This window comes from Streptomyces sp. NPDC088745, assembly GCF_044751045.1.
GTDB lineage: Bacteria > Actinomycetota > Actinomycetes > Streptomycetales > Streptomycetaceae > Streptomyces > Streptomyces cremeus.
The window spans coordinates 274,647-330,892 of sequence record NZ_JBIVLB010000006.1 but is presented as its reverse complement, the minus strand read 5'-3'; the positions used below and the strand labels follow the sequence as shown (position 1 = coordinate 330,892).

At 72.3% G+C, this 56,246-nt stretch carries 52 protein-coding genes and 2 pseudogenes (2 of these 54 cut by a window edge); 31 read left to right on the top strand and 23 right to left on the bottom strand.

Features of this window, described 5'->3' with window-relative positions; translation table 11 throughout:
* Positions 1–37 carry the start of a MarR family winged helix-turn-helix transcriptional regulator gene (locus tag ACIP93_RS18955; RefSeq protein WP_401760371.1) on the bottom strand. 464 nt of this gene lie to the left of the window's left edge, so 37 of the gene's 501 nt are visible here — the first part of the coding sequence; it begins with the start codon at positions 35–37; its stop codon lies beyond the left edge, outside the window.
* Between the two features lie 92 nt (positions 38–129).
* Between ACIP93_RS18955 and ACIP93_RS18950 the strand changes: the two genes are divergently transcribed.
* Complete coding sequence (locus tag ACIP93_RS18950) at positions 130–579, top strand: SgcJ/EcaC family oxidoreductase (protein ID WP_401760368.1); 450 nt, start codon at positions 130–132, stop codon at positions 577–579.
* Positions 580–916: 337 nt separating this feature from the next.
* Positions 917–1,378: a GNAT family N-acetyltransferase gene (locus ACIP93_RS18945; protein WP_401760627.1), complete on the top strand. Its 462-nt coding sequence runs from the start codon at positions 917–919 to the stop codon at positions 1,376–1,378.
* 9 nt (positions 1,379–1,387) lie between these two features.
* Here ACIP93_RS18945 and ACIP93_RS18940 read toward each other — a convergent pair.
* From ACIP93_RS18940 to ACIP93_RS18930, 3 genes are all read right to left on the bottom strand, one after another.
* Positions 1,388–2,270 (bottom strand): IS5 family transposase gene (locus ACIP93_RS18940; RefSeq protein WP_401760366.1). Its coding sequence is split into 2 segments (ribosomal slippage): positions 1,388–1,871 and positions 1,870–2,270, totalling 885 coding nucleotides; the frame shifts between segments, so codons are not numbered across the junction.
* 338 nt (positions 2,271–2,608) lie between these two features.
* A complete protein-coding gene (locus ACIP93_RS18935) occupies positions 2,609–3,535 on the bottom strand; it encodes an NADP-dependent oxidoreductase (RefSeq protein WP_401760625.1) in 927 nt (308 codons plus the stop codon).
* 179 nt (positions 3,536–3,714) lie between these two features.
* Entirely contained in the window at positions 3,715–4,380 is a 666-nt protein-coding gene (locus tag ACIP93_RS18930; protein ID WP_401760363.1) for an endonuclease, read from the bottom strand.
* A 520-nt stretch (positions 4,381–4,900) separates the two neighbouring features.
* On the opposite strand from ACIP93_RS18930, the gene ACIP93_RS18925 reads away from it, so the two are divergent.
* The gene (locus tag ACIP93_RS18925; protein WP_401760360.1) at positions 4,901–5,161 is read left to right on the top strand and encodes a hypothetical protein; all 261 of its coding nucleotides are present in this window, start codon (positions 4,901–4,903) and stop codon (positions 5,159–5,161) included.
* A 566-nt stretch (positions 5,162–5,727) separates the two neighbouring features.
* Complete coding sequence (locus ACIP93_RS18920) at positions 5,728–7,128, top strand: erythromycin esterase family protein (RefSeq protein WP_401760358.1); 1,401 nt, start codon at positions 5,728–5,730, stop codon at positions 7,126–7,128.
* Here ACIP93_RS18920 and ACIP93_RS18915 read toward each other — a convergent pair.
* A complete protein-coding gene (locus ACIP93_RS18915) occupies positions 7,088–8,725 on the bottom strand; it encodes a sensor histidine kinase (RefSeq protein ID WP_401760355.1) in 1,638 nt (545 codons plus the stop codon). The genes ACIP93_RS18920 and ACIP93_RS18915 overlap by 41 nt on opposite strands.
* 79 nt (positions 8,726–8,804) lie before the next feature.
* Entirely contained in the window at positions 8,805–9,494 is a 690-nt protein-coding gene (locus tag ACIP93_RS18910) for a response regulator transcription factor (protein ID WP_345219704.1), read from the bottom strand.
* Positions 9,495–9,634: 140 nt separating this feature from the next.
* On the opposite strand from ACIP93_RS18910, the gene ACIP93_RS18905 reads away from it, so the two are divergent.
* The 4 genes from ACIP93_RS18905 to ACIP93_RS18890 all read left to right on the top strand — a co-directional run bounded on the left by ACIP93_RS18905 (position 9,635) and on the right by ACIP93_RS18890 (position 15,826).
* On the top strand, positions 9,635–10,492 hold the full coding sequence (locus ACIP93_RS18905; RefSeq protein WP_401760351.1) for an ABC transporter ATP-binding protein: 858 nt from the start codon (positions 9,635–9,637) through the stop codon (positions 10,490–10,492).
* Positions 10,492–13,008, top strand: a complete 2,517-nt coding sequence (locus ACIP93_RS18900; RefSeq protein ID WP_401760348.1) for an FtsX-like permease family protein — start codon at positions 10,492–10,494, stop codon at positions 13,006–13,008. Before ACIP93_RS18905 ends, ACIP93_RS18900 begins: the two co-directional genes overlap by 1 nt.
* A 339-nt stretch (positions 13,009–13,347) precedes the next feature.
* Positions 13,348–14,523 (top strand): serine hydrolase domain-containing protein, encoded by a 1,176-nt coding sequence (locus ACIP93_RS18895; protein WP_401760345.1) that lies wholly within the window; start codon positions 13,348–13,350, stop codon positions 14,521–14,523.
* A 496-nt stretch (positions 14,524–15,019) separates the two neighbouring features.
* On the top strand, positions 15,020–15,826 hold the full coding sequence (locus tag ACIP93_RS18890) for an alpha/beta hydrolase (protein WP_401760343.1): 807 nt from the start codon (positions 15,020–15,022) through the stop codon (positions 15,824–15,826).
* A 188-nt stretch (positions 15,827–16,014) separates the two neighbouring features.
* Here ACIP93_RS18890 and ACIP93_RS18885 read toward each other — a convergent pair whose 3' ends face one another.
* Positions 16,015–16,416: a peptidase inhibitor family I36 protein gene (locus ACIP93_RS18885; RefSeq protein ID WP_401760340.1), complete on the bottom strand. Its 402-nt coding sequence runs from the start codon at positions 16,414–16,416 to the stop codon at positions 16,015–16,017.
* 728 nt (positions 16,417–17,144) lie between these two features.
* Here ACIP93_RS18885 and ACIP93_RS18880 point away from each other — a divergent pair.
* The 4 genes from ACIP93_RS18880 (at position 17,145) to ACIP93_RS18865 (ending at position 21,212) form a co-directional block, all read left to right on the top strand.
* On the top strand, positions 17,145–18,122 hold the full coding sequence (locus ACIP93_RS18880; RefSeq protein WP_401760337.1) for a D-alanyl-D-alanine carboxypeptidase family protein: 978 nt from the start codon (positions 17,145–17,147) through the stop codon (positions 18,120–18,122).
* A gap of 74 nt (positions 18,123–18,196) precedes the next feature.
* Positions 18,197–19,111 carry an endonuclease/exonuclease/phosphatase family protein gene (locus ACIP93_RS18875; RefSeq protein WP_380837496.1) on the top strand — a complete coding sequence of 305 codons (915 nt, stop codon included), beginning with the start codon at positions 18,197–18,199 and terminating at the stop codon, positions 19,109–19,111.
* Between the two features lie 74 nt (positions 19,112–19,185).
* Positions 19,186–19,926 carry a two-component system response regulator CseB gene (gene cseB, locus ACIP93_RS18870; protein ID WP_401760333.1) on the top strand — a complete coding sequence of 247 codons (741 nt, stop codon included), beginning with the start codon at positions 19,186–19,188 and terminating at the stop codon, positions 19,924–19,926.
* 11 nt (positions 19,927–19,937) lie between these two features.
* Positions 19,938–21,212 carry a sensor histidine kinase gene (locus ACIP93_RS18865; RefSeq protein WP_401760331.1) on the top strand — a complete coding sequence of 425 codons (1,275 nt, stop codon included), beginning with the start codon at positions 19,938–19,940 and terminating at the stop codon, positions 21,210–21,212.
* A 430-nt stretch (positions 21,213–21,642) separates the two neighbouring features.
* On the opposite strand, the gene ACIP93_RS18860 is transcribed toward ACIP93_RS18865, so the two are convergent.
* Positions 21,643–22,512, bottom strand: a complete 870-nt coding sequence (locus ACIP93_RS18860) for a GyrI-like domain-containing protein (RefSeq protein WP_401760329.1) — start codon at positions 22,510–22,512, stop codon at positions 21,643–21,645.
* A 315-nt stretch (positions 22,513–22,827) separates the two neighbouring features.
* On the opposite strand from ACIP93_RS18860, the gene ACIP93_RS18855 reads away from it, so the two are divergent.
* Positions 22,828–23,751, top strand: coding sequence for an aminoglycoside phosphotransferase family protein (locus ACIP93_RS18855; RefSeq protein ID WP_401760326.1), 924 nt, complete (start codon positions 22,828–22,830; stop codon positions 23,749–23,751).
* A gap of 234 nt (positions 23,752–23,985) precedes the next feature.
* Positions 23,986–24,402, top strand: a complete 417-nt coding sequence (locus ACIP93_RS18850; protein WP_401760324.1) for a hypothetical protein — start codon at positions 23,986–23,988, stop codon at positions 24,400–24,402.
* A gap of 59 nt (positions 24,403–24,461) precedes the next feature.
* On the opposite strand, the gene ACIP93_RS18845 is transcribed toward ACIP93_RS18850, so the two are convergent.
* Entirely contained in the window at positions 24,462–25,313 is an 852-nt protein-coding gene (locus ACIP93_RS18845) for an alpha/beta fold hydrolase (protein ID WP_401760322.1), read from the bottom strand.
* Positions 25,313–25,930, bottom strand: coding sequence for a TetR/AcrR family transcriptional regulator (locus ACIP93_RS18840; protein ID WP_401760319.1), 618 nt, complete (start codon positions 25,928–25,930; stop codon positions 25,313–25,315). Before ACIP93_RS18840 ends, ACIP93_RS18845 begins: the two co-directional genes overlap by 1 nt.
* Positions 25,931–26,027: 97 nt before the next feature.
* Here ACIP93_RS18840 and ACIP93_RS18835 point away from each other — a divergent pair, with 97 nt between their 5' ends.
* The 4 genes from ACIP93_RS18835 (at position 26,028) to ACIP93_RS18820 (ending at position 30,466) form a co-directional block, all read left to right on the top strand.
* Entirely contained in the window at positions 26,028–27,587 is a 1,560-nt protein-coding gene (locus ACIP93_RS18835) for a carboxylesterase/lipase family protein (protein WP_401760316.1), read from the top strand.
* A gap of 156 nt (positions 27,588–27,743) precedes the next feature.
* The gene (locus ACIP93_RS18830; protein ID WP_401760313.1) at positions 27,744–28,286 is read left to right on the top strand and encodes a hypothetical protein; all 543 of its coding nucleotides are present in this window, start codon (positions 27,744–27,746) and stop codon (positions 28,284–28,286) included.
* 25 nt (positions 28,287–28,311) lie between these two features.
* Positions 28,312–29,076 (top strand): hypothetical protein, encoded by a 765-nt coding sequence (locus ACIP93_RS18825; RefSeq protein WP_401760311.1) that lies wholly within the window; start codon positions 28,312–28,314, stop codon positions 29,074–29,076.
* Positions 29,077–29,788: 712 nt separating this feature from the next.
* Complete coding sequence (locus ACIP93_RS18820) at positions 29,789–30,466, top strand: GGDEF domain-containing protein (RefSeq protein WP_401760308.1); 678 nt, start codon at positions 29,789–29,791, stop codon at positions 30,464–30,466.
* Positions 30,467–31,011: 545 nt separating this feature from the next.
* On the opposite strand, the gene ACIP93_RS18815 is transcribed toward ACIP93_RS18820, so the two are convergent.
* On the bottom strand, positions 31,012–31,617 hold the full coding sequence (locus ACIP93_RS18815) for a TetR/AcrR family transcriptional regulator (RefSeq protein WP_401760305.1): 606 nt from the start codon (positions 31,615–31,617) through the stop codon (positions 31,012–31,014).
* A gap of 239 nt (positions 31,618–31,856) precedes the next feature.
* On the opposite strand from ACIP93_RS18815, the gene ACIP93_RS18810 reads away from it, so the two are divergent.
* The 3 genes from ACIP93_RS18810 (at position 31,857) to bla (ending at position 36,040) form a co-directional block, all read left to right on the top strand.
* Entirely contained in the window at positions 31,857–33,299 is a 1,443-nt protein-coding gene (locus ACIP93_RS18810) for a purine-cytosine permease family protein (protein WP_401760303.1), read from the top strand.
* Positions 33,300–33,334: 35 nt separating this feature from the next.
* The gene (locus ACIP93_RS18805) at positions 33,335–34,987 is read left to right on the top strand and encodes an amidohydrolase (RefSeq protein WP_401760300.1); all 1,653 of its coding nucleotides are present in this window, start codon (positions 33,335–33,337) and stop codon (positions 34,985–34,987) included.
* Positions 34,988–35,119: 132 nt separating this feature from the next.
* Positions 35,120–36,040, top strand: coding sequence for a class A beta-lactamase (gene bla, locus ACIP93_RS18800; RefSeq protein ID WP_401760297.1), 921 nt, complete (start codon positions 35,120–35,122; stop codon positions 36,038–36,040).
* Positions 36,041–36,132: 92 nt separating this feature from the next.
* Here bla and ACIP93_RS18795 read toward each other — a convergent pair whose 3' ends face one another.
* Positions 36,133–36,987: a hypothetical protein gene (locus tag ACIP93_RS18795; RefSeq protein ID WP_401760294.1), complete on the bottom strand. Its 855-nt coding sequence runs from the start codon at positions 36,985–36,987 to the stop codon at positions 36,133–36,135.
* 344 nt (positions 36,988–37,331) lie between these two features.
* On the opposite strand from ACIP93_RS18795, the gene ACIP93_RS18790 reads away from it, so the two are divergent.
* Positions 37,332–38,345, top strand: coding sequence for a GNAT family N-acetyltransferase (locus tag ACIP93_RS18790; protein WP_401760291.1), 1,014 nt, complete (start codon positions 37,332–37,334; stop codon positions 38,343–38,345).
* 62 nt (positions 38,346–38,407) lie between these two features.
* Here ACIP93_RS18790 and ACIP93_RS18785 read toward each other — a convergent pair whose 3' ends face one another.
* The 3 genes from ACIP93_RS18785 to ACIP93_RS18775 all read right to left on the bottom strand — a co-directional run bounded on the left by ACIP93_RS18785 (position 38,408) and on the right by ACIP93_RS18775 (position 40,600).
* On the bottom strand, positions 38,408–39,289 hold the full coding sequence (locus ACIP93_RS18785; protein ID WP_401760288.1) for an alpha/beta fold hydrolase: 882 nt from the start codon (positions 39,287–39,289) through the stop codon (positions 38,408–38,410).
* Positions 39,286–39,552: a DUF5133 domain-containing protein gene (locus tag ACIP93_RS18780; RefSeq protein ID WP_345219680.1), complete on the bottom strand. Its 267-nt coding sequence runs from the start codon at positions 39,550–39,552 to the stop codon at positions 39,286–39,288. Before ACIP93_RS18780 ends, ACIP93_RS18785 begins: the two co-directional genes overlap by 4 nt.
* Positions 39,553–39,730: 178 nt before the next feature.
* Positions 39,731–40,600: a SigB/SigF/SigG family RNA polymerase sigma factor gene (locus tag ACIP93_RS18775; RefSeq protein WP_401760624.1), complete on the bottom strand. Its 870-nt coding sequence runs from the start codon at positions 40,598–40,600 to the stop codon at positions 39,731–39,733.
* 338 nt (positions 40,601–40,938) lie between these two features.
* Between ACIP93_RS18775 and ACIP93_RS18770 the strand changes: the two genes are divergently transcribed.
* Both ACIP93_RS18770 and ACIP93_RS18765 read left to right on the top strand, forming a co-directional pair.
* The gene (locus ACIP93_RS18770) at positions 40,939–41,541 is read left to right on the top strand and encodes an NAD(P)H-dependent oxidoreductase (protein WP_401760285.1); all 603 of its coding nucleotides are present in this window, start codon (positions 40,939–40,941) and stop codon (positions 41,539–41,541) included.
* 123 nt (positions 41,542–41,664) lie between these two features.
* A complete protein-coding gene (locus tag ACIP93_RS18765) occupies positions 41,665–42,885 on the top strand; it encodes a PP2C family protein-serine/threonine phosphatase (RefSeq protein ID WP_401760282.1) in 1,221 nt (406 codons plus the stop codon).
* A gap of 38 nt (positions 42,886–42,923) precedes the next feature.
* Here ACIP93_RS18765 and narI read toward each other — a convergent pair whose 3' ends face one another.
* The 3 genes and pseudogenes from narI to ACIP93_RS18750 all read right to left on the bottom strand — a co-directional run bounded on the left by narI (position 42,924) and on the right by ACIP93_RS18750 (position 45,166).
* Positions 42,924–43,580: a respiratory nitrate reductase subunit gamma gene (narI, locus tag ACIP93_RS18760; protein WP_401760623.1), complete on the bottom strand. Its 657-nt coding sequence runs from the start codon at positions 43,578–43,580 to the stop codon at positions 42,924–42,926.
* 233 nt (positions 43,581–43,813) lie between these two features.
* Positions 43,814–44,224 (bottom strand): annotated as a pseudogene (locus tag ACIP93_RS18755) (transposase); the annotation flags it as partial.
* Between the two features lie 72 nt (positions 44,225–44,296).
* A complete protein-coding gene (locus tag ACIP93_RS18750; protein WP_345219676.1) occupies positions 44,297–45,166 on the bottom strand; it encodes a 3-hydroxyacyl-CoA dehydrogenase family protein in 870 nt (289 codons plus the stop codon).
* Positions 45,167–45,420: 254 nt separating this feature from the next.
* Here ACIP93_RS18750 and ACIP93_RS18745 point away from each other — a divergent pair.
* Positions 45,421–45,792 (top strand): annotated as a pseudogene (locus ACIP93_RS18745) (DUF3533 domain-containing protein); the annotation flags it as partial.
* A gap of 79 nt (positions 45,793–45,871) precedes the next feature.
* On the opposite strand, the gene ACIP93_RS18740 reads toward ACIP93_RS18745, so the two are convergent.
* Together ACIP93_RS18740 and ACIP93_RS18735 are read right to left on the bottom strand one after the other, a co-directional pair.
* Positions 45,872–46,783: a hypothetical protein gene (locus ACIP93_RS18740; protein WP_401760279.1), complete on the bottom strand. Its 912-nt coding sequence runs from the start codon at positions 46,781–46,783 to the stop codon at positions 45,872–45,874.
* 65 nt (positions 46,784–46,848) lie between these two features.
* Entirely contained in the window at positions 46,849–47,730 is an 882-nt protein-coding gene (locus tag ACIP93_RS18735) for a 3-hydroxyacyl-CoA dehydrogenase NAD-binding domain-containing protein (protein WP_401760276.1), read from the bottom strand.
* 271 nt (positions 47,731–48,001) lie between these two features.
* On the opposite strand from ACIP93_RS18735, the gene ACIP93_RS18730 reads away from it, so the two are divergent.
* Entirely contained in the window at positions 48,002–48,925 is a 924-nt protein-coding gene (locus tag ACIP93_RS18730; RefSeq protein WP_401760274.1) for a LysR family transcriptional regulator, read from the top strand.
* A 336-nt stretch (positions 48,926–49,261) separates the two neighbouring features.
* Here ACIP93_RS18730 and ACIP93_RS18725 read toward each other — a convergent pair whose 3' ends face one another.
* Complete coding sequence (locus ACIP93_RS18725) at positions 49,262–50,038, bottom strand: S1 family peptidase (RefSeq protein WP_401760272.1); 777 nt, start codon at positions 50,036–50,038, stop codon at positions 49,262–49,264.
* Positions 50,039–50,297: 259 nt separating this feature from the next.
* Here ACIP93_RS18725 and ACIP93_RS18720 point away from each other — a divergent pair, with 259 nt between their 5' ends.
* The 5 genes from ACIP93_RS18720 to ACIP93_RS18700 all read left to right on the top strand — a co-directional run bounded on the left by ACIP93_RS18720 (position 50,298) and on the right by ACIP93_RS18700 (position 54,817).
* Positions 50,298–50,528: a hypothetical protein gene (locus tag ACIP93_RS18720; protein WP_401760270.1), complete on the top strand. Its 231-nt coding sequence runs from the start codon at positions 50,298–50,300 to the stop codon at positions 50,526–50,528.
* 103 nt (positions 50,529–50,631) lie between these two features.
* Complete coding sequence (locus tag ACIP93_RS18715) at positions 50,632–52,062, top strand: amino acid permease (RefSeq protein ID WP_380837490.1); 1,431 nt, start codon at positions 50,632–50,634, stop codon at positions 52,060–52,062.
* Between the two features lie 337 nt (positions 52,063–52,399).
* Complete coding sequence (locus ACIP93_RS18710) at positions 52,400–53,197, top strand: ABC transporter substrate-binding protein (RefSeq protein ID WP_401760268.1); 798 nt, start codon at positions 52,400–52,402, stop codon at positions 53,195–53,197.
* 13 nt (positions 53,198–53,210) lie between these two features.
* Positions 53,211–54,005, top strand: a complete 795-nt coding sequence (locus ACIP93_RS18705) for an amino acid ABC transporter permease (protein WP_401760266.1) — start codon at positions 53,211–53,213, stop codon at positions 54,003–54,005.
* A gap of 5 nt (positions 54,006–54,010) precedes the next feature.
* Positions 54,011–54,817 (top strand): amino acid ABC transporter ATP-binding protein, encoded by an 807-nt coding sequence (locus ACIP93_RS18700; protein ID WP_345219667.1) that lies wholly within the window; start codon positions 54,011–54,013, stop codon positions 54,815–54,817.
* Here ACIP93_RS18700 and ACIP93_RS18695 read toward each other — a convergent pair.
* Positions 54,792–56,180, bottom strand: a complete 1,389-nt coding sequence (locus ACIP93_RS18695; protein ID WP_401760264.1) for an MFS transporter — start codon at positions 56,178–56,180, stop codon at positions 54,792–54,794. The two genes, ACIP93_RS18700 and ACIP93_RS18695, sit on opposite strands and share 26 nt — an antisense overlap.
* Positions 56,177–56,246 carry the final stretch of a nucleoside hydrolase gene (locus ACIP93_RS18690; RefSeq protein WP_401760261.1) on the bottom strand. The gene runs 971 nt beyond the window's last position, so only the last 70 of its 1,041 coding nucleotides appear in the window; its start codon lies off the right edge, out of view; it ends in the stop codon at positions 56,177–56,179. The genes ACIP93_RS18695 and ACIP93_RS18690 overlap by 4 nt, the downstream gene beginning before the upstream one ends.

Here is a 56,246-nt window from a genome sequence, read left to right as displayed (position 1 = left end):
AGACCACGTGCTCATCCGTCGGCGTCGGATCCGCCATGTCCCCAAGTACCCCCTTGCGCAAATAGTTGCACGTGTGCAGATACTGCCTAGCCGCAATGTCTGCATCATTGTAACTACCGGGAGGATTCCATGCCCACCACGGACGACCGGAATGCCGTCACCACGGTGATCGCCTCACTCGTCGACGCCTGGCGACGTCATGACGCCGACACGTACGGCGCGCAGTTCACGCAGGACGCCGGCTACGTCACCTTCGTCGGCACGTACTACCAGGGCCGCCGCGACATCATCGAGAGCCACCGCACGCTGTTCGCCACATATCTCAAGGGCACACAGCTCGCCGACGAGATCCTGGACATCCGCTTCTACGGTCCGGACACCGCCGTGGTCACCGGCCGCGGCGACAGCTACAAGGGCGCCAGGCCGAAGAAACTGACCAAGGTCCAGAGCTACACCCTGGTCCGGGAGGCGGACGGCCAGTGGCGCATCGCCGCCTTCCACAACACCAAGCGCAAGCCGCTCATGGAGGCCATCTCCTTCAAGATCGCACCCGCTCTCGTCCCGGCATCCCGGAAGTGACCGGCCCGTGCACGCCGATCACGTCGGCCACGGTGCTGGCGTCGCCGGGTTGCGAGGGGGCGGCCGCGCCAAGCGCCTCACCCGGACGCGCCCGTCGGCGGACTGGGGGCCGCCAGGCCAGGACGGGCGTGTCGGGGCAGCGCGTTGACCGCCCCCCGTGGAGGAATCTCGTCGGGAGGGACAGTGCCCGAGCACTGGGGCCTGTATAGGAAGTGGCTGGTTGTGACTCTGCGGCCTGTGTTTCCATGCCCGAGTGAACATCGAGAGCTCCGGGGCACCGGATGGGAGGCCGAGCCGCTGGGTCCGGCGGAGGGCCGATGGCGACGTTGAGGAGTGCGTGCGGGTCCTCGCGGAGGTCCATGCGCGCGACGGCTATCCGGTGAACTGGCCGGATCAGCCCGGCGAGTGGCTGTCACGCGGTCCCCTGCTGGGCTCCTGGGTCGCCGAACTCGAAGGCGGCCTGGTCGGGCATGTCAGTTTGTCGCAAGGCGGCGAAGACGATGTGGCCCCGACGTTGTGGAGCGAGCGGAACGGGGCGACGCGACGTATGACCGCCGTGGTCAGCAGGCTGTTCGTTGCCCCGCAGGCGAGGGGACACCGGATCGGTGCGCTGCTGATCGGCCGAGCAGTGGAGGAAGCGCGGCGTCGGGGCCTGCATCCGGTGCTCGACGTCGTCGCATCCGATACCGCGGCGGCAGCCCTGTACGAGCGGCTGGGCTGGGAGCTGATGGCCACGGTCGAGCAGCAGTGGAGCCCGCACCGGACGGTGGCCATCCGCTGTTACGCAGCGCCCTCGTGACGTGGTCGGTCATGGCCACTCGTCGATGGCCGCGACGAGGACGGCCGCCTCGTAGCGGATCGCGAGTGTGTCGTATCTGGTGGCCACGGCGCGGTTTCTTTTGAGGCGATTGATGCCGCACTCGACTGCGTGCCGGGCCTTGTAGTCCTCGGGATCGGATTTCGGCGGCCGGCCGCCGCGCGAGCCGCGCTTCTTGCGGTTGCGGGCCTGATCGGTCCTGTCCGGGATGGTGCAGCGGATGCCGCACCGCCGCAGGTAGGCGCGGTTCTTGCGGGAGGCGTACGCCTTGTCGGCGCGCACCCGCCGCGGCCTGGTGCGCGGCCCGCCCGGCCCCGGTCGGGGTACCCGGACCCGGCCCAGGACGGCCTTGAACTGCGGGGAGTCCCCGCGCCGCCTGGCGGTGACCAGGAGGGACATGGGCCTCTGCCCCTGCTTGACCGCCAGGGGCAGTTTGGTGACCAGGTCGCCGCGCGAGCGCCTCAGTCCGTGGTCATCGGGCTCGACGACGACGCCGGGCGGCTCCTTCTGCAGGTCCCCTTTTCCTGGCTCCGGCGGCGCGCTGGTGGGCTTGGCAGACCGTGGAGTCGACGTTGAGGTCCCACGTGATCAGGTCCTCGGCGTCGGCGTCGGCGTCGGCGTGGGCCTGGAGCTGGGTGAAGATGCGCTGCCAGGTACCGTTGCGCTGCCAGCGGCGGAACAGGTCATACGCCCGGCCCCACGGCCCGTGCTGTTCGGGCATGTCCCGCCACGGGATGCCGGTGCGGACCCGGAAGCGTATGCCGTCGGTCATCTGCCGCCGGGTCCATGTCGGTGGTCGGCCGGGCTTCTTGCCCTTCGGCAACAGCGGCACGAGCACCGCCCATTGCTCGTCTGTCAGGTCTCCACGCGCCACGAACCAGGATCACCCCATGCGCAAGATCTACTTTCGATACACGCCCTGGGTCCGTCAGAAGTCCCCGGCGCCTGTCTCCGGGGACTTCTGGGATCGAGCGGCTGAGACCGTCGGAGCGCGGCGGGTGCAGGAGCGCTCGGCGTGTGGTGGGCGGGCGGGTGGGGTGTTCGGGTGTACGTATGGTGTCGGCGAGAAGGCAGCGGACGCGAAGGGAGAAGCCGGGGCCCAGCAGGGGGAGTTCGCCGCGGGTCGGCGTCGTGTCCTCGTACCGCAGCCTCAATGGCCACCGTTCGGGCCAGTAGTGCCGTCGCATCCGGGGCCCTCCACCCGCGGAGGAATCATTCGTCCGAGACGTGGATCAGGATCTTGCCGTGCACATGTCCCGTCCGACTGAGCTCGAAGGCGTCCGCGAGCCGTGCCAGCGGGAAGGTCTCGGCGACCGGAACCCGCAGCTTCCCCCGGTCCGCCAGGTCCGCCAGAGCACGGAGTCCCGCTGCGTCCGGGCGCGCCCAGATCCACTGTCCGCCCGCGTCCGTGACGTCCGGGTCGGCGATCGACGCGTGCCGACCGCCCTCGCGGAGCACCGCGCGCGTGGTGTCCAGCACCCCTCCGACGTAGTCGACGACCACGTCCACCCCGTCCGGTGCGAGCGCCCTGACCCGGTCGGTCACCCCGTCCCCGTAACTGACCGGTTCGGCCCCGAGCTCCCGCAGCCGGTCGTGGTTGGTCTCGGACGCCGTGGCGATGACCCGGGCGCCCAGGGCCCGGGCGATCTGCACACCGAACGTGCCGACGCCGCCGGCCGCTCCGTGAATCAGCACCGTGTCGCCGCTGCCCGTGTCCAGACGGGTCAGGGTCTGGTACGCGGTCAGCCCGGCCAGCGGCACTCCGGCCGCCTCGCCCCAGCTCAGAGACGACGGCTTGGCCGCCAGAGCACGCACCGGGACGGTCACGAACTCCGCGAACGTCCCGCCGTGCACGAAGTCCTTGCGCGCGTACGAGAAGACCTCGTCCCCCGCCGCGAACTCGGGGACGTCGATGCCCACCCGCTCCACGACCCCGGACACGTCCCAGCCGGGGATCACCGGGAAGACCGTCTCCATCATGGCGTCGAGCCCGCCCGCCATCACCTTCCAGTCGACGGGGTTCACCGCGGCGTACCGCACCCGTACGAGGACTTCACCGGGGCCCGCCTTCGGCACCGGCTGGTCGGTCAGCGACAGGACTCCGCTGTCCCCGTACTTCTCGTACGTCATGGCCTTCATGGTGGCCGGTGCGCTCTGTTCGTTGCTCATGCTTCTCTCCGGATGTGTGGGGGGGGGGTGGGGGGTTCTGCGATCACCGCGCGGTCGGGCGCGGGCCCGCACCGCATGGATGGTCAGGGTCTGTCTGCATGTGCCTCCTCCAGGCGCGGGTGGGGGCACGGGTGCCTGCGCGCGTCCCGTCAGGCGCGGGCCTGCTCCATGGTCGACCGCACCACCTTCGGGTCCAGAGCGGCTCGAACGAGCGCTGCCGCGAGGACGCCGGGATCCACGTCGCCCGCCAGCCGCAGCAGCTCGTCCGGACTGCCCGGCAGGTCGAGATCCGCGGCCCCCTGGAGCGCCTTGCCCCCGAAGTACGGAGCGGTTTCGGGCCATACCCCCTGAACCTCGCGTACGAAGATGTCGCTGCCCGCCGGACCGATCCCCGGCACCTTCCGAAGCCGCCGGTGCACTTCGGCGACATCGCCCCGCGCCTGGTCACGCAGTCGGCGCAGGTCGCCCCGGTACTCCTGGACGACGAGCCGCGCACCGTCACCGAGCTGGGTCGAGGTCCGCTCGTCGTAGCGGCGGTAGCCGCCTCGGCCGAGCGCGTTCACCCGCTGCTGCCAGGTGGCGTCCGCCATCCGAAGCGGGGTGCGCAGGCCCGCCCCGAACAGCTCCCGGGCGGCGTCGACGGCCACGGAACTGCGGATGCGGGCACTCAACAGGACCGAAAGGACCAGGAGTTGGTACAGCGGCTGCGGCGTGTCGCGCAACCGGATGCCCGCTTCGGCGGCGTAGGTGCGTCCGTGTCCGTCGAGCAGTGCGCGTACGACGGCACGCTGCCCGGACTCGGAGGTGTCTGTCATGACGCGCTCTCCTTCGCTGTGCGGGGTGGGTACGGGTGCCGCCCTTCCGGGCGGCGTGTCCCCGTATCGGCGGAGACGACGCAAGGCCCTCCACCGGCCCGCCGGTGCGGCGTGCGCCGCGCCCGGTGCTGCGGGTGCCGGGCAGCGGGGAGGCAGTCAGCGTTTCCGGGTGGGCCAGGCAGGGTCGTCCGCCGGTGGCAGGCCCTCGCCCTCCACCACGTGGACCGCCGCCCCGGCAGGACTCCTCGCCGTGGTCGGGCTTCGACTCCCTTCCTCCCATGGTTCCCTTTCGCGCTGTTTCGTACGTAAAGATCCCTTCCTGAAACTCCATGTGTCCCGGAGGCCGAGGGTTCACACCTGCCAATGACGGCCGGCCGCCCCGGCAGTCGAACAGCCGTATCGGAACAAACCCGAACACCTCCACCCCGTAAGCCACGCCGATAATCGGACTAATACGACACCGGGAAGGCATCCGTGCGATGGGATGGAGGCGTTCTGCCCCACTTCACAGGAGGAATACATGCGTCGCATTGCCTTCGTCCTCGCCGGCGTCACCGCTGCCGGCTTCCTGGCCGTCACGCCCGCGGTCGCCGATGACGGCGACGACCTGGCCGTGAGCCAGTCCCACGCCTCTGGCAACCGCTTCGAGCAGGAGCGCGAGGACGGCTACGAGCACTACAACATCGGTGGCCCCCACGGCCTCACCGCTGAGACCGGCGGCGAGATGGAGACCAGCGGCGAGAGCTTCGACCTCTCCCACACCACGGTCAACGCGGACTGATCTCCGCACGTCGGCGAAGGCCCGCACATCGCTTCAGCAGCGATGCGCGGGCCTTCGGCCTTGCGCGGAGCCCGGACCTCCGACGGACGAGCGGTCACCGCACAGCTCACGGACGAGCGGTCGTCGTACGGCTGGCGGTCGAGCGGTCGCCGTCCGGCTCGCGGACGGGCACTCGCCGCACAGCTCCACGGTCGGTGCACCGACGCTCCCGTAACCGCGTCGCGGGGCTGCCGTGACAGCCCGGGGACGCCCGGGCGGTCCCCCGGCGGCCAGGACGCGCCCGTCAGGCGAGCGGTACGCGGACGGGGCGGACGGGAAGATGCGCACCCGGCGGCCGGACTCCGCCGCCACCGCGGACTCGCGCCCGCGCGGAAGGAGCCAAGGAGCGGCGGGAAAGAGGGCAGTGCCAGAAGGGGGACAGGGCCGGCGGTGCATCGGCGCTCGGCCCCTGTGGGGGGCTTCTCCCCCCGGACAGTTCGGTGGCTAGCCTCACCGCGCCGCGCCCCCCGCCCGGGCCAAGATCGTTGCACCGCCCCGGCGGACCACCGAACTGAGGAGACATCAGGATGACCGTGCACAGCCAGGCGATCGGCCGACGGGGGCTGCTGGCCGCGACGACCGCGCTCGCCGCCACCGCCGTACTGGCCCCGGCGGCCTTCGCGGCGCCCGCCGCTGGCCGGCCGCCGCTCTCCCCCGCCGCCCCGGCGGCGAAGAGCGGACGGGCCGCCGCGATCCGGGCGCTGGAGCGCGCCGCGCACCCCCTGAGGTCGACAGATCCGGCGGGGCGCACCGGCGACCTGCGGGCACTGGGCGCGATGATCGGCAACGCGAAGGTGGTCGGTCTCGGCGAGGCCACTCATGGTTCACACGAGTTCTTCACGATGAAGGAACGGGTCTTCCGCCACCTCGTCGAGGAGAAGGGCTTCACGACCTTCGCCCTGGAGATGAGCTGGACGGCCGGGCTGCGGATCGACGAGTTCCTCCAGGGCGGGGCCGGCGACGCCCGGCTCGTGGCCAAGGAGGCCCTGGCCGGGTCTCCGTGGGAGCGTGAGGAGTTCGTCAGCCTGCTCACCTGGATGCGTCGGCACAACGACCGGCACCCCCGCCGCCGCGTCCACTTCATGGGCAACGACGTCGGGGCGCCCAAGCTCGGCGACGCGGTCTTCGAGAGGGTCGTCTCCTACGTACGCGCGCACCGCCTCCAGGACCTCGCCCGTCTCGAAGCGCTGTACGCGCAGCTACGTCCCTTGGACGACGTCTTCGCCTATCTGCGCAGGCCGCTGGCGGAACGGCGGCGCAACGCCGTCACCGCCCGGCAGGCGTTCGACCTGGTCGTCGCGGCCAAGGGCGGGGGCCGGGGCGCGAACGGCGACGGCGGCGAGGCCCACGAGTGGGCCGAGCAGCACGCCCGTAACATCCACCAGACCTTCGTCTTCGCCTCCCTCGACCTGTCCGACCCGCGGTCGGTCTCCGAGGCGGAGCACTTCCGCGACCAGGCCATGGCCGCGAACACCGTCTGGTGGCACCGCCGCACCGGCGACAAGATGCTGCTGTCGGCGCACAACGGGCACGTGGGCTATCTGTCCACCGACCCGGTGATGTACCCCACCACGCAGGGCGTCTACCTGCGCGAGGCCCTCGGCGACGGTTACGCCGCCATCGGCTTCACGTTCGCGCAGGGGTCCTTCCTCACCGCCACCACGCTGGGCAGCCCCTGGAACAAGGTCACCGTCCCCGCGGCCACCGCCGACATGCAGGAGCACACCCTCGACCGGGTCCACCACCGGAACTACTACGTCGACCTGCGCACCCTCCCGGCGGCGGGGCGCAGTTGGCTGGACACCCCGCGTCCCGTCTACGACGCCGGTTCGTCCTTCAAGAACGACCCGCTTCCCAGCCTCGCCGTCCTGCGGGCCTACGACGTGCTCATCCACCTCCACCGGGTCGGCGCGGCCGTTCCACTCTGATCGCCGGGTCCGCCGGGTCCGCCGCGCCGGCTGCTCCGGGGGCGCCGCCGGACGGCAGGTGCGCGACCAGTCGCGCGCCTGCCGGGCTGTCGCCCACCCGGAGCGTGCCGCCGTGACGTGCGGCGATGTCGCGGGCGAGGGTGAGGCCCAGGCCCGTGCCTCCGGCGTCGCGGGTCCGGGCGCTGTCGAGGCGGGTGAACCGTTCGAAGACGCGCTCGCGGTCGGCGGCCGGAATGCCGGGGCCGTCGTCCAGGACTTCCAGGACGACCGCGCCCGGCGGGCGGGACTCCCGGACGGTGATCGTGACCTCCGCGCGGGCGTGCCGTGCCGCGTTGTCCAGCAGGTTGCGCAGCAGGCGTTCCAGTTGGGCGGGGTCGCCGGGCACCGGGGCGCAGTCGTCCGCCTCCGCCCGCACCCGGGGCCCCGCGGGGTCGAGTGCGCGCTCGGCGACTTGTTCGCGCACCACGTCGGCGAGGTCGACGACGCCCGGGGGCCGCGGGGCCCGGTCCGGGTCCACGGCGAGGTGCAGCAGGTCGGCGGTGAGTAACTGGAGGCGTTGTACGTCGGCCAGGGCACGCCGTGCGGCCGCCGGCCAGTCGGCCCGGTCGGGGTGGGCCAGGGCGACTTCGAGTCCGGTGCGCAGTGCGGCGAGAGGGCTGCGCAGTTCGTGGCTGGCGTCGGCGACGAAGCGTTCCTGCTGCTGGTGGGCCAGTTGGAGGCGGTCGAGGGTGTCGTTGGTGGTGCGGGCCAGGCGGGCGACTTCGTCCCGGGAGGGCGGCACCGGCACGCGGCGGCCGAGCTGGTGTCCGCTGACCCGTGCCAGTTCCCGGCGGATCGCCTCCACGGGGCGCAACGCCCGCCCCGCGGCGCACCAGGCGGCTCCCGCGGTGAGCAGCACGGCCAGCGGGACGAAGAACGCCAGCGTGTCGTCGAGCCGGTCCAGGGTGCGCTGGGTGTCCCACGGAGGTACGTACAGATAGAGCGTGAGCCGGCGCGGCCCGGCCGCGTCCCCCGGTGCGTTCTCCGTCTCCGCCCGGCGGCCCGGTCCGGCCCCGGCCGCCGCGCCGTCCAGTTCCGCGCCCAGGGTGCGGCCCGTGCGGCCCAGCGGGTGCAGCAGGTCCGCCGGTACGCCGTCGACGACCCGGCCCAGCACGGTGTACGAGCGGTACTCGCGCCACTGGGGGTGCGCGCCGGGCCGCAGCGTGGCGGACGTGCGCGTCGTCCAGTCGGCGGAGGCTCCGGCGGGCGCCGGGGGCAGCGGGCGCCAGGCGGGATCCAGGCGGCGCAGCTCGGCGCTGCTGACCACCGGCCGACCGGAGTCCGCCACCACTTCGAACAGGGCGTCGCCGCTCGCCGGCGTCGCCGTCAGCGCGGCCCGGCCGCTTCCCGCCGCGGCCGCCCGGTAGGCGTCGGCCATCCGGTCCAGTTCGGTACGGGTGGAGTCGAGGGCGTTCGCGGTGAGTTGTGCGCGGAGGAACGCGCGGGTGCCCAGCCAGCCGGCGGCGAACACGGACGCGCACAGCAGCGCGGCCGTCAACGCGGTGTGCCACCGGACCGAGACCGGCCACAGCCGTCTCACCGGGAACAGCCGTCGCACGGGCCACGGTCGTCTCCCCCGCCCTGGCGGTGTCACGGGAGCCGCCCGGCTCCGGCGGGGCGCGCACACGTCGCCGTCCTCATCGGCCGTCGCCGCTCACGTCGGCCACCAGCCGGTAGCCGACCCCGCGCACGGTGTCGATGCTGCGGCAGCCGAACGGCGTGTCCACCTTGCGCCGCAGCGCGCTCACGTAGACCTCGACGATGTTGGGATTGCCCCGGTAGGCCAGGTCCCAGGCCTGCCGCAGGATCTCGTCCTTGGTCACCACCCGTCCGTCGTGGCGCAGCAGGCACTCCAGGACCGCGAATTCCTTGGTGGTGAGCGCGATCCGACGGCCCGCCCTGGCGCAGCTCCGGCGCGCGGGGTCCAGGACGAGGTCGCCCGAGCTGAGCGTCGCGGGGGCCCCGGTCGCACCGCGGCGGGCGAGGGCGCGCAGCCGGGCCGTGAGGACGACGTACGAGAACGGTTTGCCGAGGAAGTCGTCGGCTCCCGTGTCGAGTGCCTCGGCCTCGTCGTACTCGCCGTTCTTCGCCGTCAGCATGAGGATCGGCGTGCTCACGCCGCGGGCGCGCAGGGCCGCGCAGACGCGGTAGCCGTTGAGTCCGGGCAGCATGACGTCCAGGACGATCACCTGGTACGGGTGCGCCTGGGCGAGCGCGAGGCCCTCGTGCCCGTCGTGTGCGAGATCCACCGCGTAGCCGTCCGCCTCCAGCCCCCACTGGAGCGATTCGGCAAGCCTCAGTTCGTCCTCGACCACCAGCACACGCATGCGGTCGATCTTCCCAGACCGCGCGAGCGCCGCCTGAAGAAATCTTCAGGGCGCTTCAGGGGCCGCTCAGGAGCCGCCGCCATGCTCGCGGTGCGGTCGTGGACGGCACGGCCCGCGACAGGGACGGTTCAGGGGAGCGGATGTACGACAGCACCACCGGGGGCACCCCCCGGAGCGACAACGGCAAGGACATCGGGTCACGGTACGGCGATGTGCGGGGGGCCGCGCCCGCCGCGGCCGGAAGCGCGGCCCTACCCGCCGGCGGGGCTCCCCGCGCTGTCGCGGTCGGCGTGCGGGACGCGGTGAAGGTCCACGGGAGCGGGGACACCGCGGTACGGGCGCTGGACGGGGTGTCCCTCGACTTCCCGGCGGACCGCTTCACCGTGATCATGGGCCCCTCGGGTTCGGGGAAGTCCACGCTGCTGCACGCTCTCGCCGGGCTGGACACGCTCGACGCGGGCCGGGTCCGGATCGGGTCGACCGAGCTCACCGGCCTGTCGGACGCCGCGCTGACCCGGTTCCGGCGCGAGCGGGTCGGGTTCGTGTTCCAGTCGTTCAACCTGCTGCCCACCATGTCGGCGGAGGACAACATCCTGCTCGGGCTGCACCTGGCCGGCCGCCGCCCGGACCGGGACTGGTTCGACGTGGTGGTCGGGGCGCTGGGGCTCGCGAGCAGGCTCCGGCACCGGCCCGGTGAGCTGTCCGGGGGCCAGCAGCAGCGGGTGGCGTGCGCCCGGGCGCTGGTGGGCAGGCCCCAGGTGGTGTTCGCCGACGAGCCCACCGGCAGTCTGGACTCTCGTTCCGGCGGCGAGGTGCTGACTTTCCTGCGCGACTCGGTCCGCGACCTCGGGCAGACGGTGGTGATGGTGACGCACGACCCCGTCGCCGCGTCCTACGCGGACGCGGGCGTTCTGCTGGCCGACGGCCGGGTGGCCGGCCGGCTGGAGGAGCCCACCGTTCCGAGCGTGCTGGCCGCGCTCGCCGGGGCGGGGGCCTGATGCTGCGCGTCCTGCTGGCCGGGCTGCGGGCGCGGCCGTTGCGGCTGCTGCTGTCGGCGGTCGCCGTCGCCCTGGGGGTGGCGTTCGTCGCCGCCTCACTGGTCCTCTCCGACGCCGCGGGCGCCCGGCTCCGTGCGGCGGTCTCCGTCGAAACCCGGGGGGTCGACGCGTCGGTCCGCGCGACGAGTGGCGTCGCCGCGCTCGACGACGCGCTGCTCGCCCGCGTCCGGCGGGTGCCGGGCGTCGCCGCCGCCGAGGGCCGTGGAGCGGTGAGCGTGCCGCTGCGCGGAGCCGACGGTCTTCCGGAGGACGCCGCGGCGGTCGGCCTGCCCGGCGACCCGGGGCTGCGGCCGTTCGCCCTCCTGTCGGGGCGCTGGCCCGGCGCGCCGGGCGAGGTGGTGAGGGAGCACTCCCGCGCGCACCCGACGGGCCGCCCGGTGACTCTCTTCGGGCAGGACGGGAAGCCGCGTTCTTTCACCGTGGTCGGGACGTTCGGCCGCCCCACGGACTCCGGCATCGGTTCGGAGACCCTGGTGCTGACGCCCCAGGACCTGCGGCGGCTCGGACCCGGGCGGGGCTACGGGGAGATCGTCGTGCGGGCGGCCGCGGGCACCGGTCAGCAGCGACTGGCCGGCACACTGCGGCGGGCGGTGGGCGCGAAGGGCGTCTCGGTGGTGACCGGGCGCGAGGCCGCCTCCCAGTTGCTGTCCTCGACGGCCCCGGACGGCGCCCGCACCGCGGGGTTCCTCACGGCGTTCGCGGTGCTCGCGACGGTGGTGGCGGCCATGGTGATCACCAACTCGTTCAGCATCCTCGTCGCCCAGCGCTCCCGTGAATCGGCGCTGCTGCGCTGTGTGGGGGCGGGCAGGCGTCAGGTGTTCGCCGGGGTGCTCGGCGAGGCCGCGGCGGTGGGCACGGTGGCCTCGGTGGCCGGGCTGTTCACCGGGCTCGGCGTGGCCGGGGCGCTGCAGGCCCTCCTCCAGGACGGCGGGGCCGCCGTTTACACCCCGCTCACCGCGCGGACGGCCCTGACGGCCGTGGGCCTCGGTGTCCTGATGACCGTCGCGGCGGCCGTGCCGCCCGCGTGGGCGGCGACCAGGATCACGCCGATCGAGGCTCTGCGGCCGCCCCGGGAGGGCCCGGCCACGGGCGCCGGGCGGGTCCGCAGGGCGACCGCCCTGCTCCTGTCGGTGGTCGCGGCGGCGGCCGCCGTCCAGGCGGTGCGGGCCGGCTCCGAAGGCACCGGGCCGCAGGGTGCCGCCGTGCTCTGCGTCGTGGCGATGGCGGCCCTGCTCGGGGCGGTGCTCGCCGCGGGCCCCCTGCTGGCCGGTCCGTTCGTACGCGTCCTGGGTGAGGCGGGCGCCCCGCTGCTGGGGCAGCCGGCGAGGCTGGCCGCGCTGAACGCCGCCCAGCACCCCCGGCGCACCGCGGCCAGTGCCGCCGCCCTCACCATCGGCCTCGCCGTGGTCTCCCTCGTCACGACCGTGACGGCGGGCCTGGAGGCGGGCCGCACCCGCGGCCTGGCGGAACAGGTGACCGCCGACTTCACCGTCACCTCCGTGGTTCCCCACCGCCCGCTGCCGGCCGGCCTGCCCGCGGCGCTCGCCGCGCTGCCCGGTGTCGCGTCCGCCGCGCCCCGGCAGTCGTTCTCCGGCGATCTGGGGAAGTACGGGACGTACGGGATGGCGGCGGTGCGCGGCGACGCGCTCGGCACCCTGCTGCGTCCGTCCGTCCTCTCCGGGCGGCTGGACCGGCTCGGCCCCGGCGAGCTCGCCGTGAGCCGCGAACTCGCCGAGGGGACCGGGCTGAAGCCCGGCGACACCGTACGGGCCGGACCGCCGCGCTCCCCGGTGACGCTGCGCGTGGTCGCCGTGTACGAGGCGGTGGCCGCCCCGGGCGCCGACCTCCAGCTCGCCCTGGTCGACCTGAGTCACGTGGCGGCGCTGAGCGTCGGGGGCAGCGCCCCGCACGACCCGAGCGTCCTCGTCGGTCTCACCGCGCAGGCGGACCCGGACGAGGTCCGGCCGCGCCTGGCACGGGCGCTGGCCGCGGCTCCGCTCGCCAGGCTCGACAGCTCCGCCGAGATCGAGGAGCGGCTGACGGAGCCGCTGCGCGCCACCCTGGACCTGCTGTGGGCCCTGACCGCGCTGTCGGTGCTCATCGCCTTCGCCGGGATCGCCAACACCCTCGCGCTGTCCGTCCTGGAACGCACCCGCGAGTCGGCGCTGCTGCGCGCGCTGGGCCTCACCAGGGGCGGCCTGCGTGCCGCTCTCACCGCGGAGGCGGTGTGCGTCGCACTGCTGGGCTCGCTGTGCGGGCTGGCCGTCGGCGTCGGCGCGGCCCAGCTGCTGGCCGAGGTCGCGTCCACCGGCGCCGACCCGGTGGTGTTCACCCTGCCGTGGGAGCGCCTGGGCATCCTGCTGGCCGCCGCGCTGCTCGCCGCACCGCTGGCCGCACTGTCACCGGGCCGGCGCGCGGCACGGGTGCCCTTGACGGAGGGGATGGCGGAGACGTAGGTGCTGCTTCCCGCGCTTGGCCGTGTGCTGGGGGCGGGATGTCCGCCGGGACGGGTCAGGAACGGTGGGCAGGCCGTACACCTAGGCCCCCGAGGCACCGGAGGGGCGGCGCGTCGCCGTACGGGTGCGGGGCAGGAGGCACGCGGCGCCGCCGCCGACGGGCTTCCCCTGCGCGGAGAAACGCATACGCCGCCGCAACATGCTCCCGCCTTCCATGGACGCGCGGACCAGAGCGGTCCGTACGGACGACTGCCCGTGCCGAGGACCGTTGTGCCGAGGACCGTCGGTGCCCGGCCCGGCTTCTCGGCTCCGGGAGTCGATCACGCGAAGGAGAGCGTCGTGCCCTACGAGAACGTCCGTCCGTCGTTGCGGAAAGCCGGTCCGGCCGCCGGTGCGGCCATGTTGCTGCTGTGCCTCACTCCGCTTGCCACGGCCGCTCCGGCGCCTGTTGGCAGCGTGCAGCAGGCGATGGAGGAGCTGGCCGGGGTTCCCGGGGTGGTGGGGGCCGTCGGCGGGGCCTTCGTCGATGGGAGGCCCGTCGGGCAGGGCAGCGCGGGCTCCCGGTTGCTGGACGGGCACGGCGGGAGGATACCCACGAACGCCCGCTACCGAATCTGGTCCCAGACCAAGCACATGGTGGCCACCGTGGTCCTGCAACTGGTGCAGGAGGGCCGGTTGGGCGTGGACGACAAGCTCGGCGGCCTGTTGCCGGCGGTGGTGGAGCAGGATCTGGTGGCACGGGCCGACGAGATCACGGTGCGGCAGTTGCTCCGGCACACCTCCGGGATCCCCGACTGGTACGCCGGCCGGCCGAACCCGGACGGCAGCGAAGGGGAGCCGTCGTTCGACGTGTTCGACTTCTCGACGCCCTACCGGCCACTGGATCTGGTGAGGTGGAGCCGTGGTCGGCCCCGGACCGGGGAGCCGGGCGAGAAGTGGTCCTACTCCAACACCAATTACACCCTGCTCGGTCTGGTCGTCGAGAAGTTGACCGGTCGCCACCTGGCCACCGAGCTGCACACCCGTCTGTTCGGCCCGCTCGGGATGACCAGGACCCGCCTCATGGTCAAACCGCCGGACGGCGTCAAAGGACCGCACGGCCACGGCTACTACCCCGACTCCGACGGCAGGCCGCGTGACGTGGACCGGTACAACGCCGGGCTCGCCGGGGCGGGGGCCGGGGGCGTGGTCTCCACCGCACACGACGTGAGCGTCTTCCACCGGGCGTTCGCACAGGGCAGGCTGCTGCCGCCGGAACTCCGGCGCATCCTGACGGACCCGCTGCCCGGCGCGGCACACCCCCGGGGTGCGGGCCTCCACCGGTGCGGGGAAGACTTCTCCATCGCGGGAGGGCTTGGGCCCGGCTCCCTGGCTATGACCTTCTACTCGGCGGACGGCCGTCGACAGTTCGCGATGTCGTTCACCCTGAGCGTCAAGCCGGGCGACGTGAAGATCGACGCGGGCAGGGCCGTCGAGAGCGTCTTCTGCCCCTCTTCCTCAGCGGCGGCCCCATGACCGTTCACCCGGCGGAACTTTCCGGCTCCGGCCACAGCAGTTCGACCAAGCCGGTTGCCGCAGGCCCGCGGCCTGCGGCCGTTCCCCGCTGCGGCAGGTGCGAGGCTGCGGGGACGAACCAGGCGGGCGACGCGCGTCTCCGTACGTGAACGGCGCGTCTCGCGTTCCTGCGCGCAGCCGACGCCCACGGCCAACTTGCCCGGCTCGGCGGTCGGGAGCTGGAGACGGCGGATGTCGTCGCAATCCGGTGGCGGTCGGCGTCGGGCGGGGCCTATGGTCTCGATCATGCACATGGTCCTCGGCAACTGGCATTCCCCGCGCATCCGTTCGGTGTCCCCGACTCGGCGCTGACCAGCGCGTTCCGTCGGCACCTGGTCATCCGTGCGCTCTTCACCGTTCACCTCAGGACGACGAGGACTCCTTCATGCGCATCACCGCACACCCGACCTTCGTGTTCGTTCCCGGCGGGTCCAGCAACGCCCGTGCCTGAGGGCCGTTGCAGAACGAGCTGGCCCTGCGCGGGTACCGTTCGTACGCCGTCGACCTGCCCGGTCACGGCGACCGTGCCGACCAGCCGGCCGCCTACTACCGGCAGCCGCAGGACATGGCGGCACTGGCCGCCGCCCCCTCCGCGATGCGGGGGATCACCTTGCGGGACAACGTTCGTCACGTGGTGGACGTGCTGCGCCGGCTCGCCCCCTCGGGGCCCCTGGTCCTGGCGGGCAACAGCTTCGGCGGCCTGACCGTCACCGCCGTCGCGAACGCCGTGCCCGAACTCCTCGACCGCGTCGTCCACCTCTCCGCGGTCTGCCTCAGCGATCCGGCGATGATCACCGAGGAGTGGGACGTACTCGACGACAGCCTGCTGGACGCCGCAGCGGCACGCATCAGCGTGCCGGACGCCGCGAACCAGGGGGTAGTACGCCTCAACTGGCGTGCCGCCCACGCCGACCCCGCACTGTTCGCGCAGCTCAAGACCGCCGTCATGGCCGACTCCACCGACCACCAGTTCCGGATGCTGCTCGACTCCATGGACCCGGACGAGAACCACGGGGTGCTGGAGGAGGGCGCGGTGGCCCGGGCCGCGCGATGGGGTGCGGTCCCGCACACCTTCGTACGCCTCAGCGAAGACCTGAGCATCCCCCCGGCCGTCCAGGACCACATGATCCGCAAGGCAGACGAACTGACCCCGGAGAACCCGTTCGACGTCCGCACTCTGGCCACGTCCCACGTCGGATACTTCAGCCGTCCGCACCTCTTCGCGGACCTCTTGGCCGACCTGGTGCGAACCGCGCCGGTATAGGCCGATACAGGTGGGGCAAAGCCCCCGTGCCAGTCGTCCGGGGGTGGCTCAACCGGCCTGATCGTCCCTGGCGGCGCGACGGGGTTCGCAGGTGACGATCAGGCCGCGGGGTCGAGCCGGCTCACCGCACGCCTTTGTCCGGGGGCGGCCGCTCGGCCGCCCCCGGCAGGTCCTGCGGTCCGTGGAGCTCAGCAGCTCCGTACGGAACTGACCTTGTTGGCGATGTGTTCCGGGAGGGGGCCGATCTTTCCGTCCGGGATCGTCGTCAGCTTGTTGACGTAGCCTGCCTCGCTGTAGAGGCACCAGTTGCCGCCGCTGATGTTCTTGACGGAATACACGTTGTCGTTGAGGATTCCGCCACTGATGCCTCCGAGGTTGTAGACCCCGCTCTTGAGCTTGAGATGAGCTCCGGTGCCGTTGCCGTGCTCGTAGATGCAGAAGGCCCAGGGGTCGCAGTCCCAGGCCAGAGCGCCCTTCGCGCTCGGGGCCGCCGGCAGTTGGGCGAGTGCCGGTGCGGGCGACGCGGCGAGAGTGAGGGCGGCCGCCGCGGCGGACACGAGGAGCGCTACGGACTTGGTCTTTCGGAACATGGTGTGGTCTCCGATCATGATCCCGTTTCCGGACGGGGCGATACACACCGAAAGTCGCATCTGACGAAACCCCGTCGAACCCGGTCGAACCCGTTGTTCCGGTTCGCACTCCACACCTTGTCCGGCCCCGGGCACCGGCACTCCAGTCCGGTGTATCCCTTCCGTGCTCGCCCGAGGGCAACCCTTCTGACCAGTTGCGATGCCCGCTGACAGGAAACGTTTCCCACTGCCGCGGCCCGGCCGAGACGGGGCCGGCCCGCGACCCCGGTGCGGCCAGCGCCCTCGCGCGGACCGCCGGCATCTGCTCCGCCCCGCCGGCCGGGGTCGCGCTCACCCGCCGTCCCTTGTCCGCGGCGATCAGCGTTCCGGAGACGGGCTTGCCTTCCCGTCCGGCGTACGTTCTCGGCGGGGAGCGCCACGCCCGGTGCCTTCCGGCGGAGCCGGGGGTCGAACCCGTGGCCCGCCTGGGACGAGATCCATGGACGCTGCGCAATGCGGGCAGTTCACGCGCTCGATCGCCGGACCCTTGTCGTTGCCTGTCGGCCTTCGGGCCTCTGCCTCAGGGCCTGGGACCGCCCGGCAGCGGACGAGGACCTGCTGATACACAGCTGCAACACAGCCGCGCGGCGCCGGAAGCTCAGCCCTGACCGGCTGGAAGCGGTGCGCCCCCAGCCTGGGCAGGTACCCGATGGCCGGTGTACATGTGCTGGCTCTGGGAGGCCGCTGCTGTGCCCACACTTGTGAAGCGTTCTGTCCGTACCGCGTACGCGAGACTCCCGCGCGAGCGTCCGGGTGTGGTCTGGGGCCTGGTGGCTGCGCTGCTGGCCGGCGGGGCCGGCGGCTGGATGGCTCTGCCGGAAGGGGACGGCGGAGGGCGGCTGTCCGCGGTGGTCGCCGGGCTCGATCTGCCGTGGCCCGACGAAGGGCAGGCAGCCCTCGCGGTCGAGCGGGTGGGTGATCTGGGTGCCGTCGGCTCGCGGCGTGCGGTACCGATCGCGAGCCTCACCAAGGTGATGACCGCCTACGTGATCCTGAAGGACCACCCGCTCGGGGACGGGCAGGACGGGCCTCCGGTCGAGGTCGACGGGCAGGCCGCAGCCGAGGCGTACTCGCCGAGCGAGTCCACGGCACCGGTCGTCGAGGGGCAACGGCTCTCCCAGCGCAAGCTTCTGGAACTGATGCTGCTGCCCTCGGCCAACAACGTGGCCCGTCTGCTGGCCCGTTGGGACGCGGGCAGCGAGACGAAGTTCGTGGCGAAGATGAACGCGGCGGCGGCCCGGCTGGGAATGACCGACACGACGTACACCGGGGCGAGCGGCATCGAGGCCACCACCCGGTCGACCGCGGCCGATCAGTTGAAGCTGGCCCGTGAGGCCATGAAGGACCCGGCGCTGCGGGCGACGGTGGCACTGCGCAGCACGGCGGTTCCGGGGCGGGCCGAGCCGGTGCGGAACACCAACGAGCTGCTCGCCCGGCCCGGTGTGGTCGGTCTGAAGACCGGTTCCAGCACTCCTGCGGGCGGCAACCTGGTGTGGGCTGCCGAAGTTCCGGAGGGCGGGAAGCGCCGTCTGGTCTACGGGGTGGTGCTGGGCCAGCGTGCCGGAACCTCGCCCGCCGAGGGGCGTCGTGCCGCGCTGGAGAGCAGTGGCCGGCTTCTCGACGCTCTGCGGGAGAAGCTGCCCGCCGTCCTCGGGCGGCAGGCGTGAGTGCCGCGCTTGGCGAACGTACGTCCGTGGAGTCGGACGCTCCGCCTTCCGGGCCTTCTCGTACGACTGACGGCATGTGGCGACGGGGGCGGGTGGTCGCTGTGGGCGCTGTGCTCTGCGCCCTGCTCATGGCGTCGCACTCCCTGGTGCCGAACGGATTCGGGAACCTCGGCAGTCTCCTGCAGACGTTGCTGCCCTGGTCCGGCCTGGGCGTGGTGGCGCTGGCGGTGCTCGCGTGCGTGCGGCGGTCCGCGCTCGCCGCCGCGGCCGTCCTCCTCCCCGCCGTCCTGTGGTGTTCGCTGTTCGCGGGAGTGCTGGGCGACAAGCGTTCCGAGGGCGGGGATGTGACCGTGGTCAGCCACAATGTCCGGGAGGAGAACTCGGATCCGGGGCGGACGGCACGGGCGTTGGCGGGGTCGGGCGCCGACGTGCTGGCGCTGGAGGAGTTGTCACGGGAGAGCACGTCGGCGTACGAGCGCGAGCTGGCCTCCGCCTACCCTCACTCCGCCGTGCGCGGCGGCATCGGGATCTGGAGCAGGCTTCCGCTTTCGACCGTGGACACGGTGGAGATCATGCCGTGGACGCGTGCCGTGCGTGTCACCGTCGAAACCCCGCGGGGGCCCGTGGCACTGTACGCCGCGCATCTCGCCTCGGTGCGGGTGCTGCCGACCACGGGCTTCGCGACGGCGCAACGCAACAGCGCGGCCGTGAAACTGGCGGAGGCGGTACGGGCGGAGCGGCTGCCCCGGGTGGTCGTGGCCGGTGACTTCAACGGGTCGGCCGACGACTCGGCGCTCAGCACGCTGACGGGGTTCCTGCGGTCGGCGCAGGAGGAGGCGGGGGACGGATTCGGGTTCACCTGGCCCGCGTCGTTCCCGGTGGTGCGGATCGATCACATTCTGGTGAAGGGCGTGACGCCGGTCGCGGCATGGACCCTGCCCGGCACCGGCAGTGATCACCTGCCGGTCGCGGCCTCGCTGCGCCTGTGACCTGCGGCCCTGCCTCCAGCCGACGGTTACGATTCGGCCAATAATGAGCATTTACATTTCGAAAGGGTGACTTCTTGTCTGCATCGCACCTCCAGGTCCCGGCACCGGTGAGGGTCCTGGTCGTCGAGGACGACGCCGTGATCCGTCGCGCCGTCCAGCTGGCTCTGGAGCGTTACGGGTACGAGGTCACCGTCGCGGGTGACGGGCTCGACGGGCTGGAGGCGTTCCGGGCCGGCCGGCACGATCTGCTGATCCTCGACGTGATGTTGCCGGGCCTGGACGGCATCGGGCTGTGCCGTCGCATCCGTGAGGAGAGCCTCGTACCGGTGCTGATGATGTCGGCGCGCGGCGACGCCCTCGATGTCGTGTCCGGGCTGGAGGCCGGGGCGGACGACTACGTCGTCAAGCCCGTCGACATCGGGATCCTGGTCGCCCGGATCCGAACGCTGCTGCGGCGGGCCACCTTCCGGCCGGCGCCGGACCCGGCTCAGGCGGCGGGGGCCGACGGCGCCGCCGCGGTGCCGGGCCGTCCGCTCGTCTTCGGCGACCTGACCATCGATCTCCTCGGACTGGAGGTGTACCGGGACGGCAGACCTGTCCTGCTCTCCCCCACCGAGCTGCGGCTCCTGCTGGCGTTCGCGGAGAACCCGGGCAGGGTGCTGGACCGGCGGAGACTGCTGCACGACGTCTGGGACTACGGCTGGGAGGGCGACACCCGCGTCGTCGACGTGTGCGTGGTGCGGTTGCGGAAGAAGATCGGCGCCGACCGCATCGAGACCGTACGGGGCTTCGGCTACAAGCTCCTGCGGACCTGAGGGCGGCGGCCATGGGGTTCCTCAACCTCCGCGCGTTGCGCTGGAAGGTCGCGGCGCTGACCGCGGCCGCCTGCTGCGCGGTCGCCGCCGTGGTCGGACTGCTCGTCCACCGGGCGACGGCGGAACACGGACGGCGAGCGGGCGACGAGCGGGTCTCCGCGCAACTGTGGCTCGCGCAGCAGGAGTTCGACCGCACCGGCAAGAGGCCCGAGGCCGCCTCGCTCATGACGCCGGACGAGCTGCCCGAGCCGCTGGCGCGCAAGCTGGCGGAGCAGCAGCAGACCGATGCCTTCGCCATCTGGTACGACGTGAAAGAGCCCAACTGGTACTGGCTGTGGGCCGCCGCGCCCGTCGAGGGGGGCCGGGTGCTCACTGTACGCACGGACATGAGCGCCGAGGTACGCAGCCTGCAGCTCCTGGACCGCAGCATCGTCAAGGCGGTGCTGGCCGCGCTCCTCGTGGTCGTCCCGCTCGCCGCGCTGGCCACCGAGCCGATGAACCGGCGGCTGCGTCACGGGGCGCGCACCGCGCGCAGGATCGCCGACGGTGATCTCGATGCCCGGATCGGACGCCGGGGCCGGGCCCGTGACGAGATCACCGAGATGTCCGCCGCGATGGACGCGATGGCCGGCGCACTTCAGCTGCGGCTGGACGCCGAGAAGCGGTTCACCGCGGATGTGGCGCACGAACTGCGTACTCCCCTGATGGGACTGCTCACCTCGGCCGGTCTCCTCGCCGCCGACGACGAGGCGGCGGACCTGGTGCGGGAGCGGGTGGAGACCCTGCGCCGGCTGGTCGAGGACCTGTTGGAGGTCTCCCGCCTGGACGCCGGAGCGGAGCAGGCGCGGCTTGACGAAGTGCCCTTGGGCGAGCTGGTCACCGATGTGATCCGGCGCGGGAGCCGGGCCGACGGTACGCAGGTGCTGGTCGACGGTGCGAACGTGGTGCGTACCGATCCGCGCCGTCTGGAGCGCATCGTCAGCAACCTCGTTTCCAACGCGCACCGGCACGGAGCGGCGCCCGTGACGGTCACGGTGACAGGCGCACGGATCGTCGTGCGCGACCACGGACCCGGCTTTCCCTCCGGGCTGCTGGCCGCCGGACCGCAGCGGTTCCGGACAGGGGCCACCGGCCGTGGGCACGGGCTCGGGCTGACCATCGCGCTCGGGCAGGCCGCAGTGCTCGGTGCGCGGCTGGACTTCGCCAACGCGGACGACGGGGGCGCGCAGGCCACGCTGGAGCTGGAGCGGCCTCCGGAACTGGCCCGGCGCGCTCTTGCCCGGTAGGGGGAGCCACGTCGGCTGCGGCGACGGTGACCGTGCCGACCTCTCGTCCGGCGTCCGGCGGGTGCCGCCGTTGGCTGCTGCCGGGCGAGCGTTCGGGCGGGCCTGGCGGCCTCTGGGCTCTGCGCTGCCTGGTCGCAGTGCGTCCGGCCCGCTCGCCCGGCACGCGTCGGCCACGTCGATGTCGGCCGCGTCGATGTCGTCGCCGGACTGTTCGGCGTAGCCGGCGAAGTGCCGGTGGTCTGCGCGTTCGTCGTACGGGTGGGGCCGTGGGGGCTGTCGACCTGCTCCTGGTGGCCGTGGTCGGCGGCGGCCCGGTGGTTAGCCGCGGGTTCGGGATCGGTCGCCGTGCTCGGACACGGGCCACAGCGGTTGAGCGCTTCAGTGGGAGGGTTCCGCCCCGCTGAAGCGCTCAACCGTGTTCGCCGGTGCGTCAGGCCGGTTCGACAGGCAGCCACAGCTCGCAGGTCGCCGTGGTGAAGTCGTCCGCGCGCTCAAGGATCGCGACGATCGAGGGGCCCGGTCGCAGCCGCCACGGATTGGAGGGGAACCACTCGGCAGCGGTCGCCGCCCAGGTCGTCTGCAGGGCCTGCGGATGCGGTCCGCTGGTACGGAAGACCGCCCACCTCCCGGGCGGCACCTCGATGGTGTCGAGGTCGTCCGGGGCCGGTGTGCCGTGGGTGAGTGCCACTCCGTGCAGGTAGGTCAGTTCGCTGCCTTCCCCGGCGTCGGGGTCGAGGTCGTCGGAGACCTGGAGCAGACCTTCCGGTTCGGTGTCGCTCAGAGCCTTCAGCCGCAGGTGTTCCTCGTGGGGCAGTGCGGCGATGTGCCGCTGGATGTGGGGATTGACGCCTTGGTGGATGAGCGGGACCCGGGCTGCGTGTCCGACGAGCCGGAACGCGGGTCGGTCGATGATGCGGGTGTCCATGGAATTGCTCCCTTCAACGGTCAGGCGGAACCTGAGCTGGGGTTGTGTGCGCAGGGGGCCTCCGTCGCGGCGCACGTCACCGGGGCCGGCGCCGTGGACCGACCGGAACGCGCGTCCGAACGCCTCGCTGGAGCCGTATCCGTGCCGGACGGCGATGCTCAGCAGATCGTCCTTGCCCTGGACGACGTCGGCGGCGGCAACGGTCATGCGCCGTCGGCGCACGTACTCCGACAGCGGCATGCCTGCCAGCGACGAGAACATCCGGCGCAGGTGGTAGTCGGTCGTGCCGAGCGCCGCTGCCAGCCCTCGGATGTCGAGTTCCTCCGCGAGGTGCTCCTCGACGAGGTCGACCAACTGGTTGAGTGCTGAGATCACGGGGCCTCCCTTTCGACGTCAACTCTGGCAGCGGTCACCCCGGCCGTACCCGACCGTTGCGAACCGATCCGGTCATGCGCCCGGGCTCCAGACGTGCATCCGTTCCCGCTCAGTGCGCCGGCTCGTCCGCGCGCCCGCTACTCGTTCATTCGCCATCGGAAGAGTGCCGTCACAGGGCCGGTCGAGGGGGCGCGGCCGGTGTCCCCGCTGGCTGCGAGGTGACCGGTACGCCGCGATGGACAGACTGTCCGTCGGCCTCCGGTAGGTTGCGGTGCGAACCCCGTCCCCCGTGGATTCCTGTGCGAGAGGTGCGATGTGCGTACGTTGGAAGCAGGCGAGGTCCCGCCTCACCTGGCTGCTTCGTACTCCACGGGCTTCGGCGAGGAGGGGAGAGCCTGGATCGCCGGGCTGCCGGCTCTCGCGACGAGCATGCTGGAACGCTGGGACCTGGAACGGGACGGCACCGCGAGAGCCGGAGAAGCCGCACTGGTAGTGCCGGTGGTGCGTCCCGACGGTATGCCCGTGGTCCTGAGACTCCAGCTGCCCCGGCAGGAGACCGCCGCCGCGCTGATCGGCCTCCGCACCTGGAACGGCGAGGGGATGGTGCGGCTGCTCGATCATGATCCTGTGAGCAGCAGCATGCTCCTCGAGCGCCTGAACGGGGCCCGCACGCTGGCCTCGGTCAACGACGACGACGTGGCGATGAGCACCCTCGCGGAACTGCACGCGCGGCTGATCGCCGTCCCCGCGCCGCAGGGACTGCGCGGTCTCGGCGACATCGCCTCCGAGATGCTGGATCAGGTCCCCCACGCGAGCAGCAGGCTGGCCGACCCGGCCGACCGTCAGCACCTGCGCAGTTGGGCGTCGGCGGTGACCGAATTGGCCGGTGAGCCCGGGGACCGGCTGTTGCACTGGGACCTGCACTACGACAACGTTCTCGCCGCGCAGCGCGAGCCGTGGATCGCCATCGATCCCGAGCCGCTCGTCGGCGACCCGGGATTCGATCTGTGGCCCGCCCTGAACAGCAGGTGGGACGACGTCGTGGCGCAGGGCGACACCCTGCGCACCGTGCGGCGCCGCTTCGACCTGCTCACCGATGTCCTCGGCCTGGATCGCGCACGTGCGACGGGCTGGACCATGGGACGGCTGCTGCAGAACGCACTCTGGGACATCGACGACGGAGAGACCCGGCTCGCTCCGTCCTCCCTCGCGATCGCGGACTCGCTGCCCACCCGGTGACCTCCGTGGGTCGTCGCGATGCGGTACGCGTGCCGGGTGGCCGTGGAAGCGGACGTACGGTGATCCCCCCTCACCGGGTGCGCAGGGCTCACCGGGTGCGCAGGGCGCGGGTGGCGGCGTGGACGTGCTCGTCGCGCATCGGCTCAGGTCGCGCAGCGGTGTTACGGGACGGACGGTGGGGGGCGGGCCGTTCACCGGGGCCGCCTTCGTCGTCGGGATGGACGGTCGTTCTCGGTGACGGGGCGGGACGTACGGGCACTGTTCGGCTCGAACGACCGGAACGCCACGGCGGAGGCACCCACGAACCGGCAGGACCACGCGATGGAGGATCTGCGGGCGAAGGACATGACCCGCAGCGCCAAGGGCACCGTGGAGGTCCCGGGCCGCAAGGTGCAGGCCACGTCAGGGCTGAACCGGCCGGTCCTGGGCATCGGCGCGGCCGTCGACATCAAGCACCGGTCCAGTGCGCCCCGGGTGGCCGCCACGCGTCGCTCCTCCCGTTGGCGATCAGGTCCGCCCCGTGCCGGGGAGGGCACGGTGTGGCAGCGGGGGCTGTCACGACAGCGCGAACGTGCCGCACTCGGCCTCGTGACCGGCCCAGGTTCCAGGTTCCAGGTGGATGGTGCCGGCGCCTTCCGGGCACGACCATGAGACGGGGCACCGGCCCAGGCGTGGCCGCATGGGGCCGGGCAGCCCGCGCGGAGACCGGCTCAGCCCCAGAACTCCCGCAGGGCCGCGTTGACGAGAGCGGGCTCCTGGGTGTGCGGGTAGTACCCGGGGACCCGCAGGAGCCGGCCATCGAGTGATTCGGTGAGGGACTCGGCCACGGCGGTGAGGGGCAGCCCCACGTGTTCGCGGTACGCGGCCGGCGCGTGCTCCCAGGTCCCGCAGATCACCAGGACCGGCAGGGCGGCGTTCCGGATCGCCTCCAGCGGGATGTCGGCCTCCCAGACGGGACGCTCCCTCATGGAGGTGGCGACGGCACGGAGCCGGCGGGGCGTGGGCTCGGGCATGTCCATCCCCAGCCCTTCGGTGGACGCCCGCAGGTACTGCTCCGGCGTGACGCCCTCCGGGATGCCCGGCGCGCCGTCGCGCACCCGGTCGAGCAGGCCGGCGACGACGGGGTGATGCGCCGCGGCAGTGAAGGCGGAGGGCTGGATGAGGGCGAGGGAACGGACGAGGCCGGGCCGGCGTGCGGCGGCGATGAGCGCGGCGACGGCGCCGTTCCCGTGCCCCACGAGATGAGCGCCGCCCGGACCGGCGGTGAGCACCTCGTCGCCGAGAACCGCCACGGCGTCCTCGGCGTCGACCTCGAAGTCGCTGCGTGCGGTGTCGGGACTGTCGCCGTAACCCCGGCGGTCCATCAGGAGGAGTCGCCGGCTGTCGGCGAGGGGTCGCTGCGCGGCGAACCCGTACGCGGGGTCGCTGCCCCAGGTGAAGATGTTGTGGACGAACAGGGCCGGGGCGGCGGCCGTCGTGGCCACCTGGACCGTCGGAGCCGTCCGGGCCCGGCTGCCCGTCGCCCCCTCGCGGTCGTCCCACACGGTCACGTGCACGGCCATTACGCGCCCTGCCGAAGCCGAGGAACGCCGAACAGCCGGTCCAGGTGCGCGTCGATCGCGGCGAGCGCGTCCCGGGGCGCGATCACGTCGAGTTCGATCAGGGGGGTGAAGCCGGTGAGGGCGAGGAGCAGGTTGGTCTCGACCGCCGGGTCGCGGCCGGAGTCGATGTGCCCGTCGGCGATCGCCTGACGGACCAACTGCTCGACGAGGGCCCGCCCTTGGACGAGGCCGCGGCGCGCCTGCTCGTGCACGGCCTGGTCGTGCAGCGCCTCCAGGACGTAGGCGGCGCTCATCCGGCTCGTCGCGCGGGCGTCGGCGTGCAGGGGGAGCATCTCCGCGAGCGTCACTCGCAGCACGTCCCGGGGGTGCGGACGGTCCCCGAGCTTTTCGAGCCCCTGGCGCACGCGCACCGAGGTCTGCTCGGACGCGAAGTCCATGGCGAACGAGAGCATGGCGGTCCGGGACGCGAAGTAGTGCTGCAACTGACCGAGCGACATGCCCGCCTCCTGCGCCACCACGCGCATCGTCAGTTGTGTGACGCCGCGCTGCTCCACCACCCGCCACAGCGCGCGGGCGATCGCTTCGCGGCGGCTGCGGTGATCCACCTGTTTGGGCATCGCCGGCCCCTTCCTGATGGCCGAGAACTTTTCCAATACGGTTGACATAGTACACCTGACCCATAACCGTGGGGCCCACCCGAGGGAAGGATTCGTCATGTCCGAGCAACCGAAGGTGCGGACCACGGAAGGCGTGGTGCAGGGACGTCGGCGGCAGGGGCACGCGGTGTTCCGCGGCATCCCCTACGCCCGGCCCCCGGTCGGGGCGCTCCGCTTCGCCGCGCCCGCGCCGCCGCACCGCTGGGAGGGGACGCGGCAGGCGGTCGAGTTCGGCCCCGTGGTGCCGCTGTCCCTGCCGATCGACGTGTCCCCGCAGGGCACCGACTGGCTGACGCTCGACGTCGGCACTCCGGACCCCGGGGCGGCGGGGCTGCCGGTGCTGGTGTGGATCCCCGTGGGCGGCTACCTCTCGGCGGTGTCGAGCGACCCGATGTACGACCCGGCGGCGCTGGCCGGGGCGGGAGTCGTCGTGGTCACCGTCAACTGCCGGGTGGGCGCGGAGGGTTTCGCGTTCCTCGACGACGCGCCGCCCAACCGCGGGTTCCTCGACCAGATCGCGGCGCTGGAGTGGGTGCAGCGCAACATCGCCGCCTTCGGGGGCGATCCCGGCCGGGTCACCGTGGGCGGGCTGTCCGCCGGGGCGGGCTCGGTCGCCGCCCTGCTGACGATGGAGTCCGCGCGCGGCCTGTTCCGGCGGGCCGTCGCCCATTCCGTGCCGGGGCTGTACAGCACCCCCGCGCTGGCACGAGAGGTCACCGCCACCTTCGCGGGCCGGCTCGGCGCGGCCCCCAGCGCCGAGGCCCTGCGCGACATCGACCCGTGGCGCCTGGCCGCCGAACTCACCTCCTTCAACGCCGGCCTGCACGCGCACCGGGAGAGCTGGGGACGCCTCACGGAGACCGGCACCGCGCTGTGCCCCGTCGTCGACGGCGAGGTCCTCCCGGAAACGCCCTGGTCGGCGCTGACCGGCGCCCGGGCGCGCGGGACCGAACTGCTCGTCGGTCACGCCCGGGACGAGTTCCGGTACTTCAGCGTCGTGAGCGGGCGGTACGGCACCTTCACCGAGGAGGACGCGGACGGGGCCCTGGAACTGCTCGCCCCGGGACCGGACGGCGCGCGGGCCTACCGTGCCGCGTTCCCGCAGGCGGGCCCGGAGGAGCTGGTGGAGACGGTGTACTCCGACGCCCTGTTCCGCATGCCGTCACAGAAGCTGGCCGAGGCGAACGCCGCGGCCGGCGGCACCTCGTACCTCTTCGAACTGTGCTGGTCCGCCCCGGTCCTCGGCGGCATCCTGGGCGCCTGCCACAGCCTCGACCTGCCCCTGGCGTTCGGCACGCTGGACAGCCCCGTCGGCGTCCAGCTCGTCGGCGAGGAGCCTCCTCCCGAGGCCGTCGCGCTCTCCCGCGAACTCCAGGACTCATGGGTTCGCTTCATCACCACCGGCGACGCGGGCTGGCCGGCCCACCGGCCCGGCGGCCGCCTCACCCGCGTCCTGGACGCCGAGTCGAAGACTCTGCCCCACCCCGAACGCGCGTCCCTCCAGATCTGGGAGGGCCACTCCCCCACCCCCTTCGATCATTCGTCATCGCCCGGTTCGGCTCCTTCGTCTCCTTCGGCTGCGACGCCGCCACCCTCCTGCCCGTCGGGGACGGTGTGAACTGGCGTACAGCCAGGCGACAAAGGCGTTGATCCAGCCGCCGCACGACACTCGTCACCGCGCTTCGGGACATCGTCAGAAGCCGAGCCCGCAGGCGTGTTAGCTTCAGCGCTGTGTCCGCACGACCAGCGGACACCTTTTCTGTCTGGGGGATACATGCGCGTCATTCGGTTGGCTCTCGTCAGCTCACTCGCGGCGGCCTCGCTCGTCGGATCGTCCTTCACCATGGCGGGCGCGGAGCAGCTCCCTGCCCCGAAGCCGAGCCCCGTGGTCGAAACCGCGCCCAGCGTCGAAGGCTCCCCTTCCGCCGCGGCCGCGCCCATCGGTCTCTTCGTGACGACCGGCGACAAGGTCCACTACTCGACCTCGAAGCCGGGGTCTCCCGCGGCGATGTCCGGTCACGGCTGGTGGATCAAGGGGACGACCAAGGCCACCAAGGCCAACATCTCCATCTGGCTCGAGGTGAAGTCCGGGAAGGGCTGGCGCGTGGTCGGCTCGGGCGTGAAGAAGAACGCGTACCCCGGCGGTGGCAGCAAGGGACGGGCGACGGCACGCATGGTGTGCGCCCAGGGCCCGGTCGTTCCGGGTACGAAGTGGACGTACCGCACCCGGATCGACGTTGACCTCATCGGGCACGCCGACAGCAACGAGCAGGCCGTGACGGCGCCGCAGTCGTACCCCTGCCTGCCCCAGGTCTAGTCGGTGGGTGACTCCTGTGACCGGTATGGAATCGACGCTGATCGTCAGCCTCACGGGCTCGATCGAGCTTCACGAGTGGGCCGACCGGCTGTACGCGGACGGCCGGGACGACGACGCGTTCAGCCTGATCGTCAGACAGGGCGTCATGCACGGCCTGACGGAGTTCCACGGGTCGAAGGGATCGCCCCGGGTCAGCTGGAGCCATCACGATGCGGGCGACTCGTGGACCGGAAGCTCCGACGCACCCGAACTGATCTGGTTGCAGGTCGACACTGCCGAATCGGCACCGGGCAGACTTCCGCTGCAGCCGATCGGGGCCCTGCTCGACCGGGTCCTCAGGAAGGTCGGCACACCGCGGATCGATGAGGGCGACTTCCTCATCCCGCTGGGCCGGTTCCCCCGTGACCCGATGGAGTTCGCCTACGACCGCGACTGGTTCGAGTTCTCCGACCCGGACCGGTCGAAAGTGACCGGCATCGAGCTGTACGCCTCGGCCGGCGAGGGCGGCGGGAGTACGGACGTGGCCGCCGTGGCCGCGACGGCCCAGGCATGGCTCGGTGACGCAGCCGTACTGGCAGTAAGCGACCGGCCCGCCCCGGGGCCGGTCGCGTTCCGAGGATCTCCCTACGTACCGCTGGAGTTCCTCGGCCAGGTCGACTGCACGGTCCGCGAGTGGTCGATCGAGGCACTGGCCTGGCTGACCGAAGTCCTCGGCTGGGCGATGTCGAGTGCGGGGTGCGGGGGCCACGGGCTCGTGCGGCTGCGCAGACAGCCCACCGCACGCGCCTGAACGGCCCGGGCCCCGTGGTTCCCCTCCCTCCCTGGGGAGGGGAACCACGGGGCACTTCCGTTCACCGCCCCTCTGCCCGCCTGGGCTGCCGCGCCCCTGCCGTGCCGCCCTTCGTTCCTGCCCTTCGCGCTGGCGGCACCGGGGGCCGCGGTCGCCGTCGTGATTCTGCCGCGATGTCGCGGCCGTACGCGTCCTGGGATTCCGGCCTCCGGCCCGAACGCACGGCGCCGGCCTGGCGGCGCAGTCTGCCGGCGACCGCCGTGGGGCGGTCGCGCTGTCCCGTCCGGCCGTCCGGCACAGCGTCGCGCTGTGCGCGTTGACGCCGACGGCCGCGCTTCCGCCGCTGCTCGCGCTCGCCCGGCTCGCCGCCGTGCGTGCGGTGCGCACCGAGCGGTGCCCGCGGGCCGGCGCCCGCCGGCGCTGACCGTACCGATGTGTCCGCCGGGCGTGCCGGCGCTGTGCTTCGTGTACGGCACACGGTCGTGGTCGGTGGGTGCCACGGGCACGTGAGCGAGCCGCTGGAGGGCGCCGCCGCCCTGCCGGCCGACGGCAGGCGGAACGTCACGCTCGTCGGCGTCCGCGTTCCGGGCCCGGCGGGGAAGGGTGGATCGGCGGTGGGAACCGGGATCGTGGCACGTGGTGGTCGCGCGCGGTCCGACATCCGTCGGCCGTGGCGGGCAGCCATTCCGTACGAGCCGATACGGAGGACCCCATGACCTCAACACACCTTCCCCTGCGTACACTTGGGCAGCGCGCCCTCCTTCTCACCACCGCGGCCCTGCCGTTGACCGGCTGGACCGTGCACGCCGTCGTCCTGCACAAGCGGCTCGCCGCGACCCGGGTCGACCCGCTCACCGGGCTGTTGCGCCGGGACGCCTACACCGCCCGTGCCCTGCGGGTCCTGCGGCGTCACGGAGACGGCACCGCGGTGGTGCTGGTCGACGTGGATCACTTCAAGTCCGTCAACGACAACTTCGGGCACGCGGCCGGGGACGCCGTCCTGGCCGCCTTCGGGGCGCGACTCTCCGCGTGGGCGGGCCCGCACGCCTCGGCGGGCAGGCTCGGGGGTGACGAGTTCGCCGTCGTGCTTCCGCTGGCCGCCGCCCGCCGCGAGGAGCGCCTGGGGCAGTTGATGCGCATGCTGTGCACCCCGGTGCGGTTGGAGGACGGGCGCACGGTCCTCGTCGGCGCGTCCGTCGGCGCAGCGACTCCGGACGCGGTGGGGACCCGGGACCTGTCCGCGCTGCAACGGGCAGCCGACGCCGCGATGTACGACGGCAAGCACTCCGGCCGCGTGTGCCTGGCCACGCTCGCCCACGCCGCCGCACCGTCGGTCAACGGCCGCCGGGCGGGCCGCCCCGGCACGCATCAGTGGGGGCGAGCCGCCTGAACTCCCCCACGGGTCCCGGCGCGGGGCTTCGGTGCACGAGCCGAGTCCCCCCTGGCCTCGGCAGTGGCGGGTGAGGCCGCCGGGGCGTCCCGGCGACCACGTCCTGGACCCGCGTGTCGCGGCGGTGTCGCTGGGCCTGGACCCGTCGGGCCTGGCGAACGGGGCGGAGATCAGGAGGCGGGCACGGGCGGCGCGAGGGGGGCCGGTACCGGCGCTGTCGGTCGACGTCGGCCCGGCGGGGGGCCGGTGCCGGGTCCGTCGGCGCCCGTCGTCCTGCTCGGCGCGGCCGTGCTGAGCAGGAAGGGCTTCGGGGTGCTGCTCGTCCTCGGGTACGGGCTGCTGGGCACGGCCGCCGCCCTCACCACCGCCGGACTGCTGCTCGCCGGGGGGCGGCAACCGGCTCGCCGCCGTCGGGGAACGGCACCTGCCGCTGCTCCGCCGTTTCACTCCGTACGGCGGCCTGCTGACCGCGCCGGTCGTCCTGACGGCCGGTCTGGGCCTGGTCGTGCGCAGCCCGTTGCCCCGGTAGCCGTGCACGGGGACGGTTACAGCGGCGGGACCAGGCGCTCCACCGCCGAACAGGCGGCGGACAGGGCCTGGCGCCGGTCGGTGCCGCGCTGGCCCAGGACCACCCGGGTGCTCAACCCGTCGAGCAGAGCGAGGAGTTCCGAAGCGCGGGCCGCGACGTCCGCGACGGGGGCGAAACGGCCGCGGGCCACTCCCGCGGTGAGAATGCGTTCGAGGTCGTCCTGCCAGCCCCGGTCCATCTCCTCCTGGGCCCGGCGCAGCGGTTCGTTGGCGGGCGCTCTCGCCCAGAGCTCGATCCACAGCATCCAGCGGGGGTCGCGGGCGCCGCGCGGCAGGTACAGCTCCAGGAACTGGTCGAGTTTGCGTTCGGCGGCGGTCCGCCGGGCGAGGAGGGCGGCGCGCTCCTCGCCGAGCGCCGCCTCGCTCCACCGGAGGGCCTCCAGGAGCAGCAAGTCCTTGCTGCCGAAGTAGTACAGGATGTGGCCGCCACTGGTGCCCAGCCGGTCGGCGAGCGCGGACATGGTCAGCGCGGCCAGCCCGTCCTCGGCGATCGCCGCCATGGCCTCTTCGAGCATCCGGTCCTGAGCCACCAGCCCGCTGCGCCTGCGTGCCGCGCCTGCCACCCCTGCCGCCTTCGTGATCGCCCTGCCGGCAGCCGTCCGGGCCGCGGGCCGGATTACCGGCCGGGTCCCGGGCCGGCGCTTCCGTCGTCGTCCGTCGCTGTCCGCTCTCGACCCTAACGCGTTTTCCGACGGCGGTTCATGGGCGGGTCTTGACGGCGCGCACCGCGTCCCCCATCTTGAATGACGTTCTACTTTCTAGAACGGCATTCAAAATCCGGCACAAGGGGCGAGGTGCGCGCATGGCGCAGCAACAGACGGCCGCAGGGCGGGGCGCAGCCGGTGCGGCAGGACGGAACGCCCCCGGGCCGGCCGCCCGGGACGCCGTGTTCCAGGTCGAGCAGCGGGGCATCGAGCCCGTCCCGGAGGAAGAGCGGCACGGCAGCCCCAAGGACCTCTTCTGGCTCTGGTTCGGCTCCAACCTCACCTTCACCTATGTCATCAACGGGGCCCTGGCGGTCGCCTTCGGACTGTCCTTCTGGCAGGCCACCGCCGTCATCGTGATCGGCGGGCTGTCCTTCTTCGTCATCAGCGCGGCGGGCCTCAGCGGCATCCGCACCGGCACCGCGACCCTGGTCGTCTCCCGCGCCGCCTTCGGGATGCGGGGCAACTTCCCGGCGGGGGTGCTCAATTGGGTGGTGAGCATCGGTTACACGGTGGTGAACACCGTGGTGGGCACGCTCGCCCTGGAGGCCCTCTTCGCCGAGCTGGGCCTGCCCGGCGGGCACACCGCCCGCGCCGTGGCGCTGGCGGTCACGCTGGCGCTCACCTTCGTGGTCGCGATGTGGGGGCACGCCACCGTCCAATTCGCCGAACGCTGGATGGCGTACGTCCTGGCGGTGGGCTTCGCCGCGCTGCTGGCCTTCCTGCTGCCCGGCGCGGACACCTCGGCGCCGGGCACCGGACCGGGGATCTCGGCGTGGAGCCTGGCCTTCGTGGTCGTGCTGGCCGGGCCGTTCTCGTACCTGCCGATGCCCGCCGACTACACCCGCTACCTGCCCCGCACCACATCGCTGCGCTCGCTCACCTGGAGCGGCGCCCTCGGCGGGCTGCTGTCCTCGGTCGCCCTGGGCGTGGCCGGGGCCGCCGCCGCGACCCGCACCGACATGAGCGACAGCGTGGCGGGGGCGGAGGGGCTGCTGCCGGGCTGGTTCCAGCCGCTGTTCCTCGTTCTGGTGCTGGGCGGTTCGGTCACCAACTCGATCGTCACGCTGTACTCCTCCAGCCTCAACCTCCAGGTCCTCGGCATTCCGTGGACCCGGGCCAGGACCATCCTGATCAGTGCCGGCGTCACGGCGCTGGGCTCCCTCGGCGCGTTGTTCCTCACCGACTTCACCGAGTCGCTGCTGTCCTTCCTGTCGCTGCTGATCATCGTCTTCGCGCCGTGGGGCGGCGTCTTCCTCGCGGACATGCTGCTGCGCCGCTGCACGTACGACACCGAAGCGCTCCACTCGGGCGGCGACCGCGCCTACTGGTACCGGGGCGGCGTCCACCTCCCCGGTGTGGCCGCCCTGGCCGCCGGAATCCTGTTCGGGGCGCTGACCTGCGACTCCGAGCTGTGGACCGGGCCGCTGGTGGCCCCGCTCGGCGGGGCCGACCTCTCCCTGCTGGGCTCGGTCGTCGCCGGCTCCCTCTACTGGCTGCTCGCCCGGCGCACGGTGCGTCCGGTCCCCGCCGCCCTCTGACCTCTCTCCCCCACCGACCCCAGGAGTTCCTTCCCATGACCCGCACCGCCCCCGCCGATCTCGTCCTCGTCGGCGGCCGTCTGCACACCGTCGACCCCGGCCGCCCGGAGGCCGAGGCCCTCGCCGTGCGCGACGGCCGCATCGTGTGGCTCGGCACGACCGAGAAGGCCGCCGCCTGGACCGGTCCGGACACCGAAGTCCTGGACGCCCGGGGCCGGCTCGTCCTGCCGGGGTTCATCGACGCCCACAACCACGTCCGGCTCGGCTCGGACGACGCCTGCGTCCAGTTGGCCGGTGCGGGCACCCTCGACGAGATCCACCGGCGGATCGGCTCCTGGCTCGCGGCCCACCCGGACGCCGCGTGGGTGGAGGCCGAGGCCTTCGACTACTCCGCGATCGAAGGGGGGCGGATGCCGTGCGCCGCCGACCTCGACCCGGTCACCGGCGACGTCCCCGCGTTCGTCCTCAGCTACGACGTGCACACCGCCTGGCTCAACACCGCGGCCCTGCGCCGCCTGGGCGTCGACCGCACCCGCACCAGCCTGCCCTTCGGCGAGGCCGCCACGGACCCCGCGACGGGGGAACCGACCGGATTCATCACGGAGTTCGCCGTCAAGGGGCTCTCGCGCGACGGCCATCGGGCGCTGCGCGCGCTCGGCGTGCCCTGGGCCTGTCAGGACCGTCAGTACGGGCGTCTCGCCAAGAGCCTGGACGACGCCGTCGGCTTCGGCATCACCACCGTCGTGGAGCCGCAGAACTCCCTCGACGACCTGGCCCTGTACGAACGGGCCGCCGCCGAGGGCCGGCTCCGGTCCCGCGTCGTCGCCGCCCTGTTCCACCCCCGGGGCACCACCGCGGCCGACCTGGACGACTTCGCGGCCGCCGCCCGCCGGTACGACGACGACCGGCTGCGGGTGGGGCCCCTCAAGCTGTACATCGACGACGTCGTGGAGCCCCGCACCGCCGCCCTGCTGGAGCCGTACGCGGGCTGCGGGCACCACCGGGGCGAGACGTTCTACCCGCCGGAGGAGTTCGCGGACCTGCTGACCGCGCTCGACGCCCGCGGTTTCCAGTGCTTCGTCCACGCCACCGGGGACCGCGGCATCCGCACCGTCCTGGACGCCGTCGCCCGCGCGCGTACCGTCAACGGGCCCCGGGACGCCCGCCACCAGGTCGTGCACGTCGAGTGCCTCGACCCGCGGGACACCCCGCGCTTCGCCGAGCTGGGCGTGGTCGCCTGCATGCAGCCCCGGCACAGCGCCCCGGAGATCGCCGGGCCGGGCAAGGACTGGGCCGAGAACGTCGGCGCGGACCGCTGGCACAAGGCATGGCCGATGCGCTCCCTGCACGAGGCCGGTGCGGTGCTGGCCTTCTCCAGCGACTGGAACGTGGCCGAGATGGACCCGATGGTCGGCATCTACACGGCCGTCACCCGCCGTCCGCTGGACGGCGGCGAGGCGTGGATGCCGCAGGAGACCGTGGATGTGGAAACCGCGGTGCGCGGCTACACGATGGGCTCGGCGTACGCCAACTTCCTGGAGGGGGAACGCGGTTCGCTCACCGTCGGCAAGCTCGCCGACTTCGTCGTGCTGTCCCGCGACATCCTGCGGACCGCCGACCCCTCGGAGATCCTCGGAACGGTGGCCGAGGTCGTGGTGGTCGGCGGTGAAGTGGTGCACAAGGTCTGACCCGAGGGGGCGCAAGCGGGACGTATCACTCCCAATCCACCGCGTCCCGAAGCGCGTGCGCATCGACCGGAACCGAGTGCTCCGCTCCTGCCTCTTGATCATTGTCAGCCCAACGGACCGGAGGAGAAGACGATGACCCTGATGAACGCCCGCAGTCCCCTGTCCCGGCGCGGGATGCTCACCGTGGGGGCCGGTGCGGTCCTGGCCGGCGCCCTGCCGACGAGCGCCCGGGCTGCCACGACGCGGGGCGAGGAGGCGGTCATCCGCCAGTTGCGGGAGCTGGAGGAGCAGCACGCGGCGCGGCTGGGCGTCTACGCCCAGGACACGGCCACCGGCCGTGTGGTGCGGTACCGCGCGCAGGAGCGTTTCCCCGTCTGCTCGACCTTCAAGACGCTGGCCGCCGCAGCGGTGCTGCACCACCTCGACACGGACGGGCGGTTCCTCGCGAAGCGCGTCCACTACACCGAGAAGGACACCACGGACTCGGGCTACGCACCGGTCACCGCCAAGCCGGAGAACCTCGCCAACGGCATGACCGTGGCCGAACTCTGCGCCGCCACGATCTCCCAGAGCGACAACGCGGCGGGCAACCTGCTCCTGCGCGAGCTGGGCGGCCCGAGCGCGATCACGCGCTACTGCCGCTCGATCGGGGACCGTACGACACGGCTCGACCGGTGGGAGCCCGAGCTCAACTCCGCCGAGCCGGACCGGGTGACGGACACCACCAGCCCGAGCGCCATCGGGCGGACCTACGCGCGTCTGGTCCTCGGCGACGTTCTCACGCCGCCGGACCGCAGGCGGCTCACCGGCTGGCTGAAGGCCACCACCACGGGCGCCGCGAAGTTGCGGGCGGGCCTGCCGGCCGACTGGGTCGTCGCGGACAAGACCGGGGGCGGGAAGTACGGCACCAACCACGACGTGGGCCTCGTGTGGCCTCCCGGGCGCGCTCCCCTCGTCATGGCGGTCCTCACCACCCGGCACGCTCCCGACGCCCTGCCCGACAACGCCCTGATCGCCCGGACGGCCACCCTGCTGTCGAACGCGCTCGCCTGAGCCGGGGCTCCCCCCTTCCGGGGCCGGCCCCCGCCCCGTCGAACGGGGCGTGCGCGGCCGGCCCCGCCCGGGGCGGCGCGCGTCGCCGCCCCTCAGTCGGCGCGCCGCAGCTCGGGCAGGCCGGCGCACAGGGCGGAGGGGAAGGCGGGCTCGGTGCGGTGCACGTCGGCGCATCCCGCGTTCGTGCCGCGTGCGAAGGGCTCCCAGCCCGTCGCGCCGGCCCGGAAGAACCAGCGGTCGCCGCGGCTCGCTCCGCAGCCCGGCGCCCCGCCCTCGGCACAGGCGGGGCCCATGCGTGAGGACACGTCGAACACCAGCCACTTCCCGTCGCAGTGCTCCTCGCCACGGGAAGTGTGCTTCGGCACGTCGAGCGCCGCGACCGCCTGGTCGTAGGAAGCGGGGGTGCAGCCGGTGGGCGCCGGGTGGCAGCCCAGGCTGCCGCACAGCCGCAGCTCGGGCAGGTCGGCGCCGTCCGCGGTGAACGTCGTGCCGGTGTCCACGGCCAGTTCGCGGTCGCCGAGGGCGGACGGCAGGCGCACGGTCGCCGTGCCGGTCGCGGTCTTCGAGCAGTCGGCGCGCGGGTCGCCGGTCAGGGCGGAGAAGGTGATCTGCACCCACACGGTGCGTGCCGACACCGAGGTCACGACCGCCTTCAGGTCGCGTGCGCAGGTCCGTCCGCCGCCGGGCACCTGCGCGTCGACGCCGAGCGTCCGGCCGCCGCCGGTGAGCCGGGCCGCGGTCACGCGGAAGGGTGCGAACGTCTGCCAGTGCGGTGTCCCGGCACCGGCCGGCGCCGTCGCGCTCGCCGGTGTCCGCGCGGTCGCGCTCGCCGGTGTCCGTGCGTCCGTCGGTGCGCGCGGGCCGGCCTGCTGGGTCCCGCACGCGCCGAGCGACAGCACGACGAGTGCGCTCAGCAGCACGCCTGCCGGTCGTCTCCTGGATTCCATGGTTGTTCCGCCCCCTGCGAACGGTCGACTGGGGGCCACCCTAGGGCGTCGCGTACACGTCAGCCTTCACCCCGTTGCCGTTCCCGCTCGCTCCCCCGGCTCCTGGTCCGTAATGGGGTTGCTCCGTGGTCGGGCCGGGCCTACGGTGACGGGCGTTCGGCCGTCCGGCCGGGCAACGGACCACGTGAGAGAAGGGAGGCCGTGATGTTCACCCCGAATCCGGCGCTCCAGATCGTTCCCGCCGTTCCCGCGCACGCCTGCCGGGTCTGCGGGAGTCACCCCGCCTGACCTTTCCGGTCCGCCGATCTGGTGGCGCCTCCCGCTGTCATCGCCGTGGAGGCACAGTGACGTTCCGTACGACCTTCCGTTCCGCCGATTTCCCCTCCGTCGTCTTCCGTTCCGTCGCCGCGGACGATCTCGACGGCTTCCTTCCGCTCCTCGTACCCGATCCGGCCAGTGTCCTGTCCGCCGACGCGTACCGGAGCAAGCTCGCCGACGGCCAGTACCGCCACGCCTGGACCTGGATCGCGGAGGACCCGTCCGACGACGGCGGGCCGCTCGCGGTCGCCGTCTGGTGGGGTCCCCCGTCGCAGGCGCATCCCGGTGCTCTGGACGCGGTGCACGTCGACGGGACGCGCGTACCGGCCGAACGACGGACCGCGCTCGCGGGCGCGTTGCTCCGCGCGGCGCACCTCGCGTTCAAGGCGGCGGGGGCCGACGAGGCGCCCGCGTTCCACATCTTCCTGCCCGGGGACTTCCGGGAGCGGCCCGAGGTGGTCGAAGCGCTCGCCTGGCGGCGGGCGGCGGCCGGGAGCGCCGGTCTCGTGGGCTTCCTGGAACGGCTCGGTTACGAGTGGGTGCCGCAGGCCGGGCTGCGTGCGCCGGCCACCACGAGGCTGACCTTCGAGGCCGAGCCCGACGACGAGGTCTTCGTGGATCTGTTCCGGCAGGTGCTCCGGGGCACCCTCGACGCCGGTACCCGGGCGCAGGCCGAGCAGCTCGGGGCCGAGGCGCAGGCCCGCCATGACGTGGCCCTCTACCGGGACCAGTTCCTCGGCGAGCGCTCCTGGTGGCGGGTGGCCCGCGACGCGTCGGGCGAGGCCGTCGGGTTCGGCGTCCCCACGCGCAACCACCAGGGGCCGGTGGTCGGTTACCTCGGCGTCCTGCCCGGTCACCGCGGGCGCGGCTACATCGACGAGATCCTCGCCGAGGTCACCGCCGTCCTGGCCGCGCAGCCCGGCACCGAGCAGATCCGCGCCGACACCGACCTCGCGAACCGCCCGATGGCGGCCGCCTTCGAACGCGCCGGGTACCGCAACTTCCGGTGCCGGGTGGTGCTGTCGGAGGAGGCTGCCTGAGCCGGTCGCGTCCGGGTGGCGCCCGCGCGTGCCGGTCCCGGCACACGGGCGGCCGTGCGAGGTCACAGGTCGTCGGCTCGCTCGGCTTCCTCGGCGAATGTGCGGATCAGCGCGGCGACGGCGTCGGGCGCGCTGTAGTGCGCCGCGTGGGCGGCACCCGGCACGTCGGCCGATCGGCCGTCCCGGACCAGCCGGGCCACCCGTCGGGCCCAGTCGGCGTGGGCGACGGTGTCACCGACGCCCCTGGCGACCAGGGCCGGCACGTCGACGCGGCGCAGGTGCTCCTCGAAGGAGGCGTCCGCGTCGCGTGCGGCGCGGCGGAAGGACTGGAGGAAGCGGGCGGGGCCGGTCGTCAGGTAGTCGGCGGTGGCGAGGGCGAGCAGGGAGAGCGGCTCCCGTGGCGCGTCGGCGAGCAGTCGGCCGAGGTGGTGCCGGGCCGGGACACGCGGTTCCAGCGCGGGCCCGATCAGCACCACCCCCCGCACCCAGGGCGACGGGCGGGCGGCGAGGGCGGCCACGACCTGGCAGCCGACCGAGTTCGCCACCAGTACGGCCGGCCCGGCGCGGTGCTCCTCGTGCCAGTGCGCCAGGGCGTCGCTGAGCTGCTCGATGTCCGGGGCGCGGCGCACGGCCGCCCGCGACCTGCCGTTGCCCGGCAGGTCCGGCACGAGCACGGTGGCGCCGTTCGCGGCCAGCCGCCGGGCCAGCGGTACGAAGTACCGGCCGGACAGGCCGAGGCCGTGCACCAGCACCACGGTCGGGGACCGGGTCCCCAGGGGCGGGCCGTACCGGCGGGTGAAGAGGCCGGTCCGGCTCGGGCCGCGCGCCGGCCCGCCGGGCCGGCCGGCGGGCGCGTGCTCGCGTCGGCGCGCCGCACCGGGCGGGGCGGGCGGCTCCGTGCGGGTCGGCAGCCGGTCGCCCGGCGCTCCTGCCGCCGGGTTCACGCCGCCGTCGGGAGGTCCTGGCGGAACGCCTGCGCCCCGGTCCGGGCGGACGGGGCGGCCGGGAACTCGGCGCGGACGAGCATCCGGTCCGCCGCCGCGAGGGCCTCCCGGACCTCCCTGGTCCCCGTCATCACGCACAGGGTGTAGGCGAGGTCCCGGAGCTCCTCCTCCGTGCCGGGGCGGGCGTGCTGCGCGTGGGCGACGTGCGCGTCGGCGAAGCGGGCGAGGAGGGTGCGGAGAGTCCTGGCGTCGGGGATCAGCACGTGCGGTTCCTTGCCGTGAGGGGAGGATCGGATTCCTCGGCGTTCCTTGATGATGCTCGTTTTCCCCGGCCTGCCGGTTGTAATCCTGGCAAATCACTCTCTTGTCATGAAATTGGGTGATAAATGGACGGAGCCCCCGCGTCGCCGGGCGACGCGGGGGCTCCGTCTCGCGCGCCGGTCAGGCGGTGGCGAGCATGCCGGTACGGAGCTGGCCCAGGATGCGGGTGAGGAGGCGGGAGACCTGCATCTGCGAGATGCCGAGCACCTCGCCGATCTGCGCCTGGGTGAATTCCTGGCCGAAGCGCATGGTGAGGATGTGGCGGTCGCGGTCCGAGAGCCGGGCCAGGAGCGGGGCGAGGGTGTGGAGGTCCTCGAAGAGCTCCATGCCCGGGTCCACGTCGCCCATGAGGTCGCCGTAGGACGCGGCCTTGCCCGTCTGCCCGTCGCCCGTGTCCGCGGGCAGGTCCAGCGAGCCGGCGGTGTAGCCGTTCGCCGCGACGAGGCCGTCGACGATCTCGTTCTCCGGCAGGTCCAGCAACTGCGCGAGTTCCGCGACCGTGGGGTCGCGGTCCAGGACGGAGGCGAGCTGCTCCTTCGCCTTCGCCAGCTCGGTACGGAGCTCCTGGAGGCGGCGCGGTACGTGCACGGCCCAGGTGGTGTCGCGGAAGAAGCGCTTGATCTCACCGGTGATGTAGGGGATCGCGAAGGAGGTGAACTCGACCTCGCGGCTCAGGTCGAAGCGGTCGATCGCCTTGATGAGGCCGATGGTGCCGACCTGGATGATGTCCTCCATGTCGCCGGAGCCGCGGTTGCGGAAGCGGCGGGCGGCGAACTTCACCAGGGACAGGTTCATCTCGATGAGCGTGTTGCGGGCGTACGCGTACTCGTGCGTGCCCTCCTCCAGGACGTTCAGCCGGTCCAGGAACAGACGGGTCAGCTCCCGGGCGTTCTTCGGCGCGACCGCCGCCGGGGCCTCGATCCGCGGCAGCGCCGCCGGGGCCCCCGTCCTCGGCGGTGCCGTCTGCCCGTCGACCTGCTTCGTCGTCATGTCCTGCACTGCTGTTGTCATGATCCCCACCTTTTCGCGTCCGTCTGCCCCCGTGCTGTCCGGCCTGATGACGCACCTGCCCTCGAACAGCCGTCGCATGCATCAAGCGATAGGGGGAATCCGGGGGACCCGCACCGGGCGGTCGCTCCCGGCGGGCCGGACGGCCGGTCACCGACGCCGGAAGGACCGCTCGGGGAAGCCGTGCGCCTGCGGTACCGGGCGCCGATCAACCCTGCCCGTGGGGCCGGACCGCCCGGCCGGCGCACCGGCCCGCAGGGAGCCCGGTCCGTGGTGATTGAATGACCGATCCTTGGTCTCTGGAAGAGGAGTTGAGCCGGATGATGGCACGCGTCGGTGTCTATCTCGCCCACCCGCGTCCCGGCAGCTTCAATCACGCGCTGTTCGACGCCGTCGTCGCGGAGCTGCGTTCCGCGGGCTGCGAGGTGGTGACGCACGACCTGTGCGCGGAAGGCTTTGATCCGGTACTCGGGGCGGGCGAGACGGAGACGGTCGACGCGGTCCCGGTCCCGCCGGACGCCGACGTCGCGTCGCACCAGGCGGAACTGGCGACTCTGGACGCGCTCGTTTTCGTGCATCCCAACTGGTGGGGCATGCCGCCGGCGGTCCTCACCGGCTGGCTCCAGCGGGTGCTGGTCCCGGGGGTCGCCTACAAGCTCGCAACGGCGGACGGAGAGCCGGTCGGCCTGCTGCGGGCGACCCGGGCGCTGGTCCTGAACACCTCGGACACGCCGGAGGCCCGCGAGCGGGAGGAGTTCGGCGACCCGCTGGAGCGGATCTGGTCGGCGTGCGTGCTGCCGTACACGGGGGTCACGGAGGTGCGGCGGGTGGTGTTCCGTACCGTCACCGGCTCGACGGCCGAGGAGCGGGACGCCTGGCTGGAGCGCGTACGCACGGAAGCCCGCCGGCTCGCGAACAGCTAGGCCGGGAGAGCACGGCCCGTCAGGGCGGCACCGGCCCCGGGGCACGGGGGCGACGGCGCGCGTTCCGGTGGCCCGTCGGCGCGTACGCCGTGTGATCGGCCCCGGCGCTGCGAGACTGCCGCGGTGAACGACGCCGAGGGCAACGACGACAGAGCCGAAGCGGACGACGCGCGAGGGCCGGGCAACCGGCTGACGGACTTCCTCGCCGACCCCGCGCACCTGCCGCTGGACCTGGCGACCTCGGTGCGCCGGTGCGCCCGCGCCCTGGGGCTGTCGGACGTGGTGGTCTTCCTCGCCGACATCCAGCAGCGTCAGCTCACCGCCCTGAACCTGGCCGCCCCCACGCAGGACATCGACAGCTCCGTGGCCGGTGCGAGCTACCGGACCCAGACCCCGCGGGAGGAACCCCGGCGGGACGGGGTGACGTTGTGGCAGCCGCTGATCGACGGCGTGGAGCGCCTCGGGGTGCTCTCCGTGCACGCCCCGGCCGCCGACGGGCCCACCCGGCAGCGCGCCTGTGCCCTGGCGGCCCTCTGCGCCATGATGATCACGTCCAAGCGCGCCTACAAGGACACGTTCGTACGCCGGGCACGCACCCATTCCATGGATCTCGCGGCCGAGCTGCTGCGTGCCTTCCTGCCGCCCCGCACCATCGGCACCCCGTCAGTGACGTCCACCGCGGTCCTGGAACCGGCCTACCAGATCGGCGGCGACGCCTTCGACCACGCGCTGTCCGAGGACACCCTGCACGCGGCGGTGCTGGACGCCACCGGCCACAACCTCGCTTCCGGGCTCACCACCGCGGTCGCGCTGGCGGCCTGCCGCAAGGCCCGGCGCACGGATGCGAGCCTGCTGGATCTGGTGCAGGAGGCGGACGAGGCCCTCATCACGTGGCTGCCCGACCTCTTCTGCACCGGGGTGCTCTGCCGCCTGCACCTGCCGTCGGGAATGCTGAGCTGGGTCAACTGCGGCCATCCGCCCCCCTTGCTCATCCGCGAGGGCCGGCTGGTGGAGGACGCCTTCCGGCGCCGGGCCGACCTTCCCATGGGCACGCCGTCGAAGCTCTCGTCGCGCCCGCGCTCCGTGCACCGGATGCAGCTACGGGCCGGGGACCGGGTCCTGGTCCACACCGACGGCATCACCGAGGCCCGGCAGGCCGACGGCAGGGAGCTGGGCATCGAGCACCTCGCCCACGACGTCGCCGGACCCGGCACGCTCAGCGAGCTCGCCCCGGAGACCCTGCGTCGTCTCATTCACAGCTTCCTCGACGCCACCGGCCCCCGGTTGAACGACGACGCGACCATCCTGATGGTGGAGTGGAAGCCCGCGCAGGCGATGACGTAGGACACGGGCGCGGCCGGGGGCCGCCGTCCGGGGGTGCGTCACCGGGTGCGCTCCCAGCCCCGGCGCTGGGCCGGCGCCTCGTGCGGGTCCCGGCCGCGGCAGACGGCGTACGGCCGGAAGAGGTACTTCACCGGAGCGCTGAACACGTGCACCAGGCGGGAGTACGGGACGAGGGCGAAGAAGGTGAAGCCGAACAGGACGTGGAGCTTGAAGGCGAGCGGCGCGCCCGCCATCAGCGCGTAGTCGGGCGCGAGGGTGAACAGGGAGCGGAACCACGGGGAGGTGCCCTCGCGGTAGTCGTATCCGTTCGTCGTCCCGGTCGAGTTGAGGACCGTGGCGAGCAGGCCGAGGACGATCGCACCGAGCAGGGAGGCGTACATCAGGCGGTCGCTGCGCAGGGTGGCCCGGCGTACGGCCGGGACCGTGAGGCGGCGGTGCACGAGCAGGCCGATGCCGATCGCCGCCGCCGCGCCCGCCACCGCCCCGGTGGTGACCGCGATCAGGTGGTACGTGTGGTCGCTGACGCCGATCGCGTCGGTCCAGCTCCGCGGGATCAGCAGGCCGACGACGTGGCCGAGTACGACGAAGAGCATCCCGAAGTGGAAGAGCGGGGGGCCGATCCGCAGCAGTCTCGACTCGTGGAGCTGGGAGGAGTGCGAGGTCCAGCCGAACTGGTCGTGGCGGGCGCGCCACACGCCTGACAACGGCGCAACTCAACATCCGTGCCCGGCCCTGGATATGGGGCAGACCAGCACCAGCAACCCGCCAGCTCCGCCGCCGATATGTGTACTGCATTTGAGGAACGCAGCACCAGCAGTGCTTCGTTAGGCGGTGTCGCAGGGCTACCAGGTGGGTTGTCGGCAGGTGGGGCAAGTGCCGGTCCAGGTGGCGATGAGGTGCTGAAGAAGGTCCAGGGACTGGTAGAGGGTCAGGCCCTGGCAGGGGCTCTTGGGCAGGTCCGCTGTTCGGTCAGGAACAGGTCGGCGGCGGTGACGAGGGTGACGTGGCGGTGCCGGCCGGTGAACGAGCGGCCCTCGAAATGGTCGAGGCCCAGAGCGGTCTTCAATTCCCGGTAGTCGTGCTCGATCCGCCAGCGTGCTTTCGCGAGGCGGACGAGGTCCATGGCGGGAAGGTCGGCAGGCAGGTTCGACATCCCGTACTCCACCGGTTCGTCCTCGCCCTCGGGCCACTGGGCGATCAGCCAGACCAACGGAATCGTCCCATCGTCACAGGGCTTGGGCCGGCGCCCGGCGAGCCTCACCCGCAGGAACACGAAGTGCGAACTCATTTCCGCCTTCGAGCCCTTGCGCCAGGTCATGGCCCGGCCACCGCTGCGGCCCCCGGCCAGCACGTGCTCGCACAGGGCGGCCGCGTACATCGCTCGGGCTCATGGGCCGGCCCCCTGGCGGCGTCAGCTCGGAGTGTCGTACGTGTAGAAGCCCTGACCGGACTTCACGCCCAGGTGCCCGGCGTCCACGTACCGCTGCAGCAGCTCGCGGGGGCCGGCGGGCAGATAGGGGCGTTCCGCCGCGTAGTGGTTCTCGATGTCCAGGACGACGTCCAGGCCGACATGGTCCATCATCCGGAAGGGGCCGGTCGCGAGCCCCGTGTTGAGCTTCCACATCGCGTCCACGTCCTCGGGTGTGGACACCCCTTCGGCCACGACCTCCAGCGCCTCGCGCTTGATGGCGGCCCAGACGCGATTGAAGATGAAGCCCGTGGACTCCTTGCGTGCTACGAATGGGAAGATTCCGAACAGCGGCAGTTCGCGCTTGAGCAGGTCGAAGATTCCCGGGTCCGTGTGCCCGTCGGACATGAGGTCGACCGCGTCCTGCTGTGGCGGCATGTAGAAGTGCACGTTCAGTACGCGCTCGGGGTGTTCGACCCGGTCGATGAACTCACTGGTCGCGTACGACGAGGAGTTGCTGGCCAGGATCGTGTCAGGGCGGGACGCCCGGTCCAGTTCTCCGAAGACTTCCTTCTTGAGGTCGAGCCGCTCCGGTACGGCCTCCACCACCAGCCAGGCGTCCAGCAACGCCTCGGCCATGTCGTCGGTGACCGTGACCCGCCCCGGTTTTCCGCCGTCGATCCCTGCCGCGACCTCGCGGACGTGCTCCTCCACGTAGGCCCGCGCCGCGTCGCCCGCCTGCGGCGACTTGTCGTAGATCCGCACAAGGCCGCCGCGGGTGGCGAACATCAAGGCGATCCGCCGTCCGAGCGTGCCTGCGCCGATGACGGCGACCGGACGGTTCTGGATGTCCGTGGGCAGGGTGAAGGCCATGACTGCTCCCGTGCTTTCTCGGGTGGTGGGCCGGAGGGGGTGCCCTCCCGCGGGCCGGCTCGCCCCTCTCCCCCCATCTGATCCCTCACCTTCCGACGGCGTCCGGCACCGCACGACCCGGGTGACCCGTTCGGGCGAGTACGCACAGCAGCCGGGTGCGCCACGCCTGGCCCTGCCCCGGCCGCGCCTACGCTCCCCAGTGCCCCGGGCGAGCCAGTTGCCCCCGATATCCCGCGGAGCCCCATGCCTTCCCAGCACTGTTCTCGTACTGCTCCTGCCTGAGCGTGGGACTCGGCGTGCAGGCCATCAACGCGGCGTTCGGAAACATCGGACAGATCGTGTCGATGTTCTTCTTCATCGCCCTGGCTCTGCCTTCCTCCGGCGCCACCATCCCGCTGGAGGCCGTGCCCGGTTTCTACCGCTTCCTGGGGACCTTCGAACCGATGCACCAACTCGTCGCCGGAATCCGGGCGATCCTGTACTTCGACGCGCGCGCGGATGCCGGACTGGCCCGTGGCTGGACCATGATCGGGGTCGGTGTCGCGGTGACCCTCGCCTTCGGTTTCCTCATGACGCGGTACTACGACCGCAAGGGGCTGCACCGCATGGTGCCTCAGCCCGGGTGACACGGCTGCGATCCGCGTCGCGGAACTCCTCCCGCCCGGCATCCCGCCGGGTGGTGGCGGCTCCCATCGGCCACAGGACCTAGTTCCGCAGCAGGCACAGCCCGGTCAGCGGATACGGCAGCACGACGATCTCGCGCGGTTCCTGCCCGGCGGCGGGGCCCCGGGGCAGGGGGACGGCGCGGATGTGGCCGTGCAGGTCGGAGACGTAGGCAATGCCCTCCTCGCCGTCGACGGCGAGGCCGATCGCCTCCTCGAAGCCGTCGGTCAGGATCTCGGGGGCCTGCCCGGCCTCGCCGGGCGGCGGCACGGGCGCACGGTTGAGCGTGTTGCCGGCGGGCTCGGCACCGCGGTCGGTCCAGTACAGCCAGTCGCCGTCGAGGTGCAGGTCGATCGGCTCGGGCAAACCGCTCCAGAGCACCTCGACATCGGTACGGTTCTCAGCGCTCTGGCCCGGCGGGATCTCCAGGCCCGCTCGGAAGATCCGGCCCTTGCCGCCCTTGGCCGGTCCTTTCTGCGTCCAGTACAGGTATCCGCGAACGGGATCCACCGCCACGCCGACGCACTCCCCCATGATCTTGTCCTCGGCCGGGTTCACCACCAGGTCGGTCAGGCCACTGCCGTCCACCCGGGCCCTGCTGACCCGGTGGCCCTCGCGGTCGCTCCAGTACAGCGTGCCGGCGCCGTCGGACGTCAACTGCTTGCCGGTCGTCATCGCTCCGCTCGGAACCACGTCGCGCCTGGGCCCGCCGTCGAGGCTCCATCCGTGGACGCCGCCGTTGCGCGCGGAGAAGTCGTAGCCGGCCTCACCCGGAGTGTCAGGGTCGATCACGGGGGCGCCCATGGTGGTCCAGTAGGCGGTACGGGAATCCACGACGATGCCGTCGGGTCCGTCCCCGGCATCGTCGAGCAGGGTCTGCACCTGACCGTCCGGAATGCTCACCCGCAGCACTTTCGAGGGCATGAACTGCAGCGCGAGCAGCTCTGTGGCCATGGCAGTTGTCCTCCTTCTCGGTATGTCTCGCTCTGTCCCGGCTTCACCCCGGTCGGGGCCGGCGGTCACTGTCGCGGGCCGTCCGCGGACATGGCCTCCGGCCAGCCCAGCGGCTGGAGAACGGCGCGGGTACGTACGTCGCGCAGTTCGACGAGCCGCTCGTAGGCCGCCTCACCTGTGCCGTAGGCGTCTTCGACCGCAGTGAGGACCGCATCCAACCGGGCCGGGTCCGGGCTGCCGGTCTCGAAGGTCAGCTGCGAGCCGACGTGCTCCACCAGATGGCGCATGCCTGCGGGGCCGCCACCGAGAGTGCCGCTCTGGAACGGCCCCGTCACGGCCCAGCGCAGTCCGAGCGAGGCCCGGACCAGGTCGTCGAGGTCCTGCACGTCGATCACCCCCTGCTGCACCAGATAGGTGGCCTGGTCGTTGAAGACCTTCTGGAGGCGGTTGCCGACGAAGCCGGGGATCTCCTTCTTCAGCCGGATGGGCAGTTTGCCGAGGTCGCGGTAGACCTCGACGGCCCGGTCGACGGTCCGTGCCGTGGTTTCGGGTCCTGGCACCACCTCGACCAGCGGCATCAGCTCCGGCGGGTTGAACGGGTGGCCGATCACGATCCGGCCGGCCGCGGGGTTGCCCTTGGCGATCACCGAGGGCAGCAGGGACGAGGAGGACGAGGCCAGCACCACGTCGTCGCGGGTGTGCGTGGCGAGCGTGGCGAACATCTCCTCCTTGATCTCGACCCGTTCCGGCCCGGCCTCCTGCACGAAGTCCGCACCGGACACCGCGGCGGCCAGGTCCTCACTCGCTGCCACCGGCAGCCCCGCCAGCTCACGTTCCACCAGCTCGTGCAGGTCGGGGCGCGGGTCGCTGACACGTACCTCCCAACCGCCCTCGCTGAACAAACGCGCCCAGGAGACACCGATGACGCCGGCACCAACGATTGTCACGACTGCCACAAAAACCACTCCAGACGGATGCCAGGGAAACCTGCTCGGGTCGGCTCGCCCGCAGACCCTGTCTTCAGGAGAAGGGGCTGGGGGACGGGCGGCAATGTGACCGAGCTGCAAGGGAAAGATCTGGATCCGCATCGATTGACCGGTACGACATGGGACCCGTACGACGGCGGATCGGGTGCGGCAGCAGTGCCTCCAGGACCCAGAACTTCCAAGGCCCAGTCGACACCCGGCAGAGCAGGTCTGTCCAATATATGGTGAGGTAATGGACCATATGGCAAATGATATGAACCTGTCGCGACGGCTATTGGAACAATTCCTGACGGTGGCGCAGGAGAAGCACTTCGGCCGGGCAGCCGAGCGGCTCGGCATGAGTCAGCCACCGTTGAGCCAATCGGTCCAGCGCCTGGAGCGGACAGTGGGCGCGCAACTGTTTGACCGCGGCCCGGGAGGCGCGCGCCTCACCGCGGCCGGAAAGGTGTTCGCCACCGATGCGCAGCGGCTCCTCGATCTGCAGATCGCCGCGGTTGCCCGGGCCCGGCGGGTCGCCGCCGGGATGGAAGGCGGCGTCCGGGTCGGGTACGTGAGCCTCTTGAGCCACCTCTACCTCCCCACGATGCTGCGGGAGGCAACGGAACGGCTCCCGGGCCTCCGCGTACACCTCCAGCACAGCTCATCGGCGGGTGTCGTCGACCAGGTGCGGGACGGGGTGCTCGACCTCGGATTTCTGCGGGACCCGGGGCGGCTCTCCGACGATCTCGTCAGCCGGATCATCGTCACCGAGCGGATCGCTGCCGCGGTGCCACGCGACCACCGGCTGGCCGGGGCCCGCGGGATCGAACTCGCTCAACTGGCCGACGAGGACTTCGTCCTGCCCGACCCGACGGCGCTGCCCACCCTCGCCGGGCAACTCCAACTCGCCTGCCAGCAGGCAGGATTCAGCCCACGGGGAGTAGCGATCGCGGACGACCTCAGCGGCTTGTTCAGCTACGTGTCCGCAGGGCTGTGCGTGAGCCTCGCTCCCGGGAGTCTGCGGCACCTTACCGATCCCGGCGTGACACTGGTCCCGCTCCGAGGGCAGGTGAGCCACCTGGACACCAGCGTTTACGCCGTCCACCGCCCTAACGCCGACGCCGCGGTGATCCGCCTGCTGGAAATGACCACCCACCTGCAACCACCGGGCCTCTGACCCGCCCACCGTGTCGTCGTCGGGCCCCGTTACCGAGTTTCCCTTCAGGTCGGCGAGGAGTGCGACTGGTTCCGGTGGGGCGCAGAGGCAACGAGTCGCCGGATGTCACGTTCCCGGCCAGAGTCCACGGAGGCACCGGAGACTGGCCCAGGCGTGGATGAGGTGAGTCCCGGGGCGGTGTCGGACAATATCCGTGAGCGTGCCGGCAAGTTCGGCAACACACGCCGGGCCGTGGCCGACACGCCCGGCGGCGGACGCCGAGCCGTACTGGACACGCTCGGCTCGCGGTGGACGACAGCGAAGAAAGCGGCGCGGCGAGTAGGGGCGGGCAGGTGTTCAGGAGGTGGGTATGCCCAGGTTTGCCGTGATGGCGGTGGACCGGGTGAAGATGCTGAACGGATAGGTGTCGTCGCAGTAGTGGTTGCCCGACGAGGTGAGGCCGACCAGCTTGCCACCCGCGATCAGCGGACCGCCCGAATCGCCGGCGCAGATGCTGTTCTTGGTACCGGGGAGAGGGGTCCCGCAGAGCTTGTTGGCCGCGGTCTCCCAGGGCTCGGTGAACGGAGCGCACTTCGCGAGCGGCTCCAGTACCAGCCCCGCCGACTTCAGCCGCACACCCCTCGTACCGGTCTCGGTGAGGCCCCAGCCCAGCGCGGTCACCCGGGTACCGGACTTGAACAGTGCCGCGTCCTTCGGGCCCGCCACCGGCAGCGTCTTGTACGGCATGGGCTTCGCAAGGGTGACCACGGCTGCGTCTTGGTTGTAGGTGCCGTCGTCGTACTTCGGGTGGATCTTGATCGTCGCGACCTTCGCGACCGTACCCTTACTGGTCCGCAGGTCGGTCCGCCCGCCGACGACCCGCAGTGCGCCGGGCTTCAGATTCTCGTCGACACAGTGCGCGGCGGTGAGCACCTCGGCCGGGGCGATGAGGGTTCCGCCGCAGAAGTGCTCTCCCGCCACGGTCTGGAGCGACACCACGTAGGGGTGATCCACGACGGTCGTACCTTTGCCTCCGTGAATGGCGGCCGCTGGAGCGATCCCGGCCGCGGTTCCGAGCGCGGCGAGAAGCCCGGTGGTGAGGACGGCGGTGGAACGCTTGCTGAGCTTGAACACGAGGGCTCCCGGTGTGGTGCGTGAGACGGCACGGGTGGCGCATGTGCCGTACGGGCGTTGCGGTACGGCGGTGCACACGTCATGAGGGGCGGGAAGGGGTGTGCGGTTCCGTCACGCCACCACAAGAATGATCACTTCTCGCATACCGGGAGGGGCCGGGTGGAGAAACGCCTGGCGACGCTGCGTCGTGGAGCGGTAGCCGACAGCTGTCCACTGCCGCCGGTCGCGATGCGCGGGCTCGCACTTCGTGTTCCTGCGGGTGAGGCCCGCCGGGCGCCGCAACCGCGGCTACCGGTACGGCTCGGTCGCGTACCACGCCGCGGCGGCGGTCTGCGCGGCGCTGCTGCTCCCGGTGTCGGCGGCACTCTTCGCCTGCTTCCTGCTGCGGGCGGCGGTGCTGCCGGGCCGGGGGCCGCGGGTACGGACGGTGGGCCTGGTCGAACCCGGCTGCTCGGCGGCTCTGGCCGCCCTGCTGCTGGTCTTCGCCTGAAGCCCGGAGGGACACCTGTCCGAATATCGGACACCCGCTTCGTTCCGGGCGTGATCGCTCCATACTGTGAGCCACTCGTCTCACATACCGAACAGGCACGACCATGAACCGGACAACCTCGGCGGGCACGGCCCTGGCCGATCCCCCCGCCCAGCACGGCCCCGTCGAGAGCGACCCGCCGAGCGGGCTCTCCCACGGCCTCAAGCAGCGGCACCTTTCGATGATCGCCCTCGGCGGGGTCATCGGGGCCGGTCTCTTCGTGGGGTCGGGCGCGGGCATCGCGGCAGCGGGTCCCGCGGTGGTGCTGCTGTTCGCGGTGGCGGGCGCGGTCGTCATGCTCCTGATGCGGATGCTGGGCGAGATGTCCGCCGCGCGCCCCTCCACCGGTTCGTTCTCGGTGCACGCGGAGCGGGAGTTCGGCGCCTGGGCCGGGGCCACCTCGGGATGGACGTACTGGACCATGCTGTGCTGCGGGGTGGCGGCGGAGGCCGTCGCGGCCGGGGAGATCATGCACGGCTGGGTGCCGTTCCTGCCCGCCTACGGGTGGGTCGCCGTCTTCATGGTCTTCTTCTGCCTCAGCAACCTCGCCGCGGTGCGCAACTTCGGCGAGTTCGAGTTCTGCTTCTCGGCCCTGAAGGTCGCCGCGATCTGCGCGTTCCTGGTGCTCGGCGTGCTCGGCGTCTGCGGAGTGTTCGGCGAGGCCCCCGGCGCCTCGAACCTCACCGGCGCGGGCGGCTTCTTCCCGACCGGCACGACCGGGCTGATCGCCGGACTGCTCACCGCCGTCTTCGCGTACGGCGGCCTGGAGACCGTCACCATCGCCGCCGCCGAGTCCGATGACCCGCGCGCCAACGTGGCCCGCGCCGTGCGCACGGCCGTCTGGCGCATCGCCCTGTTCTACGTCGGCTCCATGGCCCTGGTCGTCGCCCTCGTGCCGTGGAACGACCCGCGGGTGGCCGCCGACGGCCCGTACGTCACCGTCCTGGACCGCCTCGGCATCCCCGCCGCCGGCACCGTCATGCAGGCCGTCATCCTCGTCGCGCTGCTGTCCGCGATGAACGCCAACATCTACGGCTCCTCGCGCATGGCGTACTCGCTGGTCTCGCGCGGTCTCGGCCCGCGCTTCCTCGGCGGTGTGCGCGGCGGCGTCCCGATGGCCGCGGTCGTCGCCTCCTGCGGCTTCGGCTTCTTCGCCGTGTTCGCCGGGATCTGGTGGCCGGACACGGTCTTCACCTGGCTGATGAACACCACCGGCGTCGCCATCCTGGTCGGCTGGGTCTTCATCTGCGTCACCCAGTTGCGGATGCGGCGCAGGCTGGAGCGGGAGTCGCCCGAGCTGCTCACCATCCGGATGTGGGGCTTCCCGTACCTGACGTGGGCCGCGCTGCTGGCGATCGCCGGGGTGTTCGTGGCGATGGCCACGACGCCCGGCGGACGCGACCAGTTGTACGTCTCCGCGGTGATGGTGGCGGCGCTCGCCCTGGCGGGCTGGGCGAAGCAGCGCAGGGACGCGGCACGACGGACGGCGGCCTGATCCGGCGGAGCCTCAGCAGCCGGGGCCGAGGGGGCGGACCTGCCCCCTCGGCCCCGGCTGCGTCGTTCCCGGGACCGCCTCGGGCCGGGCCGTACGGCGGTCCCGGGCTCCGTGGGCCCCGGCCGTGTCGCTCCCGGGTTTCCACGGTCCGGGCGGCGGCGGTTGCGGACCCAGTCGGCCCCGGCCGTGGCGGACAGCCGGAGACAGCCGTCCGCGCTGGAGACATCCGGCACCGGGGGTGGCAAGATCGGCGCATCGCACGCGCACCACGACCGCACCACGATTCCGTGCGGCCCGCCCCCGGGGCGTCGGCCGCACCTCTTCGTATGGAGGCGCCTTGTCCGTTCGCACCGTGCTGTCCCGCGTCACCGCCGTCACCGCCCTCGCCCTCGTGGCGACCGGCTGCACCAGTACGAAGACCTCCGGCTCGGACGGGTCCGGGATCTCCCTCGTGGCCGAGGGCAGGCTCACCACCTGCACGCATCTGCCGTACGAGCCCTTCCAGTTCCGCAAGGACAACAAGGTCGTGGGCTTCGACGTCGACATCGTCGACCTGGTCGCCAAGCAGCTCAAGGTCACCCAGGAGATCGTCGACACGCCCTTCGAGGGCATCCAGACCGGCGAGGACCTGAACGCGGGCAAGTGCGACCTCGCGGCCGCGGGGATGACCATCACACCGGTGCGCGAGCAGAACCTGCACTTCTCCGCGCCGTACTTCGACGCCACCCAGGCCCTGATCGCCAAGAAGGGCTCCCCGTACACCTCCCTCGCGGGCCTGAAGGGCAGGAAGCTGGGGGTCCAGCAGGGCACGACGGGTGAGACGTACGCGAAGAAGAACGGCGCGGGCGTCGAGACCGTGCAGTTCGAGGACGTGGCGCTGCTGCTCACCGCCGTGAAGACGGGTCAGGTGGACGCCGCCGTCAACGACAACGGTGTCCTCTTCGAGTACGTACGCAAGAACCCCGAGCTGGCGGTCACCGCCGAGTTCGACACGGGCGAGAAGTACGGGATCGCCGTCAGGACCGGGAACACGGCCCTGCGCGAGGAGATCGACAAGGCCGTGAAGGCGGCGCGGGCGGACGGGCGTTACGAGGCGATCTACACGAAGTGGTTCCCCGCCGCCCCCAAGAGTTGAGGACCCCCAGCCGATGGCCAAGTCCAGACTGTCCCGACGGCAACGGGCCCGGGCGGTGCGGGGCGCGCAGTACGCCGTCCTGCTCGGCGTGGTGCTCGTGGTCGCGCTCGCCGCCGACTGGGGCGAGATCCGGCGTGCCTTCTTCGACGTCGAGGTCGCCAGGTCCCAGTTCCCCGACATCATCACCACCGCGCTGGTCAACACCGTTCTCTACACCCTGCTGGGCTTCGGCTTCGGGCTGGGCCTCGGGCTGCTGCTCGCGCTGATGCGGCTGTCGACGGTGCCGCCGTACCGCTGGCTGGCCGTCGCGTACATCGAGTTCTTCCGCGGGGTGCCCGCACTCCTGGTGTTCATCGCGCTGGGCTTCGGCGTCCCGCTGGCCTTCCAGGTGTCCCTCAACCAGTACGTGACGGTCATGCTGGCGCTCGGCCTGGTCGGCGCCGCGTACATGGCGGAGACGATCCGGGCGGGCATCCTGGCGGTGCCCAGGGGGCAGACGGAGGCGGCGCGTTCGCTCGGGATGTCGCAGGGCAGGGCGATGGTCTCCATCGTCGTCCCGCAGGCGCTGCGCATCGTACTGCCGCCGCTCACCAACGAGCTGATCCTGCTGACCAAGGACTCGTCGCTGGTCTATCTGCTGGGGCTCTCGCTGTCCCAGTACGAACTGGCGAAGTTCGGCAGGGACGCGCTGAACCAGAACCGCAGCCTGACCCCGATCCTGATCGCCGGCCTCTGCTACCTGGTGATCACCCTGCCGCTGGGCCATCTCGTCCGGCGGCTCGAAGCACGTACGTCAAGGGCGAGGTGAGCGAGATGGAGAACTCTCCGGACGCACGGAGGGCGCCCGACGCGCCCGCCATCGAAGTGCGCGGCCTGCACAAGTCGTTCGGCGCGCTGGAGGTGCTCTCGGGCATCGACCTGAGCGTGGCGTACGGCGAGGTGGTGTGCGTCATCGGCCCCTCGGGTTCCGGGAAGTCGACCCTGCTGCGCTGTGTGAACCTGCTGGAGGCGCCCACCTCGGGCACGGTCCGGGTGGCGGGCGACGAGGTCACCGACCCGGACGTGGACATCGACCGGGTGCGCCGCGGCATCGGCATGGTCTTCCAGTCCTTCAACCTCTTCCCGCACCTGACCGCCCTGGAGAACCTGACGCTCCCGCAGCGCCGGGTGCTGGGACGGGACAAGGCGGAGGCCGCCCGGATCGGCCGCGAGCGGCTGGCCCGGGTCGGCCTCACGGACAAGGAGGCCGTCTACCCGGCGAAGCTCTCCGGCGGCCAGCAGCAGCGCGTGGCCATCGCCCGCGCGCTGGCGATGGACCCGCGGCTGATGCTCTTCGACGAACCGACGTCGGCGCTCGACCCGGAACTGGTCGGCGACGTGCTGGCGGTGATGCGTTCGCTGGCCGACGAGGGGATGACGATGCTCGTGGTCACGCACGAGATGGGCTTCGCCAGGGAGGTCGCGGACCGGGTGGTCTTCATGGACGGCGGGGTCGTCGTCGAGCAGGGCCCCCCGGACCGGGTGATCGGCTCGCCGGCGCACGCCCGCACCCGTTCCTTCCTCGCCCGCCTGCTGGACCCGGCGGCGAGGGGCGTCAGGAGCGGTCCGCCGGCTGCTTGATCAGCAGGGAGGCGAGCAGGGCGAGCAGCGAGACGCCGACCGCCAGGCCGAGTGCGGTCCGGTAGCCGCCGAGCGTGCCGGTGGCGGCCACCGGGCCCACGAGGGCGATGCCGACCGAGGCGCCGATGCCGAAGCAGGCCCCGTTCAGCCCGGGCAGCGCGCCGGGGCTCTCCTTCGGGGAGAGCACGACCCCGAGGCCGTTCAGCATGGTGAGCGTGAGTCCGTTGTAGAAGACGCCGAGCGCGCAGCAGGCGGCCAGCACCACCCAGCGGTCCCCGGCGAAGACCGCGGCGACGGCGAGGGTGAGCGCCGACGCGAGCAGACCGGCGCGCAGCATCGGCAGCCACCCCTTGCGGGGTGCCAGCCAGCCCGCGACCGGGGCCGCGAGCAGTCCGATCGCCGCGGGCGGAGTCAGGAACAGCAGGGCGGCGAGCGTCGCCGACATGCCGAATCCCGCCCGGTCGTCCTGGCTCAGCAGGACGACCGTGAAGTTCATGGCGGCGAAGACACCGACGAGGGTCAGCAGCGTCGTCGTCATCAGGGGCCACACCTGGCGCGAGCGCAGGGCCTCCACCGCGATGAGCGGGGTGCTGCCGTGCTTCTCGATCTGCCAGAAGGCGACGAAGAGGGCGGCGCCCGCGACCAGCAGCACCGGCGGCCACGGGGAGCCCCAGCCGTGCGCACCGCCCTGGCTGATCGCCTGGTTGACGCAGACGATCGCGGCGGACAGCGAGGCGGCTCCCCACCAGTCCATCCGTCCGGTGTGCGCGGCCGGTGCGGCGCCGGGCACGGCGCGTGCCACGCAGACCAGGGCGAGCAGGCCCACGACGAGGATCACGCCGAAGATCCAGCGGAACCCGAGCCGGTCGGCGACGAACCCGCCGAGGAAGCCGTCGACTCCGCCCACGCCCCCGTTGATGGCGGTGATGACGCCGAGCGCGGTGCCGAACTGCTTCGGCGTCATCGTGTCGCGGACCAGGAGGTACGTCAGTTGGAAGGTGGCCCCCGCGGCTCCCTGGAGCACCCGCCCGGCGATGAGGAGCCCCGCGTTCGGAGCGAGCATCGCCAGCACGGTGCCGGCGCACATCACGAGGAGGGAGGCGAGCAGTACCGTACGGCGGCCGAGGTGGTCGCTGAGCCGGGACAGCACGACGCCCGCGACGCCGCCGACGAGGAAGAAGAGGTTCTGCGAGAGGGAGACCGTACTCAGCGGGGCGTCGAGCGCGCGGGCGATCTCCGGCAGCGCGGGCGTCACCATCGAGGCGTTGAGCTGGAAGGCGACGACGCCGGTGATCAGGGCCGGCAGCAGGAAGCGGTGGGTCCGGGGGGCGGTGCCGGTGGCGTGGGGCGCGGTCGGGTTCACGCGGCGGTACCGCCGTTCGTACGGGTCGTACGAGTCGTACGGGTGCTCGTGGCAGGGCTCGCGGTG

Excerpts from the sequence above, each read along its gene's own strand:
- ACIP93_RS18950 (WP_401760368.1), top strand. The coding sequence starts at position 130 with ATGCCCACCACGGACGACCGGAATGCCGTCACCACGGTGATCGCCTCA.
- ACIP93_RS18935 (WP_401760625.1), bottom strand. The coding sequence starts at position 3,535 with ATGAAGGCCATGACGTACGAGAAGTACGGGGACAGCGGAGTCCTGTCG.
- ACIP93_RS18930 (WP_401760363.1), bottom strand. The coding sequence starts at position 4,380 with ATGACAGACACCTCCGAGTCCGGGCAGCGTGCCGTCGTACGCGCACTG.
- ACIP93_RS18925 (WP_401760360.1), top strand. The coding sequence starts at position 4,901 with ATGCGTCGCATTGCCTTCGTCCTCGCCGGCGTCACCGCTGCCGGCTTC.
- ACIP93_RS18920 (WP_401760358.1), top strand. The coding sequence starts at position 5,728 with ATGACCGTGCACAGCCAGGCGATCGGCCGACGGGGGCTGCTGGCCGCG.
- ACIP93_RS18910 (WP_345219704.1), bottom strand. The coding sequence starts at position 9,494 with ATGCGTGTGCTGGTGGTCGAGGACGAACTGAGGCTTGCCGAATCGCTC.
- ACIP93_RS18905 (WP_401760351.1), top strand. The coding sequence starts at position 9,635 with ATGTACGACAGCACCACCGGGGGCACCCCCCGGAGCGACAACGGCAAG.
- ACIP93_RS18900 (WP_401760348.1), top strand. The coding sequence starts at position 10,492 with ATGCTGCGCGTCCTGCTGGCCGGGCTGCGGGCGCGGCCGTTGCGGCTG.
- ACIP93_RS18885 (WP_401760340.1), bottom strand. The coding sequence starts at position 16,416 with ATGTTCCGAAAGACCAAGTCCGTAGCGCTCCTCGTGTCCGCCGCGGCG.
- ACIP93_RS18875 (WP_380837496.1), top strand. The coding sequence starts at position 18,197 with ATGTGGCGACGGGGGCGGGTGGTCGCTGTGGGCGCTGTGCTCTGCGCC.
- ACIP93_RS18865 (WP_401760331.1), top strand. The coding sequence starts at position 19,938 with ATGGGGTTCCTCAACCTCCGCGCGTTGCGCTGGAAGGTCGCGGCGCTG.
- ACIP93_RS18845 (WP_401760322.1), bottom strand. The coding sequence starts at position 25,313 with ATGGCCGTGCACGTGACCGTGTGGGACGACCGCGAGGGGGCGACGGGC.
- ACIP93_RS18840 (WP_401760319.1), bottom strand. The coding sequence starts at position 25,930 with ATGCCCAAACAGGTGGATCACCGCAGCCGCCGCGAAGCGATCGCCCGC.
- ACIP93_RS18835 (WP_401760316.1), top strand. The coding sequence starts at position 26,028 with ATGTCCGAGCAACCGAAGGTGCGGACCACGGAAGGCGTGGTGCAGGGA.
- ACIP93_RS18830 (WP_401760313.1), top strand. The coding sequence starts at position 27,744 with ATGCGCGTCATTCGGTTGGCTCTCGTCAGCTCACTCGCGGCGGCCTCG.
- ACIP93_RS18825 (WP_401760311.1), top strand. The coding sequence starts at position 28,312 with ATGGAATCGACGCTGATCGTCAGCCTCACGGGCTCGATCGAGCTTCAC.
- ACIP93_RS18820 (WP_401760308.1), top strand. The coding sequence starts at position 29,789 with ATGACCTCAACACACCTTCCCCTGCGTACACTTGGGCAGCGCGCCCTC.
- ACIP93_RS18810 (WP_401760303.1), top strand. The coding sequence starts at position 31,857 with ATGGCGCAGCAACAGACGGCCGCAGGGCGGGGCGCAGCCGGTGCGGCA.
- ACIP93_RS18805 (WP_401760300.1), top strand. The coding sequence starts at position 33,335 with ATGACCCGCACCGCCCCCGCCGATCTCGTCCTCGTCGGCGGCCGTCTG.
- bla (WP_401760297.1), top strand. The coding sequence starts at position 35,120 with ATGACCCTGATGAACGCCCGCAGTCCCCTGTCCCGGCGCGGGATGCTC.
- ACIP93_RS18795 (WP_401760294.1), bottom strand. The coding sequence starts at position 36,987 with ATGGAATCCAGGAGACGACCGGCAGGCGTGCTGCTGAGCGCACTCGTC.
- ACIP93_RS18775 (WP_401760624.1), bottom strand. The coding sequence starts at position 40,600 with ATGACGACGAAGCAGGTCGACGGGCAGACGGCACCGCCGAGGACGGGG.
- ACIP93_RS18770 (WP_401760285.1), top strand. The coding sequence starts at position 40,939 with ATGATGGCACGCGTCGGTGTCTATCTCGCCCACCCGCGTCCCGGCAGC.
- ACIP93_RS18750 (WP_345219676.1), bottom strand. The coding sequence starts at position 45,166 with ATGGCCTTCACCCTGCCCACGGACATCCAGAACCGTCCGGTCGCCGTC.
- ACIP93_RS18740 (WP_401760279.1), bottom strand. The coding sequence starts at position 46,783 with ATGGCCACAGAGCTGCTCGCGCTGCAGTTCATGCCCTCGAAAGTGCTG.
- ACIP93_RS18730 (WP_401760274.1), top strand. The coding sequence starts at position 48,002 with ATGGACCATATGGCAAATGATATGAACCTGTCGCGACGGCTATTGGAA.
- ACIP93_RS18715 (WP_380837490.1), top strand. The coding sequence starts at position 50,632 with ATGAACCGGACAACCTCGGCGGGCACGGCCCTGGCCGATCCCCCCGCC.
- ACIP93_RS18705 (WP_401760266.1), top strand. The coding sequence starts at position 53,211 with ATGGCCAAGTCCAGACTGTCCCGACGGCAACGGGCCCGGGCGGTGCGG.
- ACIP93_RS18700 (WP_345219667.1), top strand. The coding sequence starts at position 54,011 with ATGGAGAACTCTCCGGACGCACGGAGGGCGCCCGACGCGCCCGCCATC.